34 protein-coding genes and 1 tRNA gene (1 of these 35 running past the window's edge) are annotated in these 57671 nt (G+C 62.7%); 10 read left to right on the top strand and 25 right to left on the bottom strand.

The genetic code is table 11. The features are described 5' to 3' along the window. On the top strand, positions 1 to 753 hold the 3' end of the coding sequence (locus ARGLB_RS02050) for an APC family permease (protein ID WP_003798337.1). It extends 804 nt beyond the left edge of the window; only the last 753 of its 1557 coding nucleotides appear in the window; the start codon falls outside the window, past its left edge; it ends in the stop codon at positions 751 to 753. Between the two features lie 144 nt (positions 754 to 897). On the opposite strand, the gene ARGLB_RS02045 is transcribed toward ARGLB_RS02050, so the two are convergent. The 3 genes from ARGLB_RS02045 to ARGLB_RS02035 all read right to left on the bottom strand — a co-directional run bounded on the left by ARGLB_RS02045 (position 898) and on the right by ARGLB_RS02035 (position 2454). Next, complete coding sequence (locus ARGLB_RS02045) at positions 898 to 1446, bottom strand: AMIN-like domain-containing (lipo)protein (RefSeq protein ID WP_003798335.1); 549 nt, start codon at positions 1444 to 1446, stop codon at positions 898 to 900. Between the two features lie 374 nt (positions 1447 to 1820). Beyond that, on the bottom strand, positions 1821 to 2123 hold the full coding sequence (locus ARGLB_RS02040; protein ID WP_003798333.1) for a DUF4193 domain-containing protein: 303 nt from the start codon (positions 2121 to 2123) through the stop codon (positions 1821 to 1823). Between the two features lie 103 nt (positions 2124 to 2226). Further along, entirely contained in the window at positions 2227 to 2454 is a 228-nt protein-coding gene (locus ARGLB_RS02035) for a hypothetical protein (RefSeq protein WP_003798331.1), read from the bottom strand. 192 nt (positions 2455 to 2646) lie between these two features. Between ARGLB_RS02035 and ARGLB_RS02030 the strand changes: the two genes are divergently transcribed. Next, positions 2647 to 2994 (top strand): hypothetical protein, encoded by a 348-nt coding sequence (locus ARGLB_RS02030; RefSeq protein WP_003798329.1) that lies wholly within the window; start codon positions 2647 to 2649, stop codon positions 2992 to 2994. A gap of 77 nt (positions 2995 to 3071) precedes the next feature. Here the strand turns inward: ARGLB_RS02030 and ARGLB_RS02025 are convergent, their stop codons facing one another. The 7 genes from ARGLB_RS02025 to ARGLB_RS01995 form a co-directional block, all read right to left on the bottom strand. Further along, positions 3072 to 3335, bottom strand: coding sequence for a hypothetical protein (locus tag ARGLB_RS02025; protein ID WP_003798327.1), 264 nt, complete (start codon positions 3333 to 3335; stop codon positions 3072 to 3074). 102 nt (positions 3336 to 3437) lie between these two features. After that, complete coding sequence (locus tag ARGLB_RS02020; RefSeq protein ID WP_003798325.1) at positions 3438 to 4865, bottom strand: aldehyde dehydrogenase family protein; 1428 nt, start codon at positions 4863 to 4865, stop codon at positions 3438 to 3440. A 38-nt stretch (positions 4866 to 4903) separates the two neighbouring features. Further along, entirely contained in the window at positions 4904 to 6385 is a 1482-nt protein-coding gene (locus ARGLB_RS02015; RefSeq protein ID WP_003798323.1) for an alanine/glycine:cation symporter family protein, read from the bottom strand. A gap of 3 nt (positions 6386 to 6388) precedes the next feature. Beyond that, positions 6389 to 7282, bottom strand: a complete 894-nt coding sequence (gene dapA / locus ARGLB_RS02010) for a 4-hydroxy-tetrahydrodipicolinate synthase (RefSeq protein ID WP_003798321.1) — start codon at positions 7280 to 7282, stop codon at positions 6389 to 6391. Between the two features lie 75 nt (positions 7283 to 7357). Next, complete coding sequence (locus tag ARGLB_RS02005; RefSeq protein WP_003798319.1) at positions 7358 to 8743, bottom strand: protoporphyrinogen/coproporphyrinogen oxidase; 1386 nt, start codon at positions 8741 to 8743, stop codon at positions 7358 to 7360. A 515-nt stretch (positions 8744 to 9258) separates the two neighbouring features. Then, a complete protein-coding gene (locus ARGLB_RS02000; protein WP_245531453.1) occupies positions 9259 to 10587 on the bottom strand; it encodes an MFS transporter in 1329 nt (442 codons plus the stop codon). A 676-nt stretch (positions 10588 to 11263) separates the two neighbouring features. Then, entirely contained in the window at positions 11264 to 11941 is a 678-nt protein-coding gene (locus ARGLB_RS01995; protein ID WP_003798315.1) for a DUF6308 family protein, read from the bottom strand. 186 nt (positions 11942 to 12127) lie between these two features. Between ARGLB_RS01995 and ARGLB_RS01990 the strand changes: the two genes are divergently transcribed. Continuing rightward, positions 12128 to 15130 (top strand): DEAD/DEAH box helicase, encoded by a 3003-nt coding sequence (locus ARGLB_RS01990; RefSeq protein ID WP_175304941.1) that lies wholly within the window; start codon positions 12128 to 12130, stop codon positions 15128 to 15130. Positions 15131 to 15535: 405 nt separating this feature from the next. Here ARGLB_RS01990 and ARGLB_RS01985 read toward each other — a convergent pair whose 3' ends face one another. The 3 genes from ARGLB_RS01985 to ARGLB_RS01975 form a co-directional block, all read right to left on the bottom strand. Beyond that, entirely contained in the window at positions 15536 to 19066 is a 3531-nt protein-coding gene (locus tag ARGLB_RS01985) for a hypothetical protein (protein ID WP_139023220.1), read from the bottom strand. 232 nt (positions 19067 to 19298) lie between these two features. Next, positions 19299 to 22457 carry a hypothetical protein gene (locus ARGLB_RS01980; RefSeq protein WP_175304940.1) on the bottom strand — a complete coding sequence of 1053 codons (3159 nt, stop codon included), beginning with the start codon at positions 22455 to 22457 and terminating at the stop codon, positions 19299 to 19301. 569 nt (positions 22458 to 23026) lie between these two features. After that, on the bottom strand, positions 23027 to 23995 hold the full coding sequence (locus tag ARGLB_RS01975; RefSeq protein ID WP_003798306.1) for a site-specific integrase: 969 nt from the start codon (positions 23993 to 23995) through the stop codon (positions 23027 to 23029). Between the two features lie 1487 nt (positions 23996 to 25482). Between ARGLB_RS01975 and ARGLB_RS01965 the strand changes: the two genes are divergently transcribed. Next, on the top strand, positions 25483 to 26883 hold the full coding sequence (locus ARGLB_RS01965) for a hypothetical protein (protein ID WP_043417694.1): 1401 nt from the start codon (positions 25483 to 25485) through the stop codon (positions 26881 to 26883). Positions 26884 to 27003: 120 nt separating this feature from the next. On the opposite strand, the gene ARGLB_RS01960 is transcribed toward ARGLB_RS01965, so the two are convergent. The 9 genes from ARGLB_RS01960 to ARGLB_RS01920 form a co-directional block, all read right to left on the bottom strand. Continuing rightward, positions 27004 to 28221: an McrC family protein gene (locus ARGLB_RS01960; RefSeq protein WP_003798301.1), complete on the bottom strand. Its 1218-nt coding sequence runs from the start codon at positions 28219 to 28221 to the stop codon at positions 27004 to 27006. Further along, on the bottom strand, positions 28221 to 31232 hold the full coding sequence (locus ARGLB_RS01955) for an McrB family protein (RefSeq protein ID WP_003798299.1): 3012 nt from the start codon (positions 31230 to 31232) through the stop codon (positions 28221 to 28223). Before ARGLB_RS01955 ends, ARGLB_RS01960 begins: the two co-directional genes overlap by 1 nt. After that, the gene (locus ARGLB_RS01950) at positions 31229 to 35293 is read right to left on the bottom strand and encodes an Eco57I restriction-modification methylase domain-containing protein (RefSeq protein WP_003798297.1); all 4065 of its coding nucleotides are present in this window, start codon (positions 35291 to 35293) and stop codon (positions 31229 to 31231) included. The genes ARGLB_RS01955 and ARGLB_RS01950 overlap by 4 nt, the downstream gene beginning before the upstream one ends. Then, positions 35290 to 38151 (bottom strand): DUF8741 domain-containing protein, encoded by a 2862-nt coding sequence (locus tag ARGLB_RS01945; RefSeq protein ID WP_003798296.1) that lies wholly within the window; start codon positions 38149 to 38151, stop codon positions 35290 to 35292. Before ARGLB_RS01945 ends, ARGLB_RS01950 begins: the two co-directional genes overlap by 4 nt. After that, a complete protein-coding gene (locus ARGLB_RS01940) occupies positions 38148 to 43328 on the bottom strand; it encodes a DEAD/DEAH box helicase family protein (RefSeq protein ID WP_003798294.1) in 5181 nt (1726 codons plus the stop codon). The genes ARGLB_RS01945 and ARGLB_RS01940 overlap by 4 nt, the downstream gene beginning before the upstream one ends. A gap of 210 nt (positions 43329 to 43538) precedes the next feature. Continuing rightward, positions 43539 to 44606: a tyrosine-type recombinase/integrase gene (locus ARGLB_RS01935; RefSeq protein WP_245531452.1), complete on the bottom strand. Its 1068-nt coding sequence runs from the start codon at positions 44604 to 44606 to the stop codon at positions 43539 to 43541. A gap of 173 nt (positions 44607 to 44779) precedes the next feature. Further along, a complete protein-coding gene (locus ARGLB_RS01930; protein WP_245531451.1) occupies positions 44780 to 44956 on the bottom strand; it encodes a helix-turn-helix transcriptional regulator in 177 nt (58 codons plus the stop codon). 185 nt (positions 44957 to 45141) lie between these two features. Next, positions 45142 to 45218 (bottom strand) — tRNA-Thr (locus ARGLB_RS01925). A 146-nt stretch (positions 45219 to 45364) separates the two neighbouring features. Continuing rightward, a complete protein-coding gene (locus ARGLB_RS01920; RefSeq protein WP_003798289.1) occupies positions 45365 to 46255 on the bottom strand; it encodes a DsbA family protein in 891 nt (296 codons plus the stop codon). Positions 46256 to 46524: 269 nt separating this feature from the next. Between ARGLB_RS01920 and otsA the strand changes: the two genes are divergently transcribed. From otsA to ARGLB_RS01900, 4 genes are all read left to right on the top strand, one after another. Continuing rightward, positions 46525 to 47937 carry an alpha,alpha-trehalose-phosphate synthase (UDP-forming) gene (gene otsA / locus ARGLB_RS01915; RefSeq protein ID WP_245531454.1) on the top strand — a complete coding sequence of 471 codons (1413 nt, stop codon included), beginning with the start codon at positions 46525 to 46527 and terminating at the stop codon, positions 47935 to 47937. Then, on the top strand, positions 47927 to 48754 hold the full coding sequence (gene otsB, locus ARGLB_RS01910; RefSeq protein WP_003798286.1) for a trehalose-phosphatase: 828 nt from the start codon (positions 47927 to 47929) through the stop codon (positions 48752 to 48754). The genes otsA and otsB overlap by 11 nt, the downstream gene beginning before the upstream one ends. Positions 48755 to 48994: 240 nt before the next feature. Next, positions 48995 to 50077 (top strand): ABC transporter ATP-binding protein, encoded by a 1083-nt coding sequence (locus ARGLB_RS01905; RefSeq protein WP_003798282.1) that lies wholly within the window; start codon positions 48995 to 48997, stop codon positions 50075 to 50077. Positions 50078 to 50254: 177 nt separating this feature from the next. Further along, complete coding sequence (locus tag ARGLB_RS01900) at positions 50255 to 51673, top strand: DUF4032 domain-containing protein (protein WP_003798280.1); 1419 nt, start codon at positions 50255 to 50257, stop codon at positions 51671 to 51673. 51 nt (positions 51674 to 51724) lie between these two features. On the opposite strand, the gene ARGLB_RS01895 is transcribed toward ARGLB_RS01900, so the two are convergent. Continuing rightward, the gene (locus ARGLB_RS01895; protein WP_003798278.1) at positions 51725 to 53095 is read right to left on the bottom strand and encodes an FAD-binding oxidoreductase; all 1371 of its coding nucleotides are present in this window, start codon (positions 53093 to 53095) and stop codon (positions 51725 to 51727) included. 225 nt (positions 53096 to 53320) lie between these two features. Here ARGLB_RS01895 and ARGLB_RS01890 point away from each other — a divergent pair, with 225 nt between their 5' ends. Further along, positions 53321 to 55072, top strand: coding sequence for a glycoside hydrolase family 13 protein (locus tag ARGLB_RS01890; protein WP_003798276.1), 1752 nt, complete (start codon positions 53321 to 53323; stop codon positions 55070 to 55072). A 3-nt stretch (positions 55073 to 55075) separates the two neighbouring features. Then, complete coding sequence (locus ARGLB_RS01885; protein ID WP_003798274.1) at positions 55076 to 56089, top strand: LacI family DNA-binding transcriptional regulator; 1014 nt, start codon at positions 55076 to 55078, stop codon at positions 56087 to 56089. A 7-nt stretch (positions 56090 to 56096) separates the two neighbouring features. On the opposite strand, the gene ARGLB_RS01880 is transcribed toward ARGLB_RS01885, so the two are convergent. Together ARGLB_RS01880 and ARGLB_RS01875 are read right to left on the bottom strand one after the other, a co-directional pair. After that, positions 56097 to 56585: an SRPBCC domain-containing protein gene (locus ARGLB_RS01880; RefSeq protein ID WP_043417692.1), complete on the bottom strand. Its 489-nt coding sequence runs from the start codon at positions 56583 to 56585 to the stop codon at positions 56097 to 56099. Between the two features lie 170 nt (positions 56586 to 56755). Beyond that, a complete protein-coding gene (locus tag ARGLB_RS01875) occupies positions 56756 to 57397 on the bottom strand; it encodes a LysE family translocator (RefSeq protein WP_003798269.1) in 642 nt (213 codons plus the stop codon). Between the last annotated feature and the right edge of the window lie 274 nt (positions 57398 to 57671).

Below are 57671 nucleotides of genomic sequence, written 5' to 3'. Positions count from 1 at the left end.
GGAACCCTGACCGCCGTCGTCGTCCTGGGCATCTACCTGCTGGTGACCATCGCCACCATGATGTTCGCCGGCGTCGGTGACACGGGGATCGGCCTCAACAACGAGGAGAACCACGCGAACGTCTTCACCGCGCTGGCCTCCCCCGTCATGGGCCCGTTCGCCATCCTGATGTCCCTCGCGGTCCTGTCCAGTTCGGCGGCGTCGCTGCAGTCGACGTTCACATCGCCATCGCGCAGCCTGCTCGCGATGGCCCACTACGGCGCCATGCCCCGGCAGTTCAGCCACATGAGCAGGAAATTTTCGACGCCGGGCTTCGCCACCGTCGCCGCAGGCGTGCTGTCGGCCGGGTTCTACGCCGTGATGCACGTGGTAAGCGAGAACGTCCTCAACGACACCATCCTGGCCCTCGGCCTGATGATCTGTTTCTACTACGGGCTGACAGCGTTTGCCTGCGCCTGGTACTTCCGCGGGAGCGTTTTCAGCAGTGTCCGCAACTTCGTGCTGCGGCTGCTGTGTCCGCTGCTGGGCGGCATCGGCCTGACGGTGGTCTTCCTGCAGACCGCCATCGACAGCTGGGCGCCTGAGTTTGGCAGCGGTTCGCAGGTCTTCGGGGTAGGGCTCGTCTTCGTGCTCGGCGTCGGGATCCTGGCCCTGGGGATCCTCTTCATGCTGGTAATGGCGCGGCTGCGGCCCGGATATTTCCGGGGCGACACCATCCGCCGCGACACCCCTGCGCTGGTGGTGCCCGAATAACACCGCCTGCGAATGCGGCGATGCCCCGCCTCCCGGACCGGAGGCGGGGCATCGCTTGCATTGGAGCAAATCGGCGTGGAGCCAATCAGCGTCTCCAGGACCCCCTTGTCCCGTCAGCCCACCTGCTCCCCTACCGCAGGCGACTCACCAGTAGTGGGCGACGTCGACGACGAGCCGGGAACCGGACCCGGGGCCATCCAGCGTGTACACCTTGAATGGCAGCCGGGCACGGACGCCCAGGCCGAGTGTCGTGTAGCCCTCGAAGCTTCCTGCCCACGCCACCTGCCGGAACGTGTGGTACCCGGAAACGTTGGTCACCTCGGACCGGTTGGCCGGAATGAAGGTCGCTTTGCCGGTGGCATTGTCATAGGCCGGCGAGTTGATGGTCAGTTGCAGGAAGGCCGCGCCACGAAGCTTGACCGGCAGGCCGGACCCTTCCTGGGCCACTTCGGAAACGTAGCGGACGTTGTAGCCTTTGGCTTTGCCCTTGAGGTCGATCACGAGGCGGTCGAAGCAGTAGTGCTGCCCTGTGCGGACGTTGGTGACGGCTGCGGTACTCATGGTCTTGTCTGCCTTCGCCAGCGAGCCCCACACCTGCCCGCAGTAGGAGGCTGCCGAGGCGGAGCCCGGAGCCAGCAGGCCCAGCCCAACAGCCAGAAATATGACTGTGAGCCAGGCGGGAATTCTTTTCATTTGGCCACCCCTTTCGGATGAGTGATTGGATAGCTCCAGAGTAGGAGCGTCAAAGGCCCTATACGAGGGATGTGGCCGGTTCGGGGCGCAACCGTTAACATCGCAAAATACGGGTCACGGGGCCGTGATTCCGGGCGTGCTTTTGTGGGGTTCGAGAGGCGTTCGTGGCCCTTTCTCCACGCTTCCGTTACCGCAGATAACGGCGCTTGTGCGGTCCCAAAAAGGCTGTGCGGACGCAAAAAATCTGTGAGGGCATGAAAAGCGAGGCGCCGGCCTCCCCATGGGGAGCCGGCGCCTCGCGTGGCTTTGCTTTGGCGGCTGCCTGGCTATGAAGGCTGCCTGGCTGCAAAGCGGAATATGCGCGGAGTGGCTGTTTAGCCTTCGCAGTCGTGGCAGTACTTCAAGCCGTTCTTTTCCTTGGCTACCTGGGACCGGTGGCGGACCAGGAAGCAGGAGCCGCAGGTGAACTCGTCGGACTGCTCGGGGACGACGATGACCGTCAGTTCCTCGTTGGAAAGATCGGCGCCCGGAAGGTCGATTCCCTCGGCGGTGTCGTTCTCGTCGACGTCGATAACGGCGGTCTGGGCACCGCCGCCGCGGGACGCCTGGAGTGCCTCCAGCGATTCGGAGGGAGACTCTTCTTCTGTCTTGCGTGGGGCGTCGTAATCGGTAGCCATAGCGTTGTTCACTTTCGTTGCTGCACAGCGCCATTCAGGCACCTCAGTGAAGCAGTTTAGGTCATAAAGCGGCAACGTCAAGAATAGTGTGGCCAACGCGACACTAAATGGTCTTTTCCGCCTGTTTCGTGGGCTGGCCGGCGGTATTTCCGTGCATCCTGAGCGCGTGGTCACCCCCGACGGCGACCCCGCTGAGCGCAGGCAGCCACGCCCATCGTGTGACCTCCTGGAGGGCGTCGTTGGCCTGCTCGGCAGTGGCAGGAACCGGCGGCAAGAGCAGGGCGTCCGCGAGCGCCGCGCGCATCCGGGTAAGCGACTTTGTGATGGTCATGGCGCAAAGCTATGCGGCCAGTGTTGTGGACACGTTTCGGCCGCGTCTCCGGGCAGTTAAACCGCATTGGCCCTACTGCCAGGTCCGGGGCCAACGGGACCTGGCCCTACCGCGGGGACTGGCGGGGCGCCGTCGTCGGTCTTAGCCTTGATCTGTTCTCGGATCTGACCACCCAGCAGGCGGAGGCACCCCATGGCTACGAAACTGAACCGCAAGGCGTTGGAGCATGCACGCAGTCTCCTTAAGAACGGGAAGGTGGAGCGGGACGTCCGTGATGACTGGAGCGAACACGCTCCCTCAGCGGGCGACGAGAATTCCTTCATCGATAAGCACGGCTTCGACGAGTTCTCGAAGTGGCACCTCGGCATTGACCGCGAGAAGTCCGAAGGCACCAAGAGCAGCGTGAGCTTCCCATTCGGGGACCTCAAGAAGGTCCACCGCTGCGCCATCATTTCGCTGGAGAGCCGGGCGGCACAGTACGACCACGACGACATCCGCAAGGCTGCCAAGGACCTGCTGGAAGAGATCGACGCGGACTGACCGCAGCGTAGCCCACACGACGGAAACCCCTCCGTCCCGGCGAGGCGCCGGGGCGGAGGGGTTTGCGGCCCTGAGGCTCAGCAGGTCAGGGCTTCACCGGCACGTGGATCAATGACCCGGGAATCCCGCTGGAAATAGACGTTGCCAGTGACGGCGAAGTCATATTCGTCCTGGGAATGGACCAGCCGGCGGGTGCCGACCTCGTCGGTCACCCAGATGATGTGACCGTCTTCAGTGCGGTCATCGATGACACCGCCCCAAAGAGTCAGCCCTCGGCGGCTGAAGGTAATAACGTCCCCCTGGGCGAGTGATAACCACTTCGCCGTGCGGCTGCTGTTCACAGTGCATCTTCCCTTTCCGGTTGCGCCCGAGACTGGTCTCAGCCGCGGTTGTACATGACGTGCTTCGTGCGGGAGAAGTCCTCCAGGGCATAGATGGAGAGGTCACGGCCGTAGCCGGAGCCCTTGAAGCCGCCCAGGGCATTCGTTGGCGATGACCAGGTGCGAATTGACCCAGACGGTGCCGAAGTCGAGCCGGCGGGGAACGGACAGCGAGCGGGCGGAGTTCGTGGTCCACACCGAGGCGGCAAGCCCGTAGACGGTTTCGTTGGACCGGGTGATGGCCTCCTCGTCGGTGCTGAAGGTCTCCACCGACACCACCGGGCCGAAGATCTCCGTGCTGGCGACCGGGGCACCGGCGGGCACGTCGGTGACCACGGTGGGTTCGATGAAGTAGCCCGGCCCCTCCAGCGCGTTGCCGCCGACGGCGATGGTCAGGCCGTCCTTGCGGATGTCCTCCAGTGCAGCCAGGACACGTTCGTAGTGGGCCCTGGAGATCATGGACCCCATCTCGACGTCGTCACCCGCACCGGGAGCGCCGACCGAAATCTCACTCACTTCCCGTACCAGCAGCTCCGTGAACTTCTCCGCGACGGACTCGTGGACCAGGACGCGGCACGCCGAACCGCATTCCTGCCCGCCGTTCCAGAACCCGGCGGAGCGTACGCCCTTGGCGGCCGCTTCCAGGTCGGCGTCCTCGAACACGACGACGGGTGCCTTGCCTCCCAGTTCCAGGTGCACCCGCTTGACGGTGGCGGCGGCGCTTTCGGCGACCTTCTGGCCGCTGCCGACGCTTCCGGTGATCGCGACGAGGTCGACGTCAGGGTGTTCGGAAATCCGGTTGCCCACCACACGGCCGGAGCCGGTGACGATGTTCAGGACACCGGCGGGAACGTCGTTGGCGATGAGTTCGGCCAGCTTGAGGGTGGTCAGCGGGGTCTGCTCCGACGGCTTGAGCACCAGGGTGTTGCCGGCGGCCAGGATCGGGGCAATCTTCCATGCGGCCATCAGCAGCGGGTAGTTCCAGGGCGTGATCACACCGACCACGCCTACGGGCTCGCGGAAGACCACCGAGGTGTGGTTCTCTGCATAGTCGTCCGCACCGAGCGTGGTGAAGGCACGCGCAGCACCGGCCGAGAACCTGAAGGTGTCAATCGCACTCGAGATGTCGTCCTCGGCCACAGCAGCGGGCTTGCCGGTGTTGGCAGCTTCGAGGGTTTCGAGCAGTTCGCGGTTGTCCTCAATGATGTCCGCGATGCGAAGCAGGACGGCGGACCTGTCCTTGGGAGTCTTCGCTGCCCACTCCGCCTTGGCCGCGACGGCGGCCGCGACCGCGGCGTCGGCGTCCTCAACCGATCCGGAGGGAACCTGCATGATGGTCTCCTCCGTGGCCGGATTCACCACATCGGCGGTGGAGTCCGACACGGGGCCGACGAACGCCCCGCCGATGAACTGGCCGAAAGGCGGAAGGGACGGCACCGGGGCGTCTCCGGTCCTGCGGACGGTGAACAATGCTGATTCTGTCGTGGTCATGGTTTTTCCTTCAGTCCTGTCTTAGCTAAGGGATGTGCCTACCGGACGGCGGCGGGCGACTTTTCGGTCTCGTGTTCCCAGAACTCGGCTCCTTCGATGCCCAGTGCCTTGGGATCGAAGGTGGGGTTCAGGCCCAGCTTCCGCTGGCGTTCGTAGTCGCGGTAGATCTTCCGGACCAGCGGGAACAGGAAGACCAGGCAGATGAGGTTGACCCAGGCGATCAGGCCAAGCCCGATGTCGCCGGCCGCCCAGACCAGCTGCGCGTTCACCACGGATCCGAAGAACACGATGGCCATGGTGCCGACCTTCAGTACGGTCTTCCACCCATGCCCGCTCTTCCCGTCCAGCAGGTAGAGGAGGTTGGAGTTCGCGACATAGAAGTAGGCCAGCAGGCAGGTGAAGCCGAAGAGCAGCACGGCGACTGCAATGAACCCGGCCCCCCAGCCCGGGACCAGCGTGTCGATGGCTTCCTGGACCCAGTTGGCGCCGACCGGCACGCCCGGCATGTTGTTGATGAGGTAACCGCCGGAACCGTCCGAGACGTTGTACTTGCCGGAAACGACCATCATCAGGCCGGTGGCCATGCAGATCAGCAGCACGTCGATGTAGATGCTGAAGGTCTGGACCAGGCCCTGCTTGCCCGGGTGTGAGGTGCGCGCTGCCGCGGCGGCGAACGTTGCTTCACCGAGACCGTTGGAGGAGGCGAAGACTGCCCGGCGGACGCCCCAGGCCACAGCAGCACCGGCAATGCCGCCAAGGACGGGGTGGATGCCCACCGCGGACTGGAAGATCAGGGCCACTGCGGCCGGAACGCTGCCGATATTGATGCCGATGACGGCCAGTGCCAGGAGCAGGTAGCCGATGGCGAGCACCGGGACCAGTGCCTGGGTGACCTTCACCAGGCGGGTGGTGCCGCCAAAGATGACCAGCGCTATCAGCACAGTTACGAACACGGCGGGGATCCAGCTGTCCAGGCCGAAAGCCAGTTTGGCGCTGGCCGCGATGGTGTTGACCTGCAGGCCCGGGAAGACGAACCCGTAACCGATGACACCCAGCACCGCGACGAGCGCCCCCACCTTGGGCAGCTTCAGGCCGTACTTGATGTAGTACGGCATGCCGCCGATGTCCTCGTTGGCGTTGCGGCGGTCCTCGTCCTGGACCTGGCGTTTGAACGTCTGGGACAGGGTCGCCTCCGCGTAGCCGACGGTGCAGCCGACCAGCCCCGTGACGGCCATCCAGACGAGGGCGCCCGGCCCGCCGGCGCTGACAGCAGTCGCCACACCGGCGATGCTGCCAACGCCGACCCGGCTGGCGAGGGCGAGGACGAGGGCCTGGAACGATGACAGGCCCCCGTCGCTGCCGCTTTCCTCCCGGAGCTGGCGCAGCATGTCGGGGATTCTCCTGAACTGCACGCCCTTGGTGGCAACCGAGTAGGCGACGCCGAGCCCGAGCACGACATAGGCCATGGGTGCCCAGATCGCGTCGGAAACACCCGACAGGAGCTCCTCGAAATCACCCATGCCTTATCCCACCGTCTGCTTGAGGGCAGAGAGAGCCTGCTCAACGCGGGCCAGGTCTTCGGCGTTGAGGTCGGCCGTCGGGCGACGGGGTGCGCCGGCCGGAAGGCCCTGCAGGGACAGGCCGGCTTTGACTGCCGGGATGAACGGCACGGAGAGGAGGGCGTCGATGACCGGGTACAGGTCGTTCCACAGTGCACGGGCGCCGGTGAGGTCGCCTTCGGCGATGAGGCGGCTGACGGCGACGATTTCGTTGGGGACGACGTTGGCGGTGCCGGCCATCACGCCCGCTGCACCCTCGGCAAGGGCGCTGTAGAGGTAGACGTCCCAGCCGATGAAGGTGCCAATGACGTCAGAGTGGTGGTGGATCAGCTGCAGCGCCTGTTCCCAGTTCGCGCTGGAGTCCTTGATGTACTTGATGTTGTCCACTTCTTCGGCCAGTGCACGGACCGTGGCCGGGTCCAGGTTGACGCCGGTGACGGCCGGGATGTTGTAGAGCATGACCGGGATGGTGACGGACCGGGCGACGTCCTTGATGTAGGTGACCGTTTCCTCAAGGGACAGCGGCTCGTAGTACGGCGTGATCAGCATGAGCACGTCAGCGCCGGCCTTCTCTGCCGCCTGCGACAGCCGGATAGCCTCGGCCGTCGAAGTAGCGCCGGTGTTGGCGATGACCGGGACGCGGCCGTTCGCCTGGTCGATGACCGTGGTGATGAGCAGCAGCCGCTCCTCGGAGGACAGGGCGCCGACCTCGCCCGTTGAACCGGCAGCCACAACGCCGTCGACACCGGCGTCGATGGAGCGGTCAACGATGCGCCGCAGGGTCTCGACGTCGAGGGTCTCGTCCTGGTTGAACGGGGTGGACAGTGCGGTCAGGACACCGCGGAGTTCGTTGGACATGAATGTTCCTCTTCTTAAGTACGGGGGTTTTAGTACGGATGGAAAACGTGGGTTGGGTTTTGGCAGTGGTCGTTGTTAGGCGACGATCGAGAGGCCGGACTGCGGCGGGGCCTGGCGGTGCGTGGCCAGCAGGCTGGCGGCCTCCTGCGCTGCCGAGAAGCCCGTGGTGATGGAGCTCTCGGTGTAGAGGGTTCCGAGGTAATCGCCAGCCAGGAATACGCGGTCGGTCCCGCGCATGAGGGTGGACTGGAGCTTGGCCCGGCCGGGGAAGCAGTAGGGGGACGCTACCTTCCAGCGGTCGGTCTTGGCCTCGACCACGCTGTCGGCGAACCCGTGGCCGAGGACCTGGTCGAGGTCGGTGAGGTGGGTCTTGATGACTTCCTCGTCACTCTTGTCCAGGAGGGCCTTACCGAGGCTGGCCGGTGAGAAGGTCATGAAGCTGCCGCCGGGTTTGCGTACGGATTCGGTGCCTCGGACGATGCTCGCCTGGTTCAGGGCGATCGCGAATGACCGCTTCGGCGCGGCGATGGCGTAGATGTCGTCCCACGGCCGCGCCGAGGTCTCGTTGGTCAGGAAGGCGGTGCTGACGTGCGGGCCGTACTTGATCTGGCTGAGCGCACCGCGCAGGTTCTCCGGCAGGTCCACGCCGACCTTGTGCGTGACGTCAGCCGTGGTGGCGAGGACAACGGTGCGGGCCTCAACTTCGTGGTCGGCTCCGCCCTGGCTGTAGCGGACGACGACGGATTCCTTCTTGTGAACGACCTCCTGCACGGTGGCGCCGAGCTGGACGCGGTCGCCGAGCGAGGCTGCGACCGATTCGGTCAGGGTTGACGGGCCGCCGACGATGCCCTGGCTGAGGCCCTGGCCGATACCCAGCACCAGGCTGAAGTATCCGATGCCGGCGCCGGCGGAGATCTCGTTCATGTCACCGGCCGAGCGGGTGACAGTGGTCTTGAACAGCGCGGCCGCGTCCTCGGACAGGTTTCCGATGAAGTCCTGGAACGAGCTGTCGTTCTCGAAGTCGTAGATGCGCTGCTGCCGCATCGCGCCGGACTCCCCCGCACGCTTCCGGACAACGCCCGTGTACTTGGCGACGCCGCTGACAACCTTCAGGCCGGCCCGCAGCGTGTCGATGCGGGACGACAGGGACATCGGGATCCGGAACGGATACGTGGCGATGTGCCCCTTGCGGATGAACTTCCCGTTCATTGACAACGCCTGGAGCGATCCCGGGATGTTGACGGCAGTCACGCCGACCTCGTTGAGCAGGGCATCAGTGGAAGATCCTGCGCCGGCAAAGACGTGCCCGCCCCAGTTCAACCAATAGGCACCCCGGCGCTCCGAGCGGATCCGTCCGCCGACGCGGTTCTCCGACTCCAGAACAACGGTGTCCCAGTGCCGAAGCCGCCATGCTGCCGACAGGCCAGCGAGTCCAGCGCCGACGATGACTACATCTTTCATGATTTTGAACTTTCTTACTCAGGGGATCCAGGGTGCCGGGGCTGCCGGTCCAGAAGACATCCGCCGGTGGGGAAGGTATGTGGTGGCAAAAGCCTGAACGCTTCTTCCTTGGCAGCGCACAGGCGGGTTTCGCCGGTTGTTGTAGCCGTAGTTGGCATGTGCGTCCCGGGAGCGGTGTGTGCCCCTAGTCACAAATTAAAGATACATCATTGTATGATTAATGCAATAGCTTTAATGGAGTCGCACGGGAGTGTTGCTGCGAACCAGAGTCCACGGGCCTCCGGCAGGTCGACCGACCTCGCCAAAACGACGTCGGCCGGTCACCTCACAAGGTGACCGGCCGACCTCGTACTTCCATCAACTCCCCCGAGCTTTAGTACGGCTGTTGGACTCTAAAGCGCTCGGAAGCCGCGACAACTGGACAAAAACTCCTCGCGAGCCTGTCCGGCGCCGACTTCGTTGAGCTATTGATGGACGGCCACAGGCGAAGCCGTCAAGTACGGGCAGCGCCGTCGTTAGTGCGCGTACCCTGCGGCCGCTTCCGTGAGCGTCTTGCCCTTCGTCTCCGGAGCCAGCCACTGCGAGAGCCCGGCACCGAGGAGGGCGACTCCGGCTGCGATCAGCATGGTCGGGCCGGCCCCGAGGGACTCCATCGACATTGGCAGGAGGAAGATGCCGATGCCCGCGCCGACGCGGCTGACAGCGGCCGCGAAGCCGGTTCCGATTCCCCGGATCTCGGTCGGGAGGACCTCTCCCGGGTAAACGTTCGTCAGCGTGTTGTAACCCGCATTGAAGAACGAGAAGACCAGGAAGAGGATGAGCACAACAAGCGCCCGCGCGCCGGCCCACAGGCCGATGATCGCGAGGACGACGGCGCACAGCCACTGCGGCGGAACGGTCAGCGTGCGGCGGCCGATCTTCTCGATCAGCAGGAACGTGACGACGACCCCGGCCAGGGCAACGGCGGAGAGCCCGACTCCACCGGCGAGTCCACCGGCGAGGCCGTACTGTTCCAACACGCTGTCGGCGAAGGTGGCGATGGCGAAGTACGGTGTCACGGCGCAGAACCAGAACGCCGAGATGAACAGCGTGGACCGCCAGTACTCCCTGGAGAACAGCATCCCGAAGCTGCCCTTGCGGACGTCCTCGTGCTGGACGTCGTCGAGCGCGTCATCGGGCATGTACCTCGCGGCGAGGGCTCGCGCCTCATCCTTGCGGCCCACGCTCCAGAGCCACCGAGGGGATTCCGGCATGCCGAGCCGGGCGAGGAAAATGGCCACGGCGATGAACGTGCTTGTACCCAGGATGAAGTGCCAGCTCAGATCGGTGTATTCATTGAGCAGGTGGCCGATCAGGAACGCGATCATGAAGCCGCCGTACCAGGCGATGCCGATGGCGGCCATCAGCTTTCCCCGCAGGTGGGTGGGTGAGAACTCGGCCATCAGCGGCCAGCCGACCGCGTATTCGGTGCCGATCGCGATGCCCATCAGCAACCGCACCACGATGAGCCACACCGGTGAGTCAACGAAAAACTGCATTCCCGACGCGATGGCGAACAGACCGATATCGAACATGAAAATCGGCTTACGGCCCCACCTGTCAGCGGCCAGGCCGCCGAGCGGTGATCCGATCAGGATGCCGATCAGAGCAGCCGCGGCGATCAGACCTTGCCAGAACGCATCGAGCTGCAGGTCCTCGGCCATCCGCCCCGACACCGGTCCGATGATGCCGAGGACATAGCCGTCCAGGACCATGCCGCCGATCAGCACGGTGACCATTCTGATCAGGAAGCGCCGTTTGCTGGCTGCCGAGGCCGGGCCCCGTTGGGCGGTTGGGTTCTTCATGGATGACATCGTCGTCACTCCTGGCGGGTTGGGGATATATGAGGTGATCTCTGGCCCCCGGGCGGGTTTCGCTGGCTGGTAGAGCCGTAAGGGGCGGCGCCCGGGAACGGGTGTGTTCCGAGTCACAACTTAAAGATACATCATTGTATGATTAATGCAATAGCTTTATGGGTCCTGAAGACAGCTGAGCATCGCTGGAGGATATTCCGAGGGGTTGGTCGTCGAGGCGAAAAGAAAACCGCTCCGACACTGGACTACTTCACAGTGTTAGAGCGGTTTTTTGTGAGCCCCCTGTCGGATTCGAACCGACGACCCCCGCTTTACAAACTGAGGTATCCCGGGTGTTCCCGGCGGTGGCCTGAAACGGTCCTGACCAGCAATTTTGCAACTATTGATGTCGGAATAGTACCCCGCACGTTCCCTGCAGTTCCCGTTTAAAGCGTGTCATAAACGTGTCGCGTCCACGGTGCACGACTGTATCCATCAACACTGCGCTAGAGCAGCGCCTGCCCACTAGTTTCATCGTCCCTTGCTACCGTCGAGTGGGAATATCGCAAAAGCGGGTACCGGTCGGGTACCCGACTCGGCGACGCATGCCACCAGCCCAGCACCTCCCGGGGGTGTGCAGCAATCGCGTGTACCTAGCCAATCGTCTTAGTGGCAGCGTTGTTGGAAGCTAATTTCGTCCCTTCTTGGGCGCCCGAACAACCTTCTCGTGGATTAGACGCCAGGTGACCATATCCATCGCCCGCAGTGGAGTGATAGCGGGTCCGGGTGCCATCGCTGCGATGGCTTCCCAGTGATCCATTCCGCCAACCAAGTCAGCCTGGACCTCCTGCAGCCAGGCAGACACCCAAGTTCTCCCTGGGCGTTTGCCCGGGGGCGGCGGAGCAACCCGGGGGGTCTCGCCCCGGTAGCTATAGGCACGCAGCACATACAGGTCGAACAACGGAAGAAGACCTGGCCGCTTGCGATGCAGCACCTTCGTCAGCTTCGTCAACTGCACCTGCGGTTGCGGATCATCCATGTGAGTGGCATAAAGGTTCGTGATAGCCGCCAGAGTCTCTGGGGAAGCTTCGTCAAGCGTTCCCTTGATGTCCCTATGGGTCAGCCTGTTGTTCATAACGTGCAATAGGTTCAGGAACCCGTAATAGGTCTGAAGCGGTTGTTGCCCGGCATTCAGGAGTCCGACCGCTGGAAGGTCCTGGTGTCCGACCTCACGAGAATCAGGCGTGCCCGGGTAGCCGTCGTAGGCAGGGTAAGACCAGCCGGGTTCGGTCAAGTAGCATCGAGCAAGTTCGTACGCGTGGTCGACCGAGGTCTGGAGGCCCCCGACCGTGAGCAGGTCAGTCATGAGCTGAGCATAGGCGTCCCGTTTCCCGAAACACCCGCTGACTCGCCAGGGCGGTGCTGCGCCGAGCCGATGTGCCGATGTTGATCGTCCGCCGGCGTTAAGGGCCGACCCGCCCGAATTTCCGGGGATTTGGCTCCACGGGCCCTAGGTTGGATACATGCAAGAACCGTCTGTGCTGGGTGGCCCGTGACCAGCTCGAAAGCCCTCTCTTCCAGTCTTTGGCCGCATCAAACGGCGGCCCTCGAAGTGATCGACGAATATCTCAACCAAGAGCAAGCGAGCGGCCAATCTGCACTGATCACTATGCCGACTGGGACTGGGAAGACGGCGGTTGTCGCTGCGGCGATCGAGAATGCATCTGCTGGCACAGGTCGTTCCGGTAAGCACTTCCTCGTCGTTGCACCGTGGCGAGGAATCCTGGGGCAGCTGAAACGAGATCTTGAGTACCGGGTTTGGGAACGGCTCAACGCACATCGTTCTGACAGCTTCCCGGTCATCTTGGAGTTGCCTACAACAAAGCAAATCAGCAAGTTGGCAGACGTCGAGGAGCCAACCGTCTTCGTAGCCACAACCGCGAAGCTTCTGAAGATCTACGAAGAATGCGACCGGGACGAAGTCCGAATGGCGGAGTTGTTTGCGGATATTAAAGCAGTCTTCGTTGATGAGGGCCACTACGAGCCAGCGCCGCGGTGGTCTACGGCCATCAGATCTCTCGGGTGTCCAACGATTCTCCTGACAGCCACGCCCTACCGGAACGATCAGAAATTCTTCAATGTCCATCCCTCTCACCGGTTCCGTTACTCGCATCAAAAGGCGGCCAGCGAGGGCTTCCTAAGATCTCCCCACTTTCGAACCTTGCCCGCATCCACCTCCGACATTTTCGTAAGCGAGCTAGTCGAGTTCGTAAGAGAGAAGATCGCGACTCATCCGGACACGAGGGTGATCATCCGCTGCGGCAACGCCGAGAGCATCCGCGACATCGTTGCTGCCCTGCGGAAGGCGGGACGCCAGGCCATAGGCATTCATGAAAAATTCGAAACGGACGAGAACGTCGGGCTTCTGCGATCCGTTCCCAACCCAGACAAATCGGAGGCAGACTATTGGGTTCATCAATTCAAACTCGTTGAGGGCGTAGACGACCCTAGATTCCGCATCCTCGCCTTCTACGATCGCCTTGGTACGGACCGGAGTACGATCCAACAGATCGGTCGAGTACTCAGAAATCCTACAAAAGACCCTGACGACAGCGCGGCCTGGGTAGTCGCACGAGACGGATTTGACGTCGAGGCGGTGTGGAGGAACTACGAAACCTTCGACGAGAAGGCCGGCGAGGCAGCCGCCACCACTCCAAGTCTCGCAAAGGACCTGCTCTCCGCTCAGCCGTCCAGTGTCTACTACGGTGGCAAGTTTCGCTCGTTGCTTGATCTTGAAGCGGACGACGCGTGGAAGCACTTTTCTTACCCGTTAGCCACCAGGGTTTTTCGCTCTGCTTCCGTGATGAACCTTGATGAGATCGCCGAACGAGTTTCGGAGGAATGGCAGGCCGAAGATCGAGAGGTCCTGAGGTGGCAATACCCCGACGACCGCACCATAGTCCTGCCGTTTATCGACGTAAGCAACTCGATGTTCCTCCGCACGGGGCTTTTCATAGAGGCGACGTTCGGCTTCACAGTCCTTCGCGTCAAGGACGCGCATGTCTTCGTGTTCGATACCGAGGGCCGCACACCAATGCTAATGACGGATGCCTTCAGCCGCGAGACGCCGATGCGGCTGTCGCGGCTGCTGGCCGGTGATTCCCTCCTCACGACTGTCTCTATGGATAACACCGACCTGAGCAAGCGGTCGATTCGGGCCAAGACTATCCGGGCGGCCGCCATCGGTGACCTAGCGCCAGATCTGACCGACTATGCCTACATCTGCTCGGTGGCCGAGGGGTATCCTCAGGTGAGAAGCGACGGCAAAAAGTTCCGCCGCTACCTCGGCCTCAGTCGATCGCGTGTTCGTGACAGCCGCAGCGCGGAGCGGACCTTTGCTGAATACGCGGCATGGATTGACGAACTGTCGTTGACACTCGAGGACGACGCTCACCAACCTACTTCTACGTTCCATCGCTATGCCCGTTCATCAGACGACCCGTCGGACAAGTCGCCCACCCACATCCTGCTTGACGTCGACGTGGAGCGCTTCGAACGCCAACTGGAGGGCGGCTCATCCGAGCAGCTGCGCCTCGACGACTACGCGAACGACGTGATCAACGGGCAGACAACACTTGAGGTCAACGGCGAGACGTTCACCGCCCGCGTCGCCTGGCAAGAAGACCGCGGGCGCTACGAGTTCAGCTGTCCGAAGCTCGCCCAGATGGACTTCAGAGATCGTTCTGCCCCACAGCGGGAGCTGACCAGGGTCATTAATGCAGAACAACTGCTTCGCGTTGTCCCGGCCGAGCAAGGCTTCATGTATGCAAACGGGAGCTTCGTACAACCAATGCGTCCCGACCAAGACACCAAGCGGTTCTGGCTGCTCGACGTTCTCACTGCTGTTGACCCGCTAGCTTCCGCAAGCAGTGAAAAAGGACGTCCTCGAAGCGACGGCAATTGGGACGCCGACTCGGTTTTCGGCCTTATTGATCAACTCGCGACGAGAGCTCCGATCGGAACAAGCCCAGAAATGACAAAGTACTTTCCTAACCTTGACATGCTGCTATGCGCGGATTTGGGCGCCGAGATAGCGGACTTCATCGCCGTCCAGCCGGATCGGATCGCATTCCTACATGCGAAGGCCGGCAAGGGATCCAAGCTCTCGGCATCTGCCTTGCATGAGATCGTTTCTCAGGCAGTGAAAAATCTCCTCTGGCTGCAACCGATCAATGCCGACGTCCCTCAGGTTGGCTACTGGGGGCAGGATTGGACGTTGACGATGAAGGGGAGCCAACATGTGGCCAAGAGACTTCGGGTTGGACGCTTCAGCAATGGCCAGGAGATGTGGTCGCACGCACGTTCAGTCATTACAAACCCCAATGCGGACCGGGAGGTCTGGCTCGTACTCGGAGCGGCGATGAGCGAGTCAGCGCTGCGCGCCGCCGTCGAAAATCCAACACCCCAACTCATACAGATCTACTCCCTCCTACAGACTGCCTGGAGTGCAGTCTCCCAGGTGGGTGGCCGGCTGCGCGTCTTCTGCTCGCCCTAATGGACGCGGACAATTCCTCCTCCGTGCTTCGCCCTACCATCCCCGTGAAATATCTGCACATCTCGGCCCGTTCGTCCCGCCGTCACTGTAAGCCAAGTGCATGAGCCATGGTCTCTTGTTGGCAGGATGCGGCGTCCCGGCAATCAGATGCATCCGACAGGAAGCCCGATGAACCGCGCCGTCATTGACGTCCACGATCCTCCCCCGGCGAAACAAGGAACTCGCCAAGGGGAGACCCTTTCGGGTGGCGCGGGCAGGCGGCTGACACCAATTGGCGCCGGGTCTTCGGGTCGTCGGTAGAATCGGTTCATGGCTGATCCAGCCGTCGTGGACATCCACGGCAGGTATTGCCAGATCTCCAATCCGCTGATGCCTTGGGGAGCTGGCCGGACCGGCGGGAGCATCTTAGTGTTGCCGCAGCACAGCGACCGACGCGTCCAAGTCGATGTAGCCCCGTTCGCCAAGCTCGTGCATAAAGGCGGTGGCTTCCGCGCCGATCTCGGGGTCAACGCTGCTGAGGGCAGAGGCAATAATCTGTGGGACTGCGTGCTCGATCAGCATGTATTGGTCTCCGCGACTTTCGACTGCGCCGGCAACAAGAGTCCGAACAATGCAGAGAACAGGTCCCGGATACTGCTTTGAGGCTTCGGCGAGCTGCTCATGGATCAAGCCACCGATGTCGGGTCTGGGAGACAGGACGAGAGCCTGGTTGAGCCGGGGGACCCACCATCCGGCAGAAAACTTGCCGCTTTTGACGTACCAGAAGAAATCTTTCAATTCTTTTGCCGTTGAGGGCTTCTCCTCCACTTTGGCGGCACGCCAATCCCAGAGATCACCGGCCTTTTTCAGAATGTCCGCTCCAACAGAATCGGCTTCCATGAGCTGCCAGCCAATGTGCCCCAGCACATCACCCCGAAGATCCACGCTGGCCTGTTCAAAGAACAGGTGCATGAGCTCGTCGTCTTTGCCTATTCCCCCAACGATGTAAGCATGGACGATCCAATCACCGATAAGTCGTTCAGGACTTCGGCTGTTGGCCCATCCGACTGCAAGGGGTTGCCCTCGCATGAGGGCCGCAGCAATTGGTCCGCGCAGCACCTCTAGTAACTTCGGATGGAAATTATGAGTGGCGAGCGCTGTTGAGAGGGCAACCTGATGACGGGAGGTCTGGCCACCGTCTCCTCCGAAGATCCGCGAAGCGTTTGCCAGTAGCCAAGGCTGCGCGTGGGTGAACAGGACTGCTACCGATTCTCCAAAGACGGCTGCGACCGCACCATGTGGATCGTCGCGTCCGAGGAGCTCGTCAAGAGACTTGATGACAGGACCGTCCTCGGCATTGAAGCCATTCCAGCCTGTCAGGGCCACCAGTGCCCGAACGGCCCGGGGAAGTGTCCGGTTCACCGAGAGCGTGAAAGCGTCCATGTCGCCAGTGGCAGTCGTCAAGTAATCGGTTCGAAGTTGCTGATCACCGGCCATGCTCAGGATCGTAGGAGCAAGGATCATCACATCCGAAAGCGGGGGCACCGAGTGGCCTGCGCGCTTCTGAAGCATCGTTACGGTCAGGCGGACTGCAGCATCTTTGGCCGCCGAGTAGTCTCGGTCGTCGTCGAATTCGCGTCCTTCTGGTTGGAATGGCAACCTATCAGGTAGCTCCACTGTTCGCTGAATTATCGCCACAACCTGGGGCCAAGGTAGCTCGTGTCCAGCAGCGCATGCGTTCTCCCACCCCCGAAGGACTGCCCGTAGGTATGTTGGCCTAAGAGAGAGAATGTCGTTGGTGAGTCCATCGAAAAGATCCGCCCGGTCCGTGACCACGGCCGTAAGTTCGCGCCCTTGACCCTCGTGCGAGGGACCATGCCATTGCTGCGGATCCGGGTGCCACGTTTCGAGGTGGCGCAGGAGGTCTTGGGCGGCCATGGCGGCTATGTCATTTTGACCCAAAACGCTTTCCGGCCCGCTCCAAGAGGTCATGGCGAAATCGGGAGAGCACGGATTCTCAATCACACCGAACTGCTGGTCTAGATCCTGAAGTTGCTCGCCCAATGTCGCTGGTAGTGCGTCCTTGCCTACGGTCGATAGAAGGCGATGACGCCAACGAGCAGTGTAGGATTTCGCCTCTGTGTCTATGTCAAGGCTGTCGTCCAGCTGAACAGCAAGTCGCTCCTTTAACCGCTCGAGAGAGCCCAGCGGACCGCGCTCGAGTGTCACCACTAACGGCAGTAGCTTTTCGGGACCGAGTGCTGCTGCTGTGGCCCTGAGGAAAGCCGCGAACTCGATCCGGAACTCCGGCAGCCCGAACTCTGGCCTGTCGATAAGAGGGTGCACCGCGGAGACAAGCGTTTCCCTCGAACCTGGTTCAGCGTTTCTGAGGGCTTCGGCAGTAACAAACAAGCAGATGCGGTTCACCAATGACAGCTTGCTGCGCATGAGGGCTGCCACCGTTTGCGTTGGGGCAACCGCCATTTGCCTCATTGCGGCATTGCGTATGGCATCAATCAACGCCGTTTCGACCCCAGGTGGGCCTGCTTGCCGAGCCCCGATCTCCGCGCGCCCTATGTAACTGAAGTCGGTACCGGTTTCGTCGTCGAATTTACCAGTGACTTTTTCGTATGCCTCGAGCCAAAGGACGAGGGTTCCAAGGCGTCTGTCGCCGAGAGCCTCAGCAATCCTAGGCAGCGATTCCTCGTACCAGTAGTCTTCAAGGCCAACCCCACAGTCCGAAGCCTCCGCTGTGAGAGCCTTCAACTTCTTGGGCTGGAAGAGCGCCGTGGCGAACTTCATGCCCAGCTTGTGCTGGCCGTCTATCAGGAGCTTCTCGGTCATCGTGACCAAATGGCGAGGGTCAGTGCGCCAGCCGAAGTTGTTGTGACCCCACTGGCGAAAGGCAACAGCCAGGCTTACTGCGACCTCGGCCGGAACTGTGGCAGCAATCTCGACTAGTCCTCGTCTCACCCAAGAGTTCTTGCTGACAGCGAGCGTGAGTCCAACATCTACAACCTCTCGAGGAACTGCTTGCGCCATGCGGACCAGGAAGTCCATTTCCGGCCACGGCTCCTCACGGACGTTGCCTTCGTTGTCCATTCGTGGCTCCGGCGGGTTCCTGAAGGCACCTTCATCTGCCAAAGGAGTTACCCATAGGGGATTTTGCAGACCGCGGTAGAAAACACGCCTTAGAGGGAGGGAGCCAATTCTAGTCAGTAGGTTGCGGACCACTGTCCTTTCCGGGGATACGTACCGAACCGACTCGCCATGTTCTTGATCACCAGCGGGTCGGTTTGCCTCGGCCAGTAAATCATCAAGAAGCCGACGGTTATCGAAAAACTTAGTCAACCGAATCGCAAGTGTTGCCTCGATAGCTTCGAGGTGCTCCAGGATCTGCTCGTTGGTCGGTATGGTCCGTTCGTCTTGGCCAACGTGATTGTCGAGGTGGGTGAAGTCCATAAAAAACTTCCGCGCGGCGCGCCACCTTTCGTAAGCTGGCCCCCTAGCAGTTCTGGCTCGAGCCACAACTACGGCATCACGCTCTTGGGCACGTCCAGTCTCCTGTTCTACGGCATGGATTATTCGTCGCAAGGATTCGTAGAGCGGGCGTGGGATCGGAATTAGTTCGATGCGCTCCCCTGAAACGGCAGTCGTCAGGTCTGTGACCTTTGTCAGGACATCGGAATGCTTCTCGGCTAGCACCTGCAGCTGTTTGAGCAATTGCGACGATTTTGGCGATACTGGGTCGAGCATATCCGGAACATCCGCAAGAACGTCCGGGAGACGATTCATAAGCTCCCGAACACAGTGGCCGATCAATGAGGCACGAGCCAAAGATTCATCGGCTTGCGGGTCTTCGTCAACGAGGCGAATAAGACGCCGGTAAAGCCCGGCCAGCCGTGGACTCACGTCTAGGAGCTGATCGTTCAACGCCTGACGTTCTGGGTTGAACAATGGACTAGGCTCACTTGCCAATGGATGTCCCCTTGGTTACGCACCGGCTAGCCGGATAAATTCTGCTCGAAACTACACATTATCCTCATGCTCAGAGTGGCAGTTGCCCCAATGTTCCGCCGCGGAATTGTCTCCTGCGGCATCCCACATCGGGATGCCGCAGCCGACAGCTGGCGGTAACGTTTGGCGTGGAGGGCGAAACGTCGGCAGCGCCCTCCAAGACGAGGTTTGGCTAGTCCTGCCCTTCCTCCTGGGTGAGCTCTTGCGGGAGAGGTCCTCGATCGAGGAGACGCGAGACCGCGACAGGAATACCTTCGAATCTGGTGCCTGTCTTGGTCTTGTAGCCGTAAACGTTCAAGGGCGTACCTGTGGTGCTCTTGAACGGCCGCTTGACATCCGCAGCGAGCCCTTCGTCCCAGATGCCTGACCAAGCGGCGCTCGGGCCCTGCCCGTGTTTGACCAGCGAGGGGTAGGCCTTTTTGGCGGCGTCGAATGCTGTGACCTTGTCGAACAGGACGACCTTCTGCCGCTTGACAGTCACGACAGTGCCGATGGACTCCCCGGCGGATCGCAGGGAACCGTCTGGGCCTCCGGCAACCCAGCCAAGACGGTGGTTCGTCATGGCCTCCGACTGCTCTGTGCCTTCAATCGGAGCCCTTGACGGGTCGTCGCCGGAGATTACGTGTGCCTTCCCGGACGAAAGCAACGCCGCCAGCGCCGTGAGCAAGGAGACACCTGGGGCTTCCTCCTGGTTGTTGGTATGGGCATCAGTGACGAGCTGGATGACGCTCATGCTCATGGGGCTGTTGACCCGGAACTGCTTGGCGAACTCCGACCCCATGTCGAGTTCCCGGGAGAGGTTTTCCAAGATGAAGAATGTCAGCAGCACATCGGCGGCCAGCGTTGAAGTGCGCTCCAGTGAGCCGGATGTTGCACCGTTTTCCTTCATCAGACTACTGATCTGGTGCTTCAGCTGGCTTCGTCCCCCCTCCATGGCCGACACGAACGCCGCCCAGCCGCCAGGATGCCTCGTTGCCGCGAAGCGGATGTACTTGATCATTTGCGCGGTGAAGCGTGCCGGCGTGCCGTGATCACGCGCGATGTCGTTCAGAGCGTCGGTGGGGCCTTTATCCTTATTGAGCTTGCCCTGGCCGAGGTACAGCGGAATGAGGCGTTCCTTTGCCGAAGGGGTGCTCAGCTCGTTCTCAGCGGTCAGGATCAGCTGGGTCATAGGCTTGTTCGCTTTCTTGCTCGTCATGTCTGCATTCATGCGCAGCTTGGAAGCGTTGTTAAAGATCGCCCTGGTGATGTCGGCCAGCTTGGCGTCTTCCTGCTCAGCTTGACGTCTCAGTGCCGAGGGTGCCAAGTCATCGATCACCCAGATCGGGGTGCGGGCAACGGCGTTTTCCATGGCGGCGGCGGTGTCCTTAGCGGAGCCAGGAAGTTCCTCGTGCCAGTCGCCGCGGTGGCGGGCCCAGAAATGCATCATGCACTCAGCAGTCCAGCTCTTGCCCTTGCCTTTGGGTCCCCACACGTAAATGGTGGCCTTGGGACGGATCGGGATTGCCGGGCGCAGGGCGCCGGCCAGGACGACGGTAGCGGTCGCCAGGTCCGTCCACGCCTTGGCGTGGATGTAGGTGTCCATGACCGCGTGGAAGTTGTTTCGCACCTCCTCGCGGAAGGCCGGGTCCTCGTAGTCGCCGGCCAGGTTGTCCCCGACGCCGTACTTCCGAGCCGATTCAATTTCCCTGTCAGTAATACCCGGTACCGCAGTTCCGCGCGAGTCTTCGGATCCGATGATTTGATCACCGACGAGGAAGACCGGGTCGCCGTCTTCGACGGGGACCCATCCCATCTGCATCCACCGTGTTTTGAAGCTGGCCTCGTCTGGGCGGTGTCGCTTGACTGCCTTCAGCCAGTTGGCGCCCCTGTCGCCCCGCGGAGGCCATTCCGGGTGCAACAGCAGCTCACGGGGAAGGCTGGCCTTCTGACGGTGCCAGTCTTCGGGCTTGTAGCTGAGCATCGTTTCAGGTCCGCTGACGATGACCGAGCGGTCCTGGCCGTTCAGGTGCCAAGAGATCTCGATTTCGACGTGCGCGTCGTCGATGTCCTCGGACTTGACGTTCGGGTCGAAGACGCCGGTCTTGAGTTCCTGGTCGGTGGGCTGCCGCCTCGTCTCCATGGCCAGCACGCGGCCGCCGAGGTCGACGCGTCGGTCCCAGCGGTAGGCCTCGATGGTTCCGCCTGCACCGGTCCGCAGGGGCACGCATTCCTCCACGAACTGTCCGTTGCTGCTGACCCGCCAGGCACCCGGCCGGTCTTCCTCGTTCTTCGCAGGAGCGTCCGGCATGACGTCGTCCAGCAGGGCGATCAGGGCTGCCCAGTTGCCAGATCTGGCCAAGAAGTCATCGACACCGGCTTTTGCCATGGACCCGTCGTCACCGGAGGTGACTTCCGGGTTCAGGTAGAGGATTTCGGACATCCGGGATTTCTCGGACAGCTGGGCGGAGAGCTTGTTTGCGGCGGCATGCACGGCAGGGTTGACAGAGATGTCGGCGTCGAACGCGATCCAGCCGATACGGTCTTTAAGCGCGATTTCGCGCCAGTCCACCGCGTTGCCGGAGGCGTTGTAGACACCACCGATGGAGACGATCAGGACACGCTCGTCGTGCGGGATCCGTTCGAGCAGTTCACGCAGCTTTGCTACCGGGTTCTCGACGCCTTCGGAGCGGAGCTCCGAGTACGAGATACCGTTGTGTACCAGATACGCGGACAATGCGGAGTCGCCCTTGAGCATTCCTTCGGCGAACATGACCACCGGGGTGGTGTCGACCCATTCGGTCGGGATGGCCGGGTGCAGGTCCAGCGGGGTGCCGACGTTGGCGACGAACTCGTACTTCAGCGGCTTGCCGGCGTCGTTGTTCTCAGGGAATTCCGGGCGGACCTGATAAGTGTGCGGGACCGGCCGCTCATTCTCACGCTTGGCCTTCACAATGCCAGCGAGGGAGTACCACGGCATGACCATGCCATCTTTACCAGGGGCTGAGAGTGTCCGCTTGAAGCGTTTGCCCTGGCTGGAGTTCCCGACGACCTGCATCTTGCGGGCCATCTCCGCATAGTTGGTCTTATCGATGCGGGTGTAGCCGCGGGCGGCCGCGACGAGCGGAGCGACGCCGGAATCCTTCAGCTTGAAGGCGCCGGAGCCGGTGATGCTGGCAGCGTAGTCGGACGCCTCCCACGGCGGCAGTCCCGTTTCTGCGGGGGAATTCTCTTTCGTTCTTCTCGGTCTTCTTTGATCCTCGGGGATGGTGATGGCGGGTTCCGGCATGGCCGGTACCGGCTTAGCCACGTCGCGGGAATCCTGGGCAATGAGTACTATCGGTTGGTTCACAGCTGTCCCTATGCGCCAACTTTGCCGACGGCCAACAATGGGCCGTCAGCCACGGGCGATGACGGCTCGTAGGCGCACGGCTGCATTGAGGAAGGCGAGCATACTCATCTTCGAGGCGGGCGACCCCTGTCGGATGTGCCGTCAGGCCGAAAACATCACCTCTCTACCTTCCGTTGCACCTTTTCGACCCACGTTGGACCAAGGGGTCTAGGCCAGAAGTCCGGACGGATACAGGCAACGGAGTCTAAATCATAACTATTTAGACCTTTAGACCAATTAAAGAAGGAGAGAATAGTTCCGCTTGTACTTTCTTCAATCGGACAGAGGGCAGAGAAAGAACAGGGGCCAGCATTGTTGCTGGGCGCCATGTGGTCTAAACGGTCGAAACCGGAGCCAGGCTCGTTGAGAAGGGCTCTGCCCCGCGCGTTCATGGCTTTGACGGGTTTCGACCGCACTGTCAAAGACACCGACAACAAGGGTGCTGGCGTCGAACACATGCCGAACTAGGACTCCTGTGTCGGGGCGGCGGGCTGGTTATGGCTGAGAACCAAGGCACTTTCATGCACCGATCAAAGTCCGAGGGAACCGCTGCTTGAGTCCCGCAGGACTTCCGCCGGCCGGACGTAGCGGGCGAGGGTGGCAAGATTCTTGTGCCGCGTGGTCCGGGCCAACCGATCCGATGGCACCCCCTTCTCGGCGGCCGTGGTGGCGTGGCCTGCCCGCAGACTATGTCCGCTGATGCGCAGATCGTCAAAGCCTGCGGCCGAAGAGCGCTCCTTTAGGATTTGGTTGACCGACTCGCCGGTCAACATTTGTCTTGTCACCCTCCGATCAGACCAGGCGATGCGCTGGAAGAGTGGGTCCTCGTCCTGTATCCCGCTGGCGGTGATCCAGTCCCGCAATGCGAACAACGGATCGCTTAGTTTCACCTTCCCGCGCAGTATGCCGACGACGACGCCCTTGCCTTCCTGGTCTCCCTTGCTGCGGCTAAGGGTGAGGACCACACCGTCCGTTCTGAACGCCAGGTCCCGCACCGACAAGTTCGCCAGCTCGGAGCGGCGAAGGGCTCCGGCGAATCCCAGCAGGATCAGGGCCGTATCCCTCTTGCCGCGCAGAGACTCTCGGTCGATGCAGTCAATGATTCGGCGGAGCTCGTCCGTACTCAACGGGTGCGCCTGCATCCGCGGCGCAGAGCCCTGCTGCCGTTTGAGTCCCTTCAGGACGAGCTCAACCCCGGGGTTGGTTGTCGGATCCAGGTGCGCGCTGTCTCGGTGCGCGGCGCGGATCGCGGCACGGGCCGTGTCGAGCGTTGACACCGACCGGCCTTCCTTGGCGCGTTCTGTCAGGTAGGCGGCGACGGTTCCGGCTGCGGCGGGAAGCGCCGGGAACCCGTAGTGCTCGCACCATGAGGCCCAATGGCGCCAAGCAGAGGCGTAAGCCCGCTGTGTGTTCTTGGACCGGGCAGCCCTGACCGCCTTGCTGATGTCTTCGATCTGGACCGCGGTGAGACTGCCCTGTACTGCCCGAAGTTCTGTCATGAGTTGCACTCCGGGGTTTGGTGGCCCAACCCGAACCCCGCCTGGTGAAACTTAGCGCAGGTTTCGGCACTTCCGCTAAGTGTCCTTATCAGTTGTTCCGAGCTCCTGCGGTCGCAGAGATCAGTCCGTATTGTCATGGCCGTGAGTTTCTTTTGGTCAGCGCCCAGAGCATTGTGGCTCGGTCCTCCACCGGGGTCATCACGAACGCTTGAACAACAAAACCGACGGGCGGCCTTTCCGTTCCCATTGAAAGCTCCTCAAGGCAATCCGCATAGTCAAGCATTGTTTCCTTGGGGTTCCGGTCCCCAGGGCAAATGGCTGCGAGGAAGTCGTCCACCCACGTCCTCGCCGCCACCAGGTTAATGGCCCGACTCACTGTCTCGGAAAAGGTGTACCCGTCGTCCCGATCTCCAAGGATGCAGTCCTGGTGATCGCAAACCCACGAGACACTGTGGGCCAGTGCGTCCTCAAGGCGCAGAGCTACAGCAGCAAGGAATAACAGGTCCTCCAACTCGTCCTCTAACAACGAAAAGGGCGACCTCCGGAGGGCGAATGTGGACCGTGCTATTGACTCTCGGCTGTAGCGGTACTCATGCTCCAAGTGGTCCTCCCTCTATGTCGTCTGCCCACTATGTGTAGGGGAGGTTGGATGTGCGTCACCGCGTGAGGCCGGCCGCGCATGAGCTCAGCGGAGCCGCCATGGGCACGATGGATGACTTGGTCGCACGCTGGCAGTGGATGTCGGGCGGGATGGGCCGGCGATAGCCGAGACACCGAGAGGAGTCCCAGCTGCCCAACCGAGGGTCATATAAAGGAGGCAGGGCTCTTGCAAGCCCCGCCCAAGCTCTGGCCACTGTCGGATCGAAGAACTAAACCCACTCGCTCGTCGATCCCTACCAGCTTCCCCGCCGTGTTTTTCAAGGAGGCGACGCCGCACACAACGCTGACATTTGCGCGCGAGGCGGGGGGCCACGCGTGTCTCAACGCGGGTCACGTCGCGCGCCCTCCACCCGCAAACCTCCGAGCACTTCGGGAAATACGTTGCCGTTGCTTCACCACCTTCTCGTAGCGCGCACGCCAGGCCGCGCACCACATAGTGCAGCGGGCCCTCCTCTATCGTTAGCAACTCCGTAGCGAACACGACCGGTCTGACTGGGACGCCCCGAGGGACAGCATCTGGAAGTAAGGGAAACGGCGGGTTGGTCTTGGGTCCCAGTTCGGGGGATTTGCGGCATTTAGGAACCGCATTCCTGACAAGAAAATAGCTGCGAATCCGCGACGCTCCTCAGCGGAGAGACTTGCGGCCGGCGTCTACGCATGTTCCTTGTTATGAGAAACCAGTTGCGGCAGAAGCCGTCACCATCGAACAGATCCCCGCGAACGGACCAAGGATCACATGTGCAGGAAATTCCCACGTTCCCCGGCGTCTGTAGAAGAGCCGTCCACCATGTCGGTTCATCCGTGGGCATCACCGGCAGGTGCTCTCAATGAGCGCGCAGCACCCGCGCCGGAAGACACCCGAAAGCATCCACGCAGCGATGCTACCTTCCGCCTGCACCCTGGACGCCGTCAGCACCGCCCAGCGCGTCGACCCGTACTGGGATGAGCTCTGGGTGCCGGGCAGTCAGGCCAACTGGACCACCGCACATGCCGAGAGGTACTACCGTGACCATGGAGCCGCACCGGGTGTCCCGCAGCGCCTCCTCATGGAACAAGATGAATACCTCCCTCTCCTGACGACAAATCGCGGCCGGGTCAACCGTCAGAACGCGTGGTCCGTCACACATGCCTACCGCACCGTCACTGCAGAACAACTCGCCGCGTTCACTGGATGCCGGACGTTCCTTGACTACCGGAGCGCACCCCTAGCCGCTTCCTTCGCCAGCGACCTCATCGACTTCGGCTGGTTCCCGGTTCCCCGGCGGTACGCGGGCATCAAGCCAGGTCGGAACATCCTTTACCGGCCGGCAGCCACGGAGGTCTACAAGCTGCTTATCGAGCCGACCCTGACCGGCCCCGAGTCGCTGACCGTGACCGGCGGCCAGCCTTGGTCCTCCGGCGGGCAATACGATAGGCACAACGTCTTGGCAGCCGAAGTAGCGCTCAGAGCTGCCGAGGTCTTGCCCATCGGGACTGTCCTAGGCGAAACCTTCGCCTCCGTGGACCTGCTCCTGGGCGGCGGACTCGGCAAGACTGCGAAGAAACCGGACAACCGCCGCGCCGACGGCGTAATCGTGCGCACGGATGGGCTACGGATCGCCTACGAGATCACGGCCACAGCATCACGAGGCCTGGAGAGCAAGGTCCGGCGGTGGGCCCAGGCCCTCGCGGCGCATCCGCTCGAAACGTCGGGGCTGGTCGTAGTCTTCATCGCAGCCCCGCACCCCGACCGCAAAGACGGTAAGAATCCACTCACGGCGCTCCGCAACGCGATCAGTGACGTCCTCCGCGAGTTTCCAGGGACAGGCAGCGACTCACCGGCGGCACGCATCGGAGTAGCTTCGTGGCCCGACTATTTTCCTGCCCGCCACGAGATCAGCGAGCTCTTCTTCCGTCTCGAAGCGGACTTCGCTGTTGGCCAGGGACGCGGTGCCGACAAATGGGTTCCACGCGGCCTTCTCGATGAACAAAAATTCGAGCCGTGGAAGACCTTCGATGCAACGGCCATCATCGACAACGCACCTCTGCTCGGAGCGACACCCCATTGGCTGCGCGAAGCAAGGAAGGATTACACACCCATCATCGGCAGCCCCATGGACAGGGCAGGCGTATCCGTTCCGCACCCGGCACCTGCCAAGCCAAACCTGACGAAAGGCCGAGCACTCGGGGCTGGCGTAGGTTCAGCAGAAGATACGCTGCTCCCCAGGAGACTTCGAATCATCGGTTGACGCCGGTTGGCGTCGGGGGCCGGCGTCCATGCCACGATCCCAAAGGCCTGGTCGCCGACGCCATGGCCGCAGCTCGATACCTGAGACAGCGATGCCGAGAACGGAGCGTAAGCTACCCCTCTAAAGCTTGCGGCCTGCCCATTCCCGGTACGAAGCGTCAGCCAGCACATTCACACGCGCTAGCAAGGCGGACGGCGGCTGGGAAACGTCCAGCGGAAACTCAACGATAGACACCGAACTGTTGCTGATCCTCCGTGTCCGGGGGACGCCGGCGCCCGCGTAAATAAGCCATGCCGTCGGTACGGTCAATGCCGTGCAATAGGCCAGCATTTGGTAATGATCGGCGTTCGGGTAAGCACCAGATGTGGACGCGGCCTTGTACTTGGCGTCGAAAACTATGGCCGGTACACGATCTACCGAATGGACGATGTCCACGTACATCCGCACACGGTCACCCTTGCCGTAGCCCACTTCGGCTTCATCCATGTACGCCTCGTACTGCCCGCGTGTCTCCCCCGGATACATATCCAAGGCCTCGCGCAGAGCAGTCGTCACGAAATCTTCGAAGACAGCCGCCATATTCACCACAAACGATGCAACCACGTGCTGCCCCAGTCCAGCCTCCGCGGACATGTTCCGCAGGATGATCTCAGCTAGGCGCAGCGCCGGGACATACCGTTCATTGAGCCTGGATTCGGTCCACGCCGGCAAAGGCGCCCCGAACCGCACAGCGGACACTCCGTCCAGCTTCGAATCAATGTGCGCCAGCCGCTCCCGCACCCCTTCAGAAAGCCGCGGCACCTGCATCATCAGCCGGACGGAAGCCCTCAAGATCCGGTTCTCGGGAATGTCCACCGTGAAGTCGTCGTAGGCAACCTCCAGTGGCAGGAGCATTCCCGGCCGCCGGGTCATCTGGTCTCCCACCCGGATCCGTCCGCGCACCGTCCGCAGCGCTTCTTCTACGTGCACGTACCCGTTCAAAGCCCCACGATCCAGTGCCCGCTCGCAGTGCCGGGTCAGCGATTCCCCCAAGGCGGCAAACAGGTCATCATCCTCTTCACCGGCAACATCATCCGGTCGGAAACCAGGATTGATGGCGTAGCCCAGCAGGAACAGGAGCCGGCTCAGCCCTACCTTCTCCTTCGGCTTCACCCGCACCAGCAAGTCGCCAATCTGAACCGCACCGACCCTCCCCGCGGGCAGGACCGTCCAGAGGCCCCCGTGCGCCGGAAGCACCGACACCAGACCGGTGTCCCGCAACGTCGCAGCGACTTCCCGCTCTAACTCGACAGGCTCCGCGACCGTCTGCAGCTCGTCCAAAACAATCTCGGACGGCATCACGCCTCAGTTTCGTCCGATTCCGACCGCGTACCAACTGTGGCGTCCCCGGCGCCCGCACCGGGGACGCCCGGCTCCAAAGTGAGATCGACGGGACCTACGTCCGCACCCGCCTTCCGCCGCATTGCAGCCAGCCCGAATTTCTCCCGCACCTTGTCCCGGTTGAGCCGCCCGAAGTACTGCTCCTCGAGCAGCGGCAGCAGCTCGTACTTCCAGATTTCCTCGAGCCCCTCATCGGTCTCAGCGTGGGGCTTCATGAAGTAGGACGGCCCGATCATGAGATCACGGTTCGTCTCCTCAATCTCGCTGTTCAAGGCATTCAGCAGTTCTGCCCGCAAAGTGGGCTTTCCGTTCGCCTTGAGGAAGCGTTCCAGCAGCCCCGAAATCATGCCGTCCTGCGGGTGCAACTCAATGAATGCAAATCGACGCCGAATGGCCGCGTCCACCATGGCAATAGACCTGTCCGAAGTGTTCATTGTGCCGATGATGAACAGGTTGGGCGGCAGGGCGAAGACCTTATCCGGGTTGTACTGGAGGTTGATGCCCTCGTTGCGGTACTCCAGCAGGTAGTACAGCTCGCCGAAGATCTTGGCGAGGTTGCCGCGGTTCATCTCATCGATGATCAGAAAATACGGCTTATCGCGGTTGCCCTCAGATGCCGCTTCGTCGGCGATACGCCGCAGCGGCCCCGCTTCGAGGCTGAATGCCACGTTACCGTCCTGGCTTTTCGCCGGCCGGTAGCCCTCGAAAAAGTCTTCGTAGGCGTAGGAAGGGTGGAACTGGACCGTCTTGACGTGGTCGGAGTGCTCCTCCCCCGCCAGGAACTTGGCGATCGCCGTTCCCAGAAAGGTCTTGCCGGTTCCGGGAGGGCCGTAGAAGACGATCTGCTGCCGGGTCTGGAGGAGCCGGATCACCTCCTGTAAGTGCTGCTGGTCCACGTGCAGCTTTCGTGCCAGTTCTGGCGTGGCCTTCTTCAGGTGGGGTACGACGGCGATTTGCGGCACGTGTGCCACAACTTCCGTCTCGTTGTCGGGGTCAGCTTCCACACCGAACCAGGCCGTGATGATGGAAAGCGCTTCGGTGAGGTCGACGACTGACCCTTGCTCGGCCAGCAGCCGCGGCAGGGGTGCGGGCATGTCTTCATTGCTGATCGGCGTCTTCTGCCACCCGACAGCGCGTCGCAAGCGGGACGTCGCGTCCTCGACGTAGTGAGCCTCCCCGGTCACGACCCCTAGATAGAGACCATCTTCGAAGGCGGTGAGGACGAAGTCGTCCACCTTCATGATGCTGAGGAAGCGATGGTATTCCATGGCACGGAGCTTGCGCTCCGAATATTCGATGTGCTGGTAACCCTTATTGACGGCTGCCTGTATTTGGCTCAGGTTCGATCCTGGCGTGGGTGACCCAAGGTGTTGCGCGGGGGTGGATACGAAACCGTCCTCAAGCCAGGGGTGCAGCATGGTCGTCCCTGCCTGGCTCTGCCTGACCAGCCACGCTCGCTGTCCGGAGTCTTCCGCGCCTACCCGCCACTGGCTCAGATAGGGCTCGCTGTACCATTCCACGAATTCATTCGAGCTACCCTGTTGGACGAGCCGAATGGCGTGGAGGTCTTTGGCAATGGCGGCCTCGTCGTTGTCGCTTCGACCTGTTGCACCGCCAATGACGCCTGCAAACGCATGCCAAATCTCTGTCCGGTGCTCCCTCTTTACAACAGGAGGCAAGTATCCCGGCCACGCAATGTAGTCCACGCTGTAACGGATCATGGGGCGGTCATCCGGGACTGACTGGGTTACGTCGCGATACGCCCAAGGATCCGAAAGTGCGGCCTCAATCAGACTCATGGGTTGTGTCGCTACATGCTCAACGAGCCGAGAGAGCCATTTCATGTGCTCTGCCACTTGAATGTTGAATCCGACACCACCGTGGAAGGCGCCTTCGGCGCCCAGGCCCTCTTGAAGCATCGGAGGTAACGGCACTTCGTCGTGTTCGATCCAGGAAAGGATTTTCTCGATCCTGGCGATCTTTGTTTGGGCACCTACGTTAGAGAGAGGCAGTACCTGCAGGTAGGCCAGTTCCGCCGCCAAGAGGATCACGCCACGGCCGGCACCTTGCAGCTGACGTTCGAACTTCGCCATGAAGGTTCCGGGGCCGACGTCGAGCTCACTTCTTCTTGCCAGCTCGCGAGCGTTCTCAACAGTCCACGTTGTCGTCGTGCCGTCGACGGCGGAAGGAGCGCTGCGAAATCCGCTCTCGAGGATCAGTCGCCCTGCGGCTTCGAGCTGGGGAGCTATCGTGACAGCGGGAGTGCTGAGATCGAGCTCGGCAGCCGCGGCCTTGTCTCCGCGCCATTTCCGGAAGTTCACAACGTCCTGGGAGGCCCATTCGTCCTTCGGATCGGCGTTCATGACTGTCCACATGATGCCTTGGGCTTCCAGGCGGTCAAAGTCACCGAGCCCTGCAATAGCCAGCTCCGACCGGAGTTGATCAAGGACGTCCAAGAACGCGTCATAGCGTCCTTGCGGAGTCCGTACGGCGTCCTTGTAGTCAAAGCCGATGATGTTCCAGAACTGTCGGACCGCTTCGGGACGGTAAGGCGGGAACTCGGTCGGATCCACTGCCATGAGCAGGACAGAACCCACTCCGGTGGCGATACCGTCGGAAAGTTCTCGAGAGTTCAGCTCCTTAAGACCGGCGACCAAGGCATTCAGCTTCTCTGTCTCGGGCGCCCCCGACCAAAACGTCGTCAAGAGAGCTTGCAGGTCTCGCGACGAAGCCTCATCCAGCTTGTCCAAGGCACCGATGGTTCTGTAGTTGACGAGGTTCGTCGTCCGCAAGGCCCGAATGAAGTGTGGGTGCCATGCAGGATCCCCGGCCAGCAATTCGGTTCGGACTGCTGAAAGTTTGAAGGCCAGTTCCTTCTTGTAAAGGTTCTCTTCTGCGTCGAGGTCCAGCGTTTCCATGAATTTTCCGGCAAACTCGATGAGCCTGGTCCAGTCAATGTTCTGGTTCATGCGGAGATCTCCTTGGCTGGGTGACGCGGGCCTTGACCGGGCGGTGGGGTAAGCGCCGACTCATAAGGGACTCCGGTCTTGATGGCATCTTGCATGGCCTCGAAAACCTCAAGTATTTGCATCTTCGTTCTGTAGTCACCAAAACTGGCAGCGTCTACACGTCTAGTCACATTGAATGTGTCCATCACATAGCCCACAGTGTCGCGGTCCAACCCATAAAGATGAAAATATGCGGCGTCTAGTTCGGCCGAGATGATGCGGCGCCTAGCCGGAATCCACGAGAACGGGCCTCTCTGGTCGCCAAGCTCGTGTCCAACGGACTGCATGTCATTAGCCGTGAAGACAAGCTCATAAGCGCGGTCGCTGATCCAGCGCTCGTAACTCACACTTGTATCCCATGCAACGGGACGACTATATTCCTGGGGGGAAAGAACTGGCAGTTGATCGACGATGAAAAAATTCATGTTTACGCCACCTACTTTTTGGCGGGCAACATAGTCAAAGACAAAGCTACTCAGATTTGCCAACAGGCAAAGCCTCATCCCAGTAGGCTGGTCGATCCTGATGAGAGGAAGACTATTTGTAGCCGCAGCGGGTGGCACAGGGGCTACCGAAAACGTTCGCTGATTCTTGGGGGCAGTTACACTTGCAAATCCGATCTGCCAAGACCTGGCAGCGGCCGGTACTAACGGGTGATCCACCCAGTAACCGGGCACTGCAAGTCGCTCTGGATTGGATTTCTCATTTTCGCTGATATATTTCGGCTGTCGCTGGCGGTGGACCGCAGCTTGGCTCCACACAACGTCCGCATTTCGATGATCCCAATGCGAGACCATCTTGCCTTCATAAACCCGCACAACCATTTTGCCGTCTGAAACTAAATTGCCATCTGACCGCATCGTGAAGTCCCCGGTTTCAAGTGATGCCGCACTTCTAAAGTGACCACTGTCATTCGTAACGTCGAACATCCGGTCGTAAGCAATCTCGCCCCAGGCGCCACTTTTGAAAATTGGGACACGCCCATAAATTTCACGGGTAATGTCGACGTCTCGCTGGGCTTTGAAGACCGGGAGAGTTCCACTGATGGGATTCATCAGCTTAATATCGCTTGGAAGAAGAAAGTAAGATTCGAGGGCAATCTTGTCCGGATGCGAAATCATGAAACCGATTCTCATTTTTTCCGCCCGAGATTGCTGACCCAGTATCGTCAGCAAGCTGAAGCGCTCACTTGCATGCGCACCAACGAAATACCTCCCTCCACCGCTTTGTGTATTTTCAAAGTCGAACAGACTGAGAACTCGCGCTTCATCGCTTAGTGCCTGGAAGAGCTCCTTTGTCGTATCGTCGGTGGCGATTCCCGTCTTGACTATGACACCCGCGCGACCGGAAGGAGACACAATCTGGCTAAAGAGTTCGGTAAAAACGGTGTAAGTGTTTACATCACCCCGACCGCCTAATGGAAACCTCCCAGACTTTCTGACGAAGAAGCTAAAAGCCTCACTTTGACGCCGACTACGATTATATTCAGACAACAATGAAGTGCCAACATCCGTTTTAGCTAAATCACGAATCAGGGAGCGTCTCTCCGATGCAGTCTTCGCGTTTGCCACGCGAGCATCCCGGGCACCAAAAAACTCCTTCTCCTGGAGCTTGATTTTTTCCCATGGAGGGTTGCCCAGCATGCAGGAGAACCCTTTTGGCCATCTTTCGACGCTAGCATCAGCGGACTGCGGATCGCCGAAAACCTCAGGGAACTCTAGGTGCCAGTGGAAGAATCTGTATTCTTCTGATAGATGTCGCACCATAGCGACAGTCTCCGAATGACCGGATAATTCGTCCGCCTCGCCTAGCTGCCGAACCAGTGCCGACGTTGGAGGCTCAGCTTCCTCTGTTATGAGAGGCCATACAAAGGCAGCACACCAAGCGTCGGCGTGGAGCCTCCGCTGTTCCATGTCCCTTGAATGGTCAAATGCCGCATAGGCCGCTGCTCGGTCACGGGCTTCGGCCGCGCTATATACGGGTTTCACCAGTTCACGTCGCTGGCCAATAAGAGCGGAGATGCCCGCAACCGGAGGCGCAAAGTTAAAGCTATCCTGTCCTCCGTGTTTAAAGCGGCTGCCGGGACTGCTCCTGGCATTCTCGAGTCTGTTCCGCTTTTTGATTTCCGCCGAGTACTTGGCATCATCACCGTCGAGTACGCCAAAGGCTTCGTCAGGTACCCCTCCCGCAAGCAGCGCAGGCGTTGTTCCCAACAGGCTGTTGCCGATCTTGATCCGTGCGTCCAAGAAGCCCAGCGGTTTCCCGGGTTGCATGGCTTCCAACCACAGGGACACCTTGGCAAGTTCGGCGGCGAGGTCATTCATGTCCACGCCATAGATGCAGCGTTCCACCACGTCATGCAGTGCGCTCTGCACCTCGCCGGGTGTGGGCTCGTTCTCGCCTGCGCGCACCTCGGCCAGGCGACGGGCAATCCGGCGGGCGGCGGCCACGAGGAAGCCGCCGGAGCCGGAGGCAGGATCGCATACGGTCAGCGCGAGTAGGCGTGCCTCGGCGTCGTCCCGTCCGGCTGCACCGTTGACAGCTTGGTCCAGCAGCGGGTCCAAGGCGGTGTCCAAGAGTGCGGACACGAGACTCGGCGGGGTGTAGTAGGAGCCGGTGGTCTTGCGCTCGTTCCCGGCGAGATGCGCAAGTTCAAAGGACCGCGTCTCGGTATCGACGCGGGGCACCAATTCCAGCAAAGATTCGTAAACGGAACCTAATTCCTCGGCCCCTAGATGCCGGTAGTCCACGGGCTGCAGACGGCCGGTCTTTCCGGCCACCCAGCCCAGGACGCGGATGGCCTTGAGGAAGTCCTGGTTTGCCAACTCTGCACCTAGCAAGAGGTCCCCATGCGGTTGCCCGGCCAGACGAGCGGCGCGGGGATCGGGATCAAAGAGTCCGCCCAGTGCCGGCAGACCGATAACACCGAGGCCCTCGCCGCCCAGGGCGCCCAACACTAGTTTTTGGGTACGCCACAGGTCCGGGTGCGGGCCTCCGTCGCGGGTGCGGGACATCTTCCGCAGCCTCTGTGTCGAGAAATAGGTCTCGTAGCGGTGGCGGGCCTCGGTGGTCGCCGCCGGATCGAGGAGAGCGCCGCGATCCTCCACCACGAAAATGAACAGCAGGCGGTAGGCAGTGCGAAGGAGTGCCTTGTGGAAGTCGCGATGGCTTAGGTCCCCGGAATGCAGGGCATCCACGAGCCAGCGGTTGTCCGGGTGGCGCAGAAAGCCCGAGCCCAGGAAGTCCAGAGCTTTCTCGACGCCGGCACCCAGCTTGTCGAGGGCACGAGCTCCGGCTTCGACGGATTCACCGCGCCAGAGTTCCAGCCAGCAGTCAGACGGGGGCGATTCGGAGCCGCCGCGCTTGTCCAGCCGGGACTGGTGGCAGAGTTGCCAGAACAGCTGGAACTCGGAATAGAGATCCGACTCGAAGATGGTCTCGAGATCGAACTCGATGTATGCGGAGCCTGCCAGCGCGGTGGAGTCCCGCAGGAGACGGAGCCTGAGGCCGTTGCTGAGAATGGCCCAGAGGTAAGTGTCCTCACGGTTCAGGAATTCCTGCATCATCGCCTGAGGCGCGCGCCGGGCGGCACCTTCAACCTTCGGGGTGCGCTTGTCTAGGTCCACGCCAGGGCCAAGCAAGTGTATGGGTACGGACTCCCAACGGTGCGAGATGGGGTACGCCTCGCCGCCGATCGTCAGGCCGCCGGGGGTCGCCGGAACCTGCCCATAGCCGAGTTCGCGAAGTAGCACCAGAAGCCACTTCTGCCGGGCATCACCGGTGCCGGCGCCTTGCCCGTCCGGGCGTTTGGTGGCGTCCGATTCGCGCCAGGCGCGCCAGGCACCCTGAAGGTACATCCACGTCCGTGAGGCCGCGTCACGGACCGTTTCCGTGCCGGCAAGGTGGAAACTGGCCGGAGCCATGCTCCTGGCATCATTGACTTCCCCGGCCTGGACGCGCCCCAGCAACGAGGGGGGAACGACTCCTCCGACGACGGTGATGGCTTGGAATGCCGCGCTCATTTGGTGCCTCCGGCAGGGCTGTAGACGTAGACGCCCAGGACGTCTACGGGAAGATTCGGTTCGACCGTGAGGCCACGGATGCCGAGCTGGCCGGCACGGTCGCCACGGGCGGCGATCCTGACCTCTCTGTGGGCATCGCGGATCTGTTCGGCCACGTCTCGGGCTTTCTGCTCGAGTTGGTCCTTCAGCTGGTCCAGAGATCCGAGGATGGCGGCCATCATGTTGGTGACATCGCCGGCGTTCGCGTCCGGTCTGGCCTGGAGCAGCGCTTCGACGGCATCTTCCGGGAGCCAGACGGGGTTCTGCGGCATGCCTGTGAAGGCCAGGACGCGGGCCTCCTCTGCCATGTCTGTCTTGTCGCCGAGTCGCGCGGGAAGCACCAGCTTGGTGCGGAAGCGGACCAGGAGGGCCACGGTAAGTTTGTCCACCGCGCTGGTTTTGATGAACCCGCAGCGGCGGGCCGGGCGTTCCTTGCCCGTGAGTTGCGCGTCCAGGGCGGAGTTCAGGACGTAGTTTGCCGCTGCAGCCACGACGGGGTCCGTCCGTACCAGCACTGAGGTGTGGTGCGGGGCCGGGAAGTCGTTGACGAAGCGGATCTTGGAATCCGAGCCCAGGGCGTTGCGGATGCCCGGCACAGCCGCTGTCAGCTCGGCCACAAGCCCATCGGGGGTGGTATCGACGTGCGCGCCCGTTTCTTCGAGAGCTGCTTTCACAAAGCCCGCGACATCGTCGGGGTCGCCCAGGCTGCGCCGGGCTGCGTCTACCACTTTCTGCACTTCTTCCGGGCGTATGGCATTTTGCGCGAAGCGGGAGCGGCTGAGCTTCTCCTGTTCCGCGCTGCTTCGCCAGTCAGCATCCAGTTCCTCAGCTTCCGGGGTGAGGCTGAACAGCTCCAGCTGATCGCCGTTCTTGCCGCGCATCATGATGCCTTCCAGGAGCGCGGACAGGATCTGATCGCTGCGCGGCGGGACGGGTACACTGATGCCCAGGTCCCGTCGGATGCTCTCATGCTTGCGCAGCAGAACATCCAGCACGATGCCGTCAATTCCGTTGTCATCACCGTAGATGGTGAGGGCGCGGACGGTATCCGAGAGCTGTCCGAACCGGTCCACCCGCCCTTCGCGCTGTTCGTGGCGGGTGGGGTTCCAGGCGAGGTCATAGTGAATTACGGCTTGGAAACCGTCCTGCAGGTTCACGCCCTCGGACAGGCAGTCCGTGGCCACCAGCACCTTAGGAGTGTCGCTGGCGCGTTCCGCTTGGGCGGCGATGCGCGCGGCACGTTCCTCTGAGGGGAGTTCGCCGGTGACTACCTCGACGTCGAACTTCTTCTTCCCAACTACCCGCAGGTATTCCGAGACGTAGTGTGCGGTTGGGATGAAGCGGCAAAAAACGATGGGCTGGAAGCCCTCGGCAATGAGCGCTCGGATGCGCTTGACCAAGAGCTGAAGCTTGGCGTCCTGCCCGGGGTTGGCCTGAAGCTCCCCCGCTGTCTTGAGGAACGCATTGAGCTGACGTTTTTCCCGCGACGTTTCATCCAAGGCATCCGGCCGGGAGCCGGGCACCACGTCGATACCCTCGCCGCCGTCGTCCTCCACCTGGTCCATCACCACTGCCATGCCTCGCTTCTCGGCGGCGGCGTCCGATTCAGCATCTTCACCGACAGCACGGGTGTTCAGGGTAGCGGCGGCCGATGCAGGCGAGGAAGCCATGGCACGCAGCAGGGACAGCGCGGACCACCAGCGGATGCGTTGGTCGCGCTTGCTGCCGGAGGTGTCCTGCACCTGGCCGCGGACGTAGTTCAGGACGGCGTCGAAGAACGCCCGGTGCTCCGGGGAGAGCTTATAGGCGACCTCGATTGTCTGCCGGTCGCTGGGGAACTTGGTGTCCGACTTCAGGTAGCTGCGGATGTCCACGCGGCGGCGCTGGACCATGTGCTCCGCGAGTTTGCGGCGGCCCGTCTCGGCAGAAAGGTCCACGGTCTTGAGGCTGCTATCCAGCAGGCCGATCAGGTTGCGGAAGGCACCGTCGTTGCCGCTGTGCGGCGTTGCCGTTACCAGCACGAGGTGACGGTCCGGGTCATCGGCCAGTCCCCGCACCAGCTCGTACCGCTGCGTGCGGCCGACGCCGCCCTTGCCGGAGTCATCGGCAGTGACGCCGTGGGCCTCGTCCACAATCACCAGGTCTGGTGCGGTCCGCATGAAGTCGTGGCGCTTGGACTCGGACTTGATGAAGTCAGTGGAAACGATCGTGTGTTTGAAATACTCAAAGATGGACTTGTCGTAGCCGGCTTCCCTCTGCAGCCGCTTCACTGTCCCTGGCAGAACCAGCTCGGCGTCAATACCAAACTTCTCAGAAAGTTCCTGCTTCCACTGCTGGGCCAGGCTCGGCGGGCATAGAACGGCGAGTCCGCTGGCGTCGCCCTGAGCCAGGAGCTCGGAGGCGATCAGTCCAGCCTCGATGGTCTTGCCAATTCCCACATCGTCGGCGACCAGGAGGCGCACGACATCCTGGCGAAGCGCCAGCAGCAGTGGGACGAGCTGATACGGGCGCGGGCTCACATTCAACCCTGCCAGGGAACGGAACGGGCCACCGCTGGAGCGGAACCCGATACGGAGCGCGTCGCGGAGCAGCCGGGCGCTGCGGTCATCGCCCAGGTCGGTTGCCAGCGGCAGACCGAAGGACGCCGGATTCACTTCTTCGATGGAGGGGATGACTCCGGCGATGTCGTCCATAGTGCCGCCCAGTGGCTGGAGGACAAGGAAGTCGGGGGTGCTCTCGGGCAGAACTACCCATTCCCGGCCGCGGGCCGCTACCAGCGAGCCAACCGCAAAACTGTGTTCCGCCGTCGTACTAGTCACTCCACCACTCCAAATACGTTCGTGTGTCCACTGACAAATGCTTCAATGTCTTCGTCCTGACCGCACCTGATGACGTTCCAGTTGCCGTAGGTCAGTGCCAGGTCATCGACGGGAGGTCTTGACACGTCCTCAACAATCACAGCAATGCCCACCGACAACTTAGCGGTGTAGACGAAATCCACCACATTCCCCTCAATGCTGGGGCCGATTTCATCGGGCAGATTTCGCCCGTTCTGCAGCAAGTAGTCCAACAGGCTTTGGGCCCGCGGGCTGACCACAGTGCCAGGAGGCATAGCGTGCTTGGGTTTCGGCGTCGGTGCTGCGGCCACCGTGACAGCGCCGGCCAACTGCATCAGCCGGTCTATGACGAGCCTCCGGTCGATGACTTCGTGGTCACGCTGATTGCCGTAGGACAACAGGCACCGGTAGCAGCCACGGACGCAGCTGTTTTCCATGTCGTTGCCCGTAGCGGCATCGACGTGCAGAATTTCCAGCGCCTTGGCGGCGACCCTGGCCATGGCGTCCGGCTCGCTTTGCAGCCGGCGCAACACCCCGGCGCCGCCCTCCGCGGCCTCGATGAAGAGCAGACGTCCTCGATCCTCGCTGTCCGCGAGAAGCTCGCTGGAGAGCTCAGAGTCCTCCAGCTGGAACACCGCTTCGATGCCGCGTTCCATGGCGAACTGCATGGTGGTTGCTTCTGCGGGCGTCACGTTCTCCGTCCAGCGGACGACGGCGATGTTGCGGCGGTCCTCAACGTAAGGCGTCACCATCTGCTTCTTCTTGGACTGTTCAACGGTCATGTCATCCGCATCCGTGGCGTCACCCGCGTCTCCGGTATCCGCGGTGGCTTTCTTTTCCGACAGCCATTCGCCCGTGATGAGATCGAGCCAAAAGCCATGCCGATCCTGGTTGGCCCGGTTCCGTCGACCCAGGTTGGTCACCCGGACAGTCGCTCCATCGCCGTAGTGCACCGCACCGATGACCGCCTTCCCGTTCAGCATCTGCGCATCGGAGCGGCCTGGCTTCTTACCGTGCGGGGCAAACCGGTAGTTCGTGACGAGCTGGAATCCTTGGCGGTTGCGTTCCTCCTCGTCCGCGCTGATCCGTTCGCGGCGGCGCGTGATGACGGACTGCAACTGCATCAGGTTTGACCAGCTGCCGGCCAGCGGTTCATTGCACGATTCGCAGATGTCGAGTCCGGCCTCCCGCTGGTGCAAGTAGCCACAGGCAACGCAGACACGGGCCTCTCCGAGAACCACATCTCCCACGCCCCCGCCGTCGGAGTCCCGCGGCAGGCTGACGCGCTTAACCTGGTAGCGGGCGCCTTCGTGGTAGATCAGCGAGTCCGGACCGAACTCGCTGATCGCCAGGAATCGCGAGCGCTGAAGCCATGTGCTGTTGTTATCCTTGCCCCTGCGGATGCCCGGGATAAATGCAGCCAGAGGCAGCCGCGGGAACGAGTATCCCGGAAGAAAGCCTTCCGAAGCCAAGTAACGCAGGGTGTAGAAGTCCGATTGGCCCTTTGAATCGCTGTCATTGAGAAGGATTTCTAGGCGCTGGCCGGCCTCGCGGTGCCGGTTGGCCGCGGCCTCGCGCTGTTTGGAGTCGGTGGAGTGGTCCTGGCTGGCTCGGTGCGCGGCGTCCTGCTCGGTGATGGCGCTCCGGTAAAGCTGACGCCACCTCTCACAAGCCTGATCGAAGTTGGCCAGAGCGTTGTCAATGACGGCAGCAGACCACGATTCAGTCCACCATGACGTGTCCTTCAGTTCCCCCTCGATGCTTCGCAGGAGGACCTCTGCAGATGTCTTGGCGCTTTTCGCGGCCTGTTCATCAGCTAGGACAGATCTAATCTCGGGCTGAAGAGGGTAGCTCTTGTCTTCAAGCTTTAGAAGACCGCTCATGGACTTACCCAGACCCGAGCTGGTTGCGGCGAGGGCTTCAGCGAGCCAGATGGCGTGGACGTGTGACCTGATCAGGTCTTCGTTGGCGAAGTCCAACCGTGGCGGCTGGACCTGACCGGAAACCATGAGGTTCGAGCGTTCGAAGTAGTAGGAGTCGTGAGGGCTGCCGGTGGCGCAGTAGGTCAGCACCAAGGCCGGCTGGCCCGAACGCCCCGCACGCCCGCTGCGCTGCGCGTAGTTTGCCGGCGTCGGCGGAACGTTGCGCATCGCCACCGCATTGAGGTCTGCGATGTCGACGCCCAGCTCCATGGTTGGAGAACAGAACAGCAGCGGAAGCTCTGCTTCGCGGAACGCCTGTTCTCTGGCTTCCCGGTCTTCTGCACGTACCTGGGCAGTGTGCTCCGCCGCCTTGAGGCCGGCCAGCTCCTGTCCTTGCTCCAGGTACAGGTCCTTGAAGAACTGGATAACACGGGGCTTTTGGTCGGCATGATAGGTGCGGCGGAGCAGATCGGGGGCGCCGTATTCGCCGTCGCCCTTCCTCAAAACCATGCTGGACAGTTTGAGACGGTAGCCGGAGACCTTGCCTTCGACAACCTCGGCAATAAAGCCGGTCTCGAGCAGAATTTGGAAGAGAGACGCGATGACTTCGTCCACCTCGGCGCGTTTGAGCTTAGTGCCGGGTGAGGCCGTCTTGGCAAGCCATCGGCCGAATGTTCCGTAAGAGGTCACGGGGAGAGTCGTCCGGTAGGCCATCTTCTTGGGCTCCGTGGTCACGAGTCCAACGCTGGCCGCTGACTCCTGCTCTGGCAAAGCCCAAATACCCGTCAGGAATTCACGGCTGCGGTTCTTGACCCGATCCAGCCAGTCTGCCGTAAGTTCCTCGGCATCGATGGCAAGTACGCGGCGAAACTCATCCAGCAGGACCCGGATAATCTCCTCGCGTTTGCCGGGGTCCGCGTCCCGGAGCACGTAGTGTGCACTCTCCCAGCGGCGCTCTTGTTCCGCCAGGTTCTTCGCGAGGGGGTAGTCCACTACCAGGAGACCGGTCTGTTCAAGGTTGGGCAGAGTGATCCGCCACCCGCGCTGCAAATCCCGCAGCGCACGGTAGGTCACCACCTCGTTCAGGGCCCGCTTGGTCGGTTTAGGGTCCAGCGGATCTTCGGTCCGCGCATAGTCGGACCAAGCCAGGCTGAGCGTCTTGATGATCGCATCACCCAGCTCCATCGCGTCGACTCCGACATCCCCGGCCGAAGCGACTGCGCGGTAGAGGGCAGAGCGAAGCTGGGCCACTTGGACGAAGTCGTTCAAGTGGCCGGCTTGGAGGGACGCGTCCTGTCTGTTGTCCACGAAAGTCAGCAGTTTCTTAGCCCGTGTACTCAAATCGCTGCCGGCATCTGACTTCAATAACTGCACGAGCTTCGTAGCGATCACGGTCATCGCGCTGCTGCGCCCCTCCTGGTCTAGAGTCACAACCTTGGAGAATTCACCGCTCCGGGCGGATTCATAGGTGACCTGGCAGTTCAGGCAGAAACCAAGGCTTCCCGGGACCCATGCGGCGAGCTGGCCATCGTCCTGGGTGTACTCGTTGTCCCGGGCCGCTGCGCCGTCAGGCTGGACGCGGTAGCGCGACGGAATCCGCTTGCGCTTGGACTCGATGACTCGATTCCCAGACACTGCCTCGTTTAGCCAAGAAGCGGGGATACGGCCCGCCTCAATGGCCTGATCCGGCCATTCCTGCTCAGTGGAGATGTATAGATAACCGTCCTGGCCATTGTCCGGGCCGCCGGTATCCTGCATTTTCAGTTCGTGCCGGGCGATGAAGCGTGATTCGCCGCCAGTTTCCGTCAACCGTGCCATGAGGTATTCCTGACCGCACTCGCGACAAAAAGCGAGGGGGTAGAGCCGCTTCTCCGCGTCTCCGACGGTCAGCTGGAAGTCGGTCTCGATGAGCCTCGTGTCCTCGGACTCCGCTGTTGCATAGAGGGAGCCGGCCTTGGAAATGAACTGATGAAGGCGGAATGCGAACAGCGGACGGTTGGTCTCAGCGTGCTTTGCCTTCGAACCCGCAAGAAGAGTCGCGCGGATAGCAGTGGCGCAGCTGCTCGCTGTTTCCCCCGTCTGCTTGGCCAGTTCCTCTGCGGCATGGGTGACGGTCTGTGGTTGTCTGCGGATGATCTTGCCGGATTCCGGCTCAGTAGTCAGGCCAAACGTGTCCTCAATCCAAGATGCCAGCGGATCTGAGGTCATCAGCGTGTACCCGCCGTCCAGCGTGGGGCTGCTGTACTCCGCATCACCGCGTTCTCTTACAGCAGCCTTCAGATCCTGGTCCGATCGGTGCTGGTTGGTGGTCGCTTGGACCAAGGTCTCGGTCACCACGTGCTCCGGCGAAACAACGGTTCCAAAAATCCGAGAGGCAACCTCGGCTACGTCCCTCTGCTGCTGGGCCACAGTTCCACCGCTCGACATCGTGGCGGACGTGCCAATGCACTGCAGGGTGCTCTGGGCGTTACAAGCGTCCCGCAAGCGACGTACGAGCATGGCAACATCTGCGCCCTGCCGGCCGCGATACGTATGAAGTTCGTCCAGAACGAGGAACTGAAGACCGGAGGCCGCTCGGATGAGGGACTGCCGTTCCTCCGGCCGGGTAAGGACGTACTCAAGCATCACGTAGTTAGTCAGCAAAATGTCCGGGGGGTTCTTTAGGATGTTCTCGCGGGTCTCTCCGCGTTCCTGGCCGGTATAGCGCGCGAAAGTGACCGGCGGCTTGCCGTCGAATCCGTTCTCGAGGAACTTGGATAGCTCCTCCATCTGGCTGTTGGCCAAGGCGTTCATCGGGTAAACGATGATGGCCTTGACGCCCTTACCTGTCCCTTCGCGGAGCACACGGTCCACAATCGGGACTATGTACGCAAGTGATTTGCCGGAGCCCGTGCCCGTTGTTAGGACGTATGAATCCTTCTTGGCGGCGATTTCAATGGCATCGCGCTGATGCTTGTGCAGCGTGATGGGCGCCGAGCCCCGATCGCCGGCATCTTTCTTGGGCCTGAAAATGGCATCGCAGCCGGGGTGAAGGAGCCCACGCCGGACGAGCTCGTCTATGCGGCCGCCGGAGCTGAATGAGGGATTCAGGGACAACCACGGGTCGGGCCACTGCCGTCCCCTGTCTCCGAGCTCGACGACGGCATCCTTGATCCGCGGGTCCTGGATGTCAACGAAGCCTTCCGTGAAGGACCGGTAGCCGGCGATGAGCTTTTCACGAATTCCGAACGCATCCACGCGTGTTCCCCCTGTTGACAAGACCTTTGATAACTAAAGCGAAGTTTAGCCGGGTGCGGCCACCCGCTTCGCGAGGCCACGGTCCGACCAGGCGCCCGCAAACACTGGAATGAGCCGCCAAATCGATTGACGACTCATTCCAGTGCACAGGAGAGGTCTCACCCGCGCCGGTCTCAATTCAGATGGGGCGGACAGACAACACCGATCTGGCTATGACCGGGGCTTGGGCGCGAGACGGTCCAAGACCGGGGTGTAGTCCTCCACGTTCCTCAGCCTCTCGATGTAGGCGGCGTGGGTCATGGAGACGTCCGCGTGACCCAGCATGGCAGCGGCGGCCCCGTCGGTCAGCTCCCTGGCGAGAAGGGACGCAACCGTTCGCCGAAAGGCGTGCGGAGTGATGACTGCCATGTTCTCCATCTTGGACGCGGTCAGTGCGGAACGCAGCTGCCTCCGTATGCTTGACGCCTGAACATAGGTGCCGGTCCTGGACCAGAACAGAGCCCCGGCTTTGTTGATCTCCGGAGATTCGAAGCTCCTGCGGATGAGTACGTCGACGACAAACCGAGGCACCGGGATGACCCGCTCGCTGCTGCGGCTCTTGAGGAAGCTCTGGCGGTACTTGGGGCCGTGACGAGGCTCCACCAGCGTTCCGGTGAGTGCGATCTTTCCGACATCGCCTGACAGGTCGATGTCTTCCAAACGGATTGCCAGGACTTCCCCGATACGCGCCCCGGTTCCGATCAGAACGTCAACGACATCTGCCAGTACGTTGCTCGGGCGGGGACCGAATTGGCCGGGTTCTGTCCGCCAAATCCGGACAGCTTCGCGAACATCGTGCAGGGTAGCTGCGCTCAGGCCAACGGGCTTCTTCCGGGGCCTGTTCAGCCGATCGACCTCACGCACCGGATTGCCTCCCACGTACAGGTCGTGCCTGATGGCGTAGGACATGATCTGCTTCAGCACCGTTTTGGCCAGCCGGGCATTCGTGTGCCCTTTCCCGTCCACTACCAGGGACCTCAGGAAGTTGTCACAGGTCGAGGTGTTGATTTCATTGATCTTCAGCGCACCGAGAGCGGGCTCAATGAGGCGGTAAATGAGCCCTTCGTACTGGTCCCACGTCTGCCGCCGGATACCGCCCGTGCTGGCAGCCGCGACCATGTTCCCATTGCCGTCGACAACGACCTTAGGGACCTCGATACTGGCGAGCCACTTCTCGGCGACATCGTTGAGCGGAGGGTTGGCGGTCACTCGACCTGCGAGCAGCTGGCGCTCTTTCATGGACGCCAGCAAGGCTGTCTCGGCTTTGCCCTTGGTTGACCCGAACTTGCTGTAGCTCCGCGTGACACCGTCCCAGCCACGGAACCTACAGCTGGCCCGCCATTTTCCGGACGCTGCGTCTTTCTTGGCACTGATCGTTCCCCAGGCACCAACCGGGAGGCTCGACCGCCCCATCAGGCAGCAGCCTTCGAGGTCTTGCCGATCCAAGCCTGGACATCGGCCCGGTCGTAGCGGACGACGCTATGGAGTTTGAGGGCAGTTGGTCCGATCCCAGCGGAGCGCCAGTTCCGGAGGGTCTTGGGTGCCACCTGCAGCCAGACGGCCACTTCCTCGGTAGTCAGAAGTTGCACTGCGTTGCCTTGGTCCGTTGCCGGTCCCAAGGTCTTTCTGCTTGTCTGCATGGTTTCCCTATGCAGCCCGACAGCCGACGGGCCTAACGCGGCCCCTTGAAAGCGTGTCGTAAGCGTGTCGTGCCCAATTTTTCGGCATAAAAAACCCCCCATCTCGGGCAAAATCGCCGGAATGGAGGGGTTACTGGAGCCCCCTGTCGGATTCGAACCGACGACCCCCGCTTTACAAGAGCGGTGCTCTGGCCAACTGAGCTAAGGAGGCGTGCCCGTCAGGGCAGGTGTGCGCTATGGCGCTAGATAAGGTTAGCCCAAGGACAGCCCGCCCGTAAAAACGGACATGCGGTTAAATGGAAGGTGGCCCGGTGCCCGGAGAATCCGGACGCCGGGCCACCGCCCAAAAAGAACCGCTTAGGCCTTGGCCTTGATGGCCGCCTCAACGAAGGCCGGGAATTCGGTCTGGGCGCTGTCGCCCTTGCCCCACTGCTTGCCGTCCACGAGGACCGTCGGCGTACCGCTCACGCCAATGGCTGCGGCTTCCTGGGTGGTGTACTTGACCCACGGGCGGTACGTCTTGTTCTCGACGCAGGAGCCGATGTCCTTGGCGCCGACGTCCGTGGCCAGCTTCTTCAGCTCGTCGTCGGAGAGCCCGGCGCCGCCCTCGGCCGGCTGGTTGGCGAACAGGGTGTCCACGAATGCCGAGTACTTCTCCGGGGATTCGTTCACCACGCATGCGGCGGCGTTGGCCGCACGCGAGGAGTAGTTGGTGGTGGAGCGGCTGTCCAGGAAGCCCAGGGCCCGGTACTCCACGGTGACCTTGCCTTCGTCACGGAGCTTCGTCAGCGTCTCGTTGTACGTCGCCTCGAAGTTCTTGCACACGGGGCAGATGAAGTCGATGTAGAGGACGACCTTAACCGGCTTGCCCTTTTCGGCTTCCGCGCCCGGCGCCGTGACGGTGGCAGGCGCCGAGGCTGCCGGCGACGGAATGTCTGCGACGTTCACGGTGGCGGCGGCCGATTTTGCCACTTCGGTGCCCTTAAGCAGGGTGATGCCGCCGTGGACGTTGCCGTTGGCCGGGGTGGGACCCTGGTCCGCCACCGGGGCGTTGTTCTTAAGGCTGCTGGTGACCACCAGTGCGACGACGGCAAGGATGGCCACGACGGCGACCACGATGCCCCAGCCAATGAGCAGTTTGTTCCGCTTGTCCTTCTTAAGCTGCGCCTCCCGGATCTCGCGGGCTTTCTCGCGGGCCTCGGCCGTGCGTTCTGCTTTGGACTTGCGGGGTTCGTTTGCGGGGCTCATTAGTTCCTCGTGTCGTACGGACAAGTGCGGGCCACCAGGGGCAACTCCCCCAGTTTAGGGGAGAACCCTGGAGCTTGCGCTTTCAAGTATTCGTTTCAGCCTGACCAACGGACGAATGGCCCGTAAGATTCCGGCCCGATAGGGTTGATGGGAGTCACAAGCAACCTTAGGGAGCCCCCATGCACGGAGCCGTAAGCGACAAATCCGACACAAAAACGGAAAGCTCGGCCGTGCCCGGCGACAGCTCGGACACCACCAGGTACGACTTCATGGTGGTCTCGAACCGCCTGCCGGTGGACCGCTGCGCGCCCGGCGAGCCCGGCGATGACGGCTCCGGCTGGCGGCGGTCCCCCGGGGGCCTGGTCACTGCGCTGGCTCCCATGATGACCCGGACGGACGGCGCCTGGGTGGGGTGGCACGGTGCCGCGGATGAGACAGTGGAGCCGTTCAGCCACGGCGGCATGGACCTTGTGCCGGTCCAGCTCAGCAGCGATGACGTTGAGCTGTATTACGAAGGTTTCTCCAATGCGACGCTGTGGCCCCTGTACCACGATGTCATCGCGCCGCCGGAGTTCCACCGAACCTGGTGGGACGCCTACCGCACGGTGAACAGAAGGTTCGCTGACGCCGTCGTCCGTACTGCCGACGAAGGCGCAACTGTCTGGGTGCAGGACTACCAGCTTCAGTTGGTGCCGCGGATGCTGCGCCAGGCGCGGCCGGACCTGAAGATCGGGTTCTTCAACCACATCCCGTTCCCGCCACCGGAGATTTTCGCCCAGCTCCCCTGGCGCCAGGCCATCATCGACGGGCTGCTGGGGGCCGACCTGGTGGGCTTCCAGCGCAGCAGCGACGCCGGCAACTTCATGCGTTCTGCCCGTCGCTTCCTTGGTGCCAGCGTCAAGCAGCAGCAGGTCCACGTCAAGGATACCGAGGGCGATCTCACGCACATCGCCCGCGCCCAGGCCTTCCCCATTTCCATCGATGTCCAGCACATCACCGAACTGGCCCGGAAGCCCGAGATCATCGAACGCGCCCGCCAGATCCGGCAGGACCTCGGCAATCCCAAGACCATCCTGCTGGGCGTGGACCGGCTGGACTACACGAAGGGCATCGGCCACCGGCTCAAGGCGTACGAGGAGCTCCTGAATGAGGGCCACCTCAAGGTGGGCGACGCGACGCTGATCCAGGTTGCCAGCCCCAGCCGCGAGCGCGTGGAGCAGTACCGGCTCCTGCGTGAAGAGGTCGAGGGTACCGTGGGCCACATCAACGGCACCTACGACACCATCGAAAACACGGCGGTCCGGTACCTGCACCACAGCTACCCGGTCGAGGAGATGGTGGCGCTCTACCTGGCGGCGGACGTCATGCTGGTCACCGCACTGCGCGACGGCATGAACCTCGTCGCCAAGGAGTACGTGACGGCGCGGACCAACAACGACGGCGCCCTGGTGCTCAGCGAGTTCGCCGGCGCCGCCGACCAGCTTAAGCAGGCCCTGCTGATGAACCCGCACGACATCGACGGCCTGAAGGACGCCGTGATGCGGGCGGTGAAGATGTCCCCCAAGGAATCCGCCCGCCGCATGCGCGCCATGCGCAAGCAGATCCTGGACCACGACGTCGACCACTGGTCGGCCGACTTCCTGAACGCCCTCAATGAGAAGGTAATCCGCGATGACTCCTGAGGCAGAGCACACCGGCGGCGCCGGCACCCGGCTGACCTTGTCCCCCGAACTGCTGGAGGCAGTGCGCCGCATCGCCGGCACGGAGCACCTGCTGGTGGCCATGGACTTCGATGGCACCATCTCCCCCATCGTGGACCACGCCGGGGACGCGCGCCCGCTCCCCCGCTCGGCTGCCGCCTTCGCCGAACTGAGTTCGCTTCCGCGTACAACGACGGCGCTCATCTCCGGGAGGGCACTGGACAGTCTGCGGGCGGTCGCCTCCCCGCCGGAGGAGACCCTGCTGATCGGCAGCCACGGCGCCGAGGCGTGGCTGGGTCCGGGGTCGGCGCCGCTGACCCTCGACCCCGAGCAGCTGTCACTTCTCGACGAGGTCCGGGGCATCCTGGCGGAGATCGCGGACCTCGCGCCCGGCACCGTCCTGGAGGAAAAGCCCGCCGGCGTCGTGCTGCACACACGGCTGGCGGCGGACGACGTTGCAGAGGACGCCGTCGCGGCCGCCCGCGCCGCACTCCAGGACCGCCCGGGCGTCTACCTCAAGAATGGCAAGCGCGTCCTGGAAACGTCCGTGGTGCACGCATCCAAAGGTGAGGGCGTGGACTTCCTCCGCCAGGCCACCGGAGCCACCGGCGTGCTGTTCGCCGGCGACGACACCACGGACGAGGACGCCCTGGCCCGACTGGGGCAGCACGACGTCGGCGTGAAGGTGGGCCTCGACTTCACCCAGGCGCAGTTCCGGGTGGAGGCCCCGGTCCATGTCGCCGAACTCCTTGAGGCCCTGCTGCGGGAACGCCGGAAGGCCGTTGCTCCCGCATCCTGACGAGGCTGCCCTGTAAACGCCGCTGTGCGGCATCTCATATGTGACGTCCGTAACATTTTGTCCGATTCGCGATAAATCTGACATACTCTTCTTTGTGATGTGGCGCACAGGAACCGTGCGGCGTCACTGGATGCTCCTCGGCCTCGGCCGGGGAGTCATCATGTAGGGCACAACTGAATTACATGAACCATTCACTACGGATCGTCCGGCACGTACCTGCCGGTGAAGGGATTGATAACTGTGGCAACAGTTACTTTTGACAACGCTACGCGTCTGTACCCGGGCACTGAAAAGCCCGCTGTTGACAAGCTCAACATCGAAATCGCCGACGGCGAATTCCTGGTCCTCGTTGGACCCTCCGGTTGCGGTAAGTCCACCTCCCTGCGCATGCTCGCAGGCCTCGAGGACGTCAACGCCGGCCGGATCCTCATTGGCGACCGCGATGTCACCGACGTTCCGCCGAAGGACCGCGACATCGCGATGGTTTTCCAGAACTACGCCCTGTACCCGCACATGACCGTGGCGGACAACATGGGCTTCGCCCTCAAGATCGCCGGTGTGAGCAAGGAAGAGCGCGCCGAGCGCGTCCGCGAAGCCGCAAAGCTCCTGGACCTTGAGCAGTACCTCGACCGCAAGCCGAAGGCACTCTCCGGCGGTCAGCGCCAGCGTGTTGCCATGGGCCGCGCCATCGTGCGTAACCCGCAGGTCTTCCTCATGGACGAGCCGCTCTCCAACCTGGACGCCAAGCTCCGTGTCCAGACCCGCACCCAGATCGCTTCCCTGACCCGCCGCCTGGGCGTCACCACCGTTTACGTCACCCACGACCAGGTCGAGGCCATGACCATGGGCGACCGCGTTGCTGTGCTCAAGGACGGCCTGCTGATGCAGGTGGACACTCCGCGCAACCTGTACGACCGCCCCAAGAACGTCTTCGTGGCCGGCTTCATCGGCTCCCCCGCCATGAACCTGCTGGAACTTCCCGTGGTCGACGGCGGCGTCCAGTTCGGCGGCACCGTCTACCCTGTGCCGCACGAGATCCTCGATGAAGCCCACGGCCGCACCGTCACGCTGGGCAGCCGCCCGGAGGACCTGGAGACCGCAGCCCAGGGCGAAGGCATCCAGGTTGAGGTCGACGTCGTCGAGGAACTCGGCGCCGACGCTTACGTTTACGGCCACACCACGCTGGACGGCAAGAGCCACGACATTGTGGCCCGCGTCGACGGCCGCCGTCCCCCGATGAAGGGCGAGTCCATCTGGGTCCGTCCGCAGTCCGGCCACGTGCACCTGTTCGACACCAAGACCGGCGAGCGCCTGGGCGACTAATCCTCCCCACCGGCACCCTAATCCCGCTCCTCTTCGGCCAGGGAACCCTGCCGGAGTGGGCCCAGGTTAGCACCGCACGAACCTTGGCGGCGGTCCTCCCCAACCGGAGGGCCGCCGTCGGGCTTTAACCGCTGCCCCCTTTTAGGCACCCCCCGCAAAATACGGAAGAATTGACCCATGACCGAGGAACACAACGCGCAGTGGCACGACGAACCCACCGACTACGGGCAGATCGGCAAGCTGCCGCGGTTCGAAGCAGCCAGCGCCAATGACGACAAGGCAGCCTCGGTCGCAAGCAACCTCAACATCACGGCCGCTGCCGCCGACCCCGAACTCCTCGATCTGCCCTGGCACATAGCGCTCGAAGACTGGCCGGCGGAAAACCTGGCCGCCCTCCCCCGCGGTATCTCCCGGCACATCGTTCGGTTCGCCCACCTCGGCGGCTCCGTCATCGCCATCAAGGAAACGTCCGAGCACGTCGCCCGCCACGAGTACCACATGCTCCGCAAGCTTGCGCGCCTGGACGTGCCCTGCGTGGAGCCCGTGGCCGTCATCACCGGCCGCACCACCCCCGACGGGCGCCCCCTGAACCCGGTCCTCGTGACCCGCCACCTGAAGTTCTCCATGCCGTACCGCGCGCTCTTCTCCCAGATGCTGCGCAAGGACACACTCACCCGGCTCATCGACGCCCAGGCGCTGCTGATGGTCCGGCTGCACCTCATCGGCTTCTACTGGGGCGATGTCTCGCTGTCCAACACCCTGTTCCGCCGGGACGCAGGCGCCTTCGCCGCCTACCTGGTGGACGCCGAAACCGGCGAACTGTACCCGGACCTCTCTACCGGCCAGCGCGAGTACGACCTGGAAATCGCCCGCGTCAACATCGCCGGCGAACTCATGGACCTCCTCGACGGCGGGCTGATCGAAGAGAAGGTGGACCCCGTGGCCACCAGCGAGCTCATCATGGAAAGCTACCGGCGCCTGTGGACGGAGCTGACGGCCAAGGAATCCTTCGAACTGGGCGAGCGCTGGCGCGTCGGCGCCCGCATCCGCCGGCTCAACGAGCTCGGCTTCGACGTCGAAGAGTACGCGATCAAGACCACCCAGAACGGCTCCACCATCCAGCTGCAGCCGAAGGTCGTCGACGCCGGCCACCACATGCGCCGCCTGTTGCGCCTGACCGGCCTCGACGCCCAGGAAAACCAGGCCCGCCGCCTGCTCAACGATATGGACTCCTTCCGGGCCGACAACAACCCGGAGATGGACGAGGAATACAGCGCGCACCTGTGGGTCAGCCAGATCTTCGAGCCGATCGTCCGTTCCATCCCCCGCGACCTCTCCGGAAAGCTCGAACCGGCCGAAGCCGTGCACGAGGTGCTGGAGCACCGCTGGTACATGTCCGAAAAGCAGGAACGGCACATCCCCCTGGCCGAGGCAGTCCAGTCCTACATCGACTCGATCCTGCGCCACCGCCGCGACGAGGCCGCCATCATGCTGAACCCGGACACGGAGATGCTGAAGATCCTCGCCGTGGAGACCGAGGAGTCGCGGTACGGGGCCGATGAGACCGAGGACGAGTATCCCGACGCCGACGACTGAGTCTCTCCGGCGGGCTTTAGCCCTGCCTGAGAGCGCCTCCTAGATCGTCTCTTAGATTGCCTTGCCCGGGTTCAGGATGCCGGAGGGGTCAAATAGGTCCTTGACCCTGCGCTGCAGTTGCCGCAGCGGCTCGGGCTGTTCCAGTCCCAGCCAGCGCAGCTTGTACTGCCCTACACCGTGTTCGCCTGTGATGGTTCCGCCCATTTCCAGTGCCGCCACGATGGACGCGTCGAGCGCCGTGTTCAGGCGGCGCAAGGCGCCGGCGTCCACCACGTCGTTCACGCGGTCAATCCAGAAGGTCGGATGCAGGTTGCCGTCGCCGGCATGGGCCACGACCTTCAGGCTGACATCGTGGACCTCGGCCAGCGCTTCCAGCGCCGCCACGTAGTCCACCAGCCTGGAACGCGGCACCGCAACGTCCTCGCCCACGCGGTACTCGTCATCCACCTCCACGCCCCTGCTGTTGCGCCGCAGTTCCACCAGCTGTTCCGCCTCTGCGCTGGTCTCGGTGGTGACCACGGCACCGCCGGCCGCCAGGACCTTCCGCACCACGTCGGCCTCCGCTGCCGCCCCGAAGCCGTCCGTCTGGACCAGGAGCAGTGCGGCTCCCCGCGACGCGAGGTCCGATCCGTGCAGCTCATCCAACTGGGCCAGCGACCCGCCGTCGAGCAGTTCCATGATGGCCGGCTGCACGCGCGCCTTGCCGACGGCCAGCACACCGGCCGCGGCCTGCCGGAAGTCAGGGTAGAACGCGGCGATCGTGTGCACCTCGCGGGGCAGGTACTTCAGCCGGACCGTCGCTCCGACCACGATACCCAGCGTGCCCTCTGAACCCACGAACAGCCCGGTCAGGTCGTAGCCGGCCACGCCCTTGAACGTCTGGTGGCCGGTGTGCAGGAGCGACCCGTCCGCGAGGACCACGTCCAGTGCCAGCACAGAGTCCCGGGTCACGCCGTACTTCGCGCACCGCAGCCCGCCGGCGTTGGTGGCCACGTTCCCGCCGATGGTGGAGATCCTGAAGCTGGCCGGATCCGGAGCGAACATGAGTCCGTGCGCCGCAGCAGCGTCGTTCAGGTCGGCGTTGATAACGCCGGGTTCGACGACGGCGGTCTCGTCATCCGCGTTGATCTTCAGAATGCGGTTCATCCGTTCCAGGCCAAGGACAATGCAGCCGTCGCTGGCATGGGCTCCTCCCGATACCCCGGTCCCGGCACCGCGGGGCACCAGCGGCACATTCCGGGCCGCGCAGGCTTTGACGGTGGCCTGGACATCATCGATGGACTCAGCCAGTACCACCGCGGCGGGCAGCCGGTAGTCCACCACGGGCGCCTGGTCCACCGCGTACACGGCAAGTGTGGCCTCGTCCCGGAGGACTTTCCCCGGCCCCAGGATGGATGTCAGTTCGTCGGCGATGCTGCCCATGGGTCTCCCGTTCGATCACTTTGCTTTCAGTCTAGGTCTCATGTGGTGGGCACCTATCCGTGCTGGCCCCGTCGCCGGAGGACAGACGGCATGTCCCCAGACTGGAAGCGTTTCCAACTTTGTGATGCCGGTGACCCCGCAGGCCGTCGAATTGACCCGAATTGTCAACGGGTTTTAGGGTGTAAACGCTTTCATTCGTGTGCATCCCCCCTTTAGGATGGCCCAATGTCTGTTGACTCGTTTCTGCACTCGGCATCGCCGCTGGCTGGCGCCCTGACGCCCATCCATGCCCCGGACAAAGCGCACGGCTGGTGGCGATCAGCCGTCATTTACCAGGTGTACCCGCGATCCTTCAGGGACATGAACGGCGACGGAATCGGTGACTTCGCGGGGATCACCGCCGAGATGCCGCAGCTTGCCGAGCTCGACGTGGACGCCGTCTGGCTCTCACCCTTCTACCGCTCACCACAGCGCGACGCCGGATACGACGTCAGCGACTACTGCGACGTCGACCCGATCTTCGGTACGCTCGGCGACTTCGACGGCATGGTGGCCGAGGCGAACCGGCTGGGCCTGCGCGTCATCGTGGACCTGGTCCCGAATCACTGCTCTGACCAGCACCGGGATTTCCAGGCGGCGCTGGCTGCCGGCCCTGGCAGCCCCGAACGGGACATGTTCATCTTCCGCGACGGCCAGGGCGCCGAGGGTAACGAACCACCCAACAACTGGGAGTCGCACTTCGGCGGCTCAGCCTGGACCCGCATTACCGAACCTGACGGTACTCCGGGCCAGTGGTACCTGCACCTCTTCGATTCATCGCAGCCGGACTTCAACTGGGACAACCAGGCCGTGCATGCCGAGTTTGAGCGCATCCTGCGCTTCTGGCTGGACCGCGGCGTGTCCGGGTTCCGCGTGGACGTGGCCCATGCCCTGGTCAAGGCCCCGGGCCTCCCCGCCTGGGGCGGGCGCGCGGATGGCAGCAGCTCCGACGGTTTCCCCGGGCACGAGGCACCGATGTTCGGGCAGCCGGCCCTGCACGACATCTACCGTGCGTGGCGCCGGATTCTTGAGGAATACGGTCCCGACCGCATTCTCTGCGCCGAGGCCAACGTGGACCCCCTGCCGCGGCTGGCCAACTGGGTCAGGCCCGACGAAATGCACCAGGCCTTCAACTTCCCCTACCTCCATGCGGGGCTGGACCTCCCCCGCCTGCGCCACATCGTCACCGAGTCCCTGACGTCCTTGGATGCCGTGGGTGCGCCCAGCACCTGGGTGCTGTCCAACCACGACGTCGTCCGGCACGCCACCCGCTTCGGGTACGCCTGGTCCGGGCCGCGGGACGGCGACGGCATCGGCCCCCAGGACCCCCAGCCGGATGAGGAGCTGGGCAGGGCCCGGGCCGCGGCGGCGTCGCTGTTCATGCTCGGGCTCCCCGGCGGCGCCTACATCTACCAGGGTGAAGAACTTGGGCTCCCCGACGGGATCGATATCCCGGACCACCAGCGGCAGGACCCGACGTTCGCACGGACTGGCGGCGCCCGGCTGGGACGTGACGGCTGCCGGGTCCCGCTGCCCTGGAAGGCGTCCGAGCGACACAGCGGATTCGGCGACGGCGACGCGCCCTGGCTACCGCAGCCCGAGAGCTTCGCGAAACTGGCCCGTGACGCCCAGGCCGGGGACCCGTCGTCGCACTTGAACCTGTACCGCCGCATGCTCAATGCCCGCCGCGAACTGGACCTTGGGCGCGGTTCCCTCTCATGGGCGGAGGAATGGTGCACCGCTTCGTCCCTGGCCTTTCTCAACGGAGACATCCTGGTTGTCATGAACGTCGGCTCCGATCCGCTGGAACTTCCCGCCGGCGAGGTTGTGCTCCGCAGTTCGTCGCCCTCTGGCTACGGCGAGGATGACCGGCGGTTTGCCTTGGGCTCCGGCGAAACCGTCTGGCTGCGGATCCCTGTCGAGGGCACAGAGGGCTAAGACATGGCCGGCATCAAGGACGTTGCGGAACGGGCCGGGCTTTCCATAGCCACCGTTTCGCGCGCCTTGAGCGGCAAGGGCAACGTGTCCCCCGCGAGCCGCGAGCGAGCCCGGGCAGCTGCGGCCGAGCTTGGCTTCGTGCCGTCCTACCAGGCATCCAGCCTCGCCTCCGGCCGTACGCGCAACATCGGCCTCGTGGTCCCCACCGTCCGCCGCTGGTACTTCTCGTCCGTGGTGGAGGGCATTTCCGCTGCCCTCCTCGACGCCGGCTACGACCTGACGCTCTACAACATCACGGAGGGGCCGGTCCGGCGCCGGAGCATCCTCCAGGACTTCCTGCTGCGGAAACGCGTGGACGCGGTCATCGCGGTGGCGCTGGCGCTGACGGAAGGGGAGATCGGCCAGATGCTTGCCATCAACCGTCCGCTCGTAGGCATCGGCGGACCACTGCCCGGAGCTTCCACCATCCGAATAGACGACCACGCTCTGGCGGAGTCGGCGGTGAACCACCTCATCCGGCTCGGCCACACGCGGATCGCGCACCTCACGGGCGATTCGGTGTACGAGCAGGACTTCAAGATCCCGCGCACACGTCTCGACGGATATGAAAAGGCGATGACGGCTGCAGGACTCCCCCTGCGTTCCTCGTGGGTGGTCAGGGCGGACTTCACCATTGGGGGTGCCTACACCGTTGCACGGGACCTTCTCGGCGGAGCTTCGGAACGGCCAACGGCAGTCTTTGCAGCGTCGGACGAGATGGCGATAGGAACCATCCTGGCCGCCCGGGACTTCGGGCTCCGGGTGCCCGAAGACCTGTCAGTCGTCGGCTTCGACGGACACGAACTGGGCGAGCTGTTCGGCCTGACCACGATTGATCAGGATCCGCGGGGCCAGGGAGCATTGGCGGTGCGCCTGCTGTTGGGGGAGTTCGACGCCGGAGCGGAGAGCGCCGTCGCGAACACCGAATACCCCACGCGGTTTGTTATTCGGCGGAGCACGGCGGTACCCCCGTCCTAGGGCCGCACTAGTCTGAAGCGCCGCCCATGAACCGCACGTACCGGTCAAGAACCTCCGGCCAGTCCTTCTCCCAGGCAGCCCGGGTGCCGGCCGGGTCCTCGGCACCTTCCCAGCCGTCGTGGACTACGCGCACCTCCGTGCCGTCCTCGACGCCACGGAACGCAACACGAAGCTCAGTGGACCAGATCGCGGTGCTGCCGGGGTACCACGACGCGTGGAAGGACAGCGGTGGCTGCCATTCGTCAATGGTTCCCCATGTAGCGCCCCGGCCGTCGTCGGCGGTCTCCAGGATGAGGTTTTCCTCGAACTCCACGTAGGAGCCGGGCCCGTACACGCTGATGTTCTCCATGGGCCACCACAGATGCGTGTGGTCTGTGAAGCCCATGAACGCCCGGGCTACCGGCCCTGGGACCACTGCAGTGCAGATGACAGGGTCCAGGTTGTCTACGGGCTCGGGCACATCGCTGCCTGCGGCGTGGCTGAAGAGATTTTCCATGGCTACCAACTCTACCGGCCTCTCCACCGCGGACGCTTCCTCACATCCCGCCGCGAAACCCCGGACGCTTCCTCACATCCCGCCGCGAAACCCCGGACGCTTCCTCACATCCCGCCGCGAAACCTTGGACGCTTCCTCACATCCCGCCGTCCCGATGAATGTAGCGGGGGCTAGCTGCTCGCGCCGGAGGCGATGACGCCGGCGCCGAGGGCGGTGATGATGCCGCTGCTGACGCGTTCGACGCCGGTGCTCACTTTAGGGCGACGCAACCACCCCATCGCCTTGTAAGCGACGAGCGAGACGACGGCCAGGTAGGCGAACGCGATGACCGCTTCCACTGCCCCCAGGATCATCGCGGTGCCCATGGTATCGCCGCCCTGTGGGATGAACTGCGGAACGACCGCCAGGTAGAAGAGGCCAACTTTGGGGTTGAGCAGCGTGGACAGCGCACCGGCACCGAGGCCAGCGATCCTGCTGTAACGAAGCCCGCCTGCTTCGTTGCCACCCTGCATGCCGTCCTTTGCGGCCTTCCGCGTCTTCAGGAACGAGGAAATGCCGAGATAAAGCAGGTAGAGGCCGCCCGCGATCTTGATCCAGCGGAACACCTCTGCGGACTGCTCCAGGATCGCTGCGAGTCCGAGCCCGACAAGCGCCGCCCAGGCGACGGCGGCAACGGCCGACCCCGCCGCAGCCGCAATCCCTGCGATGGGCCGGTTCAACGCGATGCGCAGCACCAGGAACGTGTCCGGTCCGGGCGTAAGGGACAGAACCAGGCACAGTCCAGCGAAGGCTACAAATGAAGCGAAGGTCATGGCGACGATTATCCTCGACCGGAATCCTGCCGGCCAATTTCATCCAAGAAGTCCGGGCCCGCAGAAACGTAAGGGAGCGTTCGGGAAAAACCTGCAGGACGTGAGGGAGCGTTCGGGAAAAGCCCGCAGGACGTGAGGGAGCGTTCGGGAAAAGCCCGCAGGACGTGAGGGAGGGTTAGGGAAAACCTGCAGGATGTGAGGGAGGGTTGGGTCTCCCTAGGCGTTAAAAGGCTCAGGCCCCGACGTTCATCGTCGGGGCCTGAGCCGTAAATAG

The organism is Arthrobacter globiformis NBRC 12137, assembly GCF_000238915.1.
Lineage (GTDB): Bacteria > Actinomycetota > Actinomycetes > Actinomycetales > Micrococcaceae > Arthrobacter > Arthrobacter globiformis.
Note: the sequence above shows the minus strand (reverse complement) of the source record. Positions and strands in the feature narration are given on the sequence as shown.

Excerpts from the sequence above, each read along its gene's own strand:
- ARGLB_RS01995 (WP_003798315.1), bottom strand. The coding sequence starts at position 11,941 with ATGACTGACCTGCTCACGGTCGGGGGCCTCCAGACCTCGGTCGACCAC.
- ARGLB_RS01900 (WP_003798280.1), top strand. The coding sequence starts at position 50,255 with ATGACCGAGGAACACAACGCGCAGTGGCACGACGAACCCACCGACTAC.
- ARGLB_RS02035 (WP_003798331.1), bottom strand. The coding sequence starts at position 2,454 with ATGACCATCACAAAGTCGCTTACCCGGATGCGCGCGGCGCTCGCGGAC.
- ARGLB_RS01960 (WP_003798301.1), bottom strand. The coding sequence starts at position 28,221 with ATGCCGTCCGAGATTGTTTTGGACGAGCTGCAGACGGTCGCGGAGCCT.
- ARGLB_RS01975 (WP_003798306.1), bottom strand. The coding sequence starts at position 23,995 with ATGACAGAACTTCGGGCAGTACAGGGCAGTCTCACCGCGGTCCAGATC.
- ARGLB_RS02015 (WP_003798323.1), bottom strand. The coding sequence starts at position 6,385 with ATGGGTGATTTCGAGGAGCTCCTGTCGGGTGTTTCCGACGCGATCTGG.
- otsB (WP_003798286.1), top strand. The coding sequence starts at position 47,927 with ATGACTCCTGAGGCAGAGCACACCGGCGGCGCCGGCACCCGGCTGACC.
- ARGLB_RS01920 (WP_003798289.1), bottom strand. The coding sequence starts at position 46,255 with ATGAGCCCCGCAAACGAACCCCGCAAGTCCAAAGCAGAACGCACGGCC.
- otsA (WP_245531454.1), top strand. The coding sequence starts at position 46,525 with ATGGTGGTCTCGAACCGCCTGCCGGTGGACCGCTGCGCGCCCGGCGAG.
- dapA (WP_003798321.1), bottom strand. The coding sequence starts at position 7,282 with ATGTCCAACGAACTCCGCGGTGTCCTGACCGCACTGTCCACCCCGTTC.
- ARGLB_RS01895 (WP_003798278.1), bottom strand. The coding sequence starts at position 53,095 with ATGGGCAGCATCGCCGACGAACTGACATCCATCCTGGGGCCGGGGAAA.
- ARGLB_RS02020 (WP_003798325.1), bottom strand. The coding sequence starts at position 4,865 with ATGACCACGACAGAATCAGCATTGTTCACCGTCCGCAGGACCGGAGAC.
- ARGLB_RS01955 (WP_003798299.1), bottom strand. The coding sequence starts at position 31,232 with ATGAACCAGAACATTGACTGGACCAGGCTCATCGAGTTTGCCGGAAAA.
- ARGLB_RS01880 (WP_043417692.1), bottom strand. The coding sequence starts at position 56,585 with ATGGAAAATCTCTTCAGCCACGCCGCAGGCAGCGATGTGCCCGAGCCC.
- ARGLB_RS01890 (WP_003798276.1), top strand. The coding sequence starts at position 53,321 with ATGTCTGTTGACTCGTTTCTGCACTCGGCATCGCCGCTGGCTGGCGCC.
- ARGLB_RS01885 (WP_003798274.1), top strand. The coding sequence starts at position 55,076 with ATGGCCGGCATCAAGGACGTTGCGGAACGGGCCGGGCTTTCCATAGCC.
- ARGLB_RS02030 (WP_003798329.1), top strand. The coding sequence starts at position 2,647 with ATGGCTACGAAACTGAACCGCAAGGCGTTGGAGCATGCACGCAGTCTC.
- ARGLB_RS02040 (WP_003798333.1), bottom strand. The coding sequence starts at position 2,123 with ATGGCTACCGATTACGACGCCCCACGCAAGACAGAAGAAGAGTCTCCC.
- ARGLB_RS02045 (WP_003798335.1), bottom strand. The coding sequence starts at position 1,446 with ATGAAAAGAATTCCCGCCTGGCTCACAGTCATATTTCTGGCTGTTGGG.
- ARGLB_RS01875 (WP_003798269.1), bottom strand. The coding sequence starts at position 57,397 with ATGACCTTCGCTTCATTTGTAGCCTTCGCTGGACTGTGCCTGGTTCTG.
- ARGLB_RS01950 (WP_003798297.1), bottom strand. The coding sequence starts at position 35,293 with ATGAGCGCGGCATTCCAAGCCATCACCGTCGTCGGAGGAGTCGTTCCC.
- ARGLB_RS01965 (WP_043417694.1), top strand. The coding sequence starts at position 25,483 with ATGAGCGCGCAGCACCCGCGCCGGAAGACACCCGAAAGCATCCACGCA.
- ARGLB_RS02000 (WP_245531453.1), bottom strand. The coding sequence starts at position 10,587 with ATGAAGAACCCAACCGCCCAACGGGGCCCGGCCTCGGCAGCCAGCAAA.
- ARGLB_RS01935 (WP_245531452.1), bottom strand. The coding sequence starts at position 44,606 with ATGAAAGAGCGCCAGCTGCTCGCAGGTCGAGTGACCGCCAACCCTCCG.
- ARGLB_RS02005 (WP_003798319.1), bottom strand. The coding sequence starts at position 8,743 with ATGAAAGATGTAGTCATCGTCGGCGCTGGACTCGCTGGCCTGTCGGCA.